Source organism: Tsukamurella tyrosinosolvens, assembly GCF_900104775.1.
GTDB classification, from domain to species: Bacteria; Actinomycetota; Actinomycetes; order Mycobacteriales; family Mycobacteriaceae; genus Tsukamurella; species Tsukamurella tyrosinosolvens.
This window is the reverse complement of record NZ_FNSA01000003.1, coordinates 4,873,798-4,927,485: the sequence shown is the minus strand read 5'-3', so window position 1 is coordinate 4,927,485 and position 53,688 is coordinate 4,873,798. Positions and strand designations below refer to the sequence as shown.

The 53,688-nt window shown below is 71.6% G+C and carries 59 protein-coding genes, 3 tRNA genes and 1 pseudogene (2 of these 63 cut by a window edge); 35 read left to right on the top strand and 28 right to left on the bottom strand.

Annotated features, from left to right (window positions below; genetic code table 11):
• Nucleotides 1–581 carry the 3' portion of a heavy metal translocating P-type ATPase gene (locus BLW32_RS26405; protein ID WP_068742459.1) on the top strand. Its footprint begins 1,369 nt before the window's first position, so 581 of the gene's 1,950 nt are visible here — the last part of the coding sequence; the start codon falls outside the window, past its left edge; its stop codon occupies nt 579–581.
• A gap of 17 nt (nt 582–598) precedes the next feature.
• Nucleotides 599–1,591, top strand: a complete 993-nt coding sequence (locus BLW32_RS26400; RefSeq protein ID WP_068742458.1) for a bile acid:sodium symporter family protein — start codon at nt 599–601, stop codon at nt 1,589–1,591.
• Here BLW32_RS26400 and BLW32_RS26395 read toward each other — a convergent pair.
• Nucleotides 1,578–2,207: an LppU/SCO3897 family protein gene (locus BLW32_RS26395; protein WP_068742457.1), complete on the bottom strand. Its 630-nt coding sequence runs from the start codon at nt 2,205–2,207 to the stop codon at nt 1,578–1,580. The two genes, BLW32_RS26400 and BLW32_RS26395, sit on opposite strands and share 14 nt — an antisense overlap.
• Before the next feature lie 72 nt (nt 2,208–2,279).
• Complete coding sequence (locus BLW32_RS26390; RefSeq protein WP_068526063.1) at nt 2,280–2,789, bottom strand: CGNR zinc finger domain-containing protein; 510 nt, start codon at nt 2,787–2,789, stop codon at nt 2,280–2,282.
• 25 nt (nt 2,790–2,814) lie between these two features.
• Between BLW32_RS26390 and BLW32_RS26385 the strand changes: the two genes are divergently transcribed.
• The gene (locus BLW32_RS26385; protein ID WP_068742456.1) at nt 2,815–3,600 is read left to right on the top strand and encodes a sulfite exporter TauE/SafE family protein; all 786 of its coding nucleotides are present in this window, start codon (nt 2,815–2,817) and stop codon (nt 3,598–3,600) included.
• Nucleotides 3,601–3,610: 10 nt separating this feature from the next.
• Here the strand turns inward: BLW32_RS26385 and BLW32_RS26380 are convergent, their stop codons facing one another.
• Nucleotides 3,611–4,171 (bottom strand): MaoC family dehydratase N-terminal domain-containing protein, encoded by a 561-nt coding sequence (locus BLW32_RS26380; RefSeq protein WP_068526061.1) that lies wholly within the window; start codon nt 4,169–4,171, stop codon nt 3,611–3,613.
• Between the two features lie 154 nt (nt 4,172–4,325).
• Between BLW32_RS26380 and BLW32_RS26375 the strand changes: the two genes are divergently transcribed.
• Nucleotides 4,326–5,036, top strand: a complete 711-nt coding sequence (locus tag BLW32_RS26375; protein WP_068742455.1) for a hypothetical protein — start codon at nt 4,326–4,328, stop codon at nt 5,034–5,036.
• Between the two features lie 129 nt (nt 5,037–5,165).
• Nucleotides 5,166–5,723: a DUF6578 domain-containing protein gene (locus tag BLW32_RS27295; protein ID WP_139286324.1), complete on the top strand. Its 558-nt coding sequence runs from the start codon at nt 5,166–5,168 to the stop codon at nt 5,721–5,723.
• 10 nt (nt 5,724–5,733) lie between these two features.
• Here the strand turns inward: BLW32_RS27295 and BLW32_RS26365 are convergent, their stop codons facing one another.
• Nucleotides 5,734–7,059: an MFS transporter gene (locus tag BLW32_RS26365; protein WP_175546311.1), complete on the bottom strand. Its 1,326-nt coding sequence runs from the start codon at nt 7,057–7,059 to the stop codon at nt 5,734–5,736.
• Between the two features lie 28 nt (nt 7,060–7,087).
• Between BLW32_RS26365 and BLW32_RS26360 the strand changes: the two genes are divergently transcribed.
• The 3 genes from BLW32_RS26360 (at nt 7,088) to BLW32_RS26350 (ending at nt 10,511) form a co-directional block, all read left to right on the top strand.
• Complete coding sequence (locus tag BLW32_RS26360) at nt 7,088–8,053, top strand: GlxA family transcriptional regulator (RefSeq protein WP_068526058.1); 966 nt, start codon at nt 7,088–7,090, stop codon at nt 8,051–8,053.
• Nucleotides 8,054–8,131: 78 nt separating this feature from the next.
• A complete protein-coding gene (locus BLW32_RS26355) occupies nt 8,132–9,274 on the top strand; it encodes an acyltransferase family protein (RefSeq protein ID WP_068742453.1) in 1,143 nt (380 codons plus the stop codon).
• Nucleotides 9,255–10,511 (top strand): hypothetical protein, encoded by a 1,257-nt coding sequence (locus BLW32_RS26350; protein WP_074850859.1) that lies wholly within the window; start codon nt 9,255–9,257, stop codon nt 10,509–10,511. Before BLW32_RS26355 ends, BLW32_RS26350 begins: the two co-directional genes overlap by 20 nt.
• On the opposite strand, the gene BLW32_RS26345 is transcribed toward BLW32_RS26350, so the two are convergent.
• The 9 genes from BLW32_RS26345 to BLW32_RS26305 all read right to left on the bottom strand — a co-directional run bounded on the left by BLW32_RS26345 (nt 10,484) and on the right by BLW32_RS26305 (nt 14,999).
• On the bottom strand, nt 10,484–10,918 hold the full coding sequence (locus BLW32_RS26345; RefSeq protein ID WP_082791515.1) for an acyl-CoA thioesterase: 435 nt from the start codon (nt 10,916–10,918) through the stop codon (nt 10,484–10,486). The genes BLW32_RS26350 and BLW32_RS26345 overlap by 28 nt on opposite strands.
• Complete coding sequence (gene hisC / locus BLW32_RS26340; protein WP_414929962.1) at nt 10,915–11,997, bottom strand: histidinol-phosphate transaminase; 1,083 nt, start codon at nt 11,995–11,997, stop codon at nt 10,915–10,917. The genes BLW32_RS26345 and hisC overlap by 4 nt, the downstream gene beginning before the upstream one ends.
• An 88-nt stretch (nt 11,998–12,085) precedes the next feature.
• On the bottom strand, nt 12,086–12,271 hold the full coding sequence (locus BLW32_RS26335; RefSeq protein WP_068526054.1) for a hypothetical protein: 186 nt from the start codon (nt 12,269–12,271) through the stop codon (nt 12,086–12,088).
• Nucleotides 12,272–12,391: 120 nt separating this feature from the next.
• The gene (locus tag BLW32_RS26330) at nt 12,392–12,601 is read right to left on the bottom strand and encodes a CsbD family protein (protein ID WP_068526053.1); all 210 of its coding nucleotides are present in this window, start codon (nt 12,599–12,601) and stop codon (nt 12,392–12,394) included.
• Nucleotides 12,602–12,603: 2 nt separating this feature from the next.
• Entirely contained in the window at nt 12,604–13,194 is a 591-nt protein-coding gene (locus BLW32_RS26325; RefSeq protein WP_068742450.1) for a hypothetical protein, read from the bottom strand.
• Nucleotides 13,191–14,018 (bottom strand): Asp23/Gls24 family envelope stress response protein, encoded by an 828-nt coding sequence (locus tag BLW32_RS26320; protein WP_068742449.1) that lies wholly within the window; start codon nt 14,016–14,018, stop codon nt 13,191–13,193. The genes BLW32_RS26325 and BLW32_RS26320 overlap by 4 nt, the downstream gene beginning before the upstream one ends.
• A 2-nt stretch (nt 14,019–14,020) precedes the next feature.
• The gene (locus BLW32_RS26315) at nt 14,021–14,206 is read right to left on the bottom strand and encodes a hypothetical protein (RefSeq protein ID WP_068742448.1); all 186 of its coding nucleotides are present in this window, start codon (nt 14,204–14,206) and stop codon (nt 14,021–14,023) included.
• Complete coding sequence (locus BLW32_RS26310; protein WP_068526049.1) at nt 14,203–14,526, bottom strand: hypothetical protein; 324 nt, start codon at nt 14,524–14,526, stop codon at nt 14,203–14,205. Before BLW32_RS26310 ends, BLW32_RS26315 begins: the two co-directional genes overlap by 4 nt.
• A complete protein-coding gene (locus BLW32_RS26305) occupies nt 14,523–14,999 on the bottom strand; it encodes an Asp23/Gls24 family envelope stress response protein (RefSeq protein ID WP_068742447.1) in 477 nt (158 codons plus the stop codon). Before BLW32_RS26305 ends, BLW32_RS26310 begins: the two co-directional genes overlap by 4 nt.
• A gap of 115 nt (nt 15,000–15,114) precedes the next feature.
• Between BLW32_RS26305 and BLW32_RS26300 the strand changes: the two genes are divergently transcribed.
• The 4 genes from BLW32_RS26300 to BLW32_RS26285 all read left to right on the top strand — a co-directional run bounded on the left by BLW32_RS26300 (nt 15,115) and on the right by BLW32_RS26285 (nt 16,613).
• Complete coding sequence (locus BLW32_RS26300; protein ID WP_068526047.1) at nt 15,115–15,675, top strand: RNA polymerase sigma factor; 561 nt, start codon at nt 15,115–15,117, stop codon at nt 15,673–15,675.
• 71 nt (nt 15,676–15,746) lie between these two features.
• Nucleotides 15,747–16,268, top strand: coding sequence for a hypothetical protein (locus BLW32_RS26295; protein ID WP_068627308.1), 522 nt, complete (start codon nt 15,747–15,749; stop codon nt 16,266–16,268).
• A gap of 142 nt (nt 16,269–16,410) precedes the next feature.
• Nucleotides 16,411–16,502 (top strand) — tRNA-Ser (locus tag BLW32_RS26290).
• A gap of 38 nt (nt 16,503–16,540) precedes the next feature.
• Nucleotides 16,541–16,613: transfer RNA gene (locus BLW32_RS26285), tRNA-Arg, on the top strand.
• 67 nt (nt 16,614–16,680) lie between these two features.
• Here the strand turns inward: BLW32_RS26285 and BLW32_RS26280 are convergent.
• From BLW32_RS26280 to BLW32_RS26265, 4 genes are all read right to left on the bottom strand, one after another.
• Entirely contained in the window at nt 16,681–18,324 is a 1,644-nt protein-coding gene (locus BLW32_RS26280; RefSeq protein WP_068742446.1) for an AMP-binding protein, read from the bottom strand.
• Nucleotides 18,325–18,350: 26 nt separating this feature from the next.
• Complete coding sequence (locus BLW32_RS26275) at nt 18,351–21,032, bottom strand: winged helix-turn-helix domain-containing protein (protein ID WP_068742445.1); 2,682 nt, start codon at nt 21,030–21,032, stop codon at nt 18,351–18,353.
• Between the two features lie 107 nt (nt 21,033–21,139).
• The gene (gene lipP1, locus BLW32_RS26270; protein ID WP_068742444.1) at nt 21,140–22,093 is read right to left on the bottom strand and encodes a LipP1 family hormone-sensitive lipase; all 954 of its coding nucleotides are present in this window, start codon (nt 22,091–22,093) and stop codon (nt 21,140–21,142) included.
• Between the two features lie 43 nt (nt 22,094–22,136).
• Nucleotides 22,137–23,771, bottom strand: coding sequence for a flavin-containing monooxygenase (locus BLW32_RS26265; RefSeq protein ID WP_068742443.1), 1,635 nt, complete (start codon nt 23,769–23,771; stop codon nt 22,137–22,139).
• Nucleotides 23,772–24,013: 242 nt separating this feature from the next.
• On the opposite strand from BLW32_RS26265, the gene BLW32_RS26260 reads away from it, so the two are divergent.
• The 3 genes from BLW32_RS26260 to BLW32_RS26250 all read left to right on the top strand — a co-directional run bounded on the left by BLW32_RS26260 (nt 24,014) and on the right by BLW32_RS26250 (nt 25,969).
• Complete coding sequence (locus tag BLW32_RS26260; RefSeq protein ID WP_068742442.1) at nt 24,014–25,054, top strand: NAD(P)-dependent alcohol dehydrogenase; 1,041 nt, start codon at nt 24,014–24,016, stop codon at nt 25,052–25,054.
• Between the two features lie 49 nt (nt 25,055–25,103).
• Complete coding sequence (locus BLW32_RS26255) at nt 25,104–25,481, top strand: DUF779 domain-containing protein (RefSeq protein WP_068742441.1); 378 nt, start codon at nt 25,104–25,106, stop codon at nt 25,479–25,481.
• 77 nt (nt 25,482–25,558) lie between these two features.
• Nucleotides 25,559–25,969 carry a carboxymuconolactone decarboxylase family protein gene (locus BLW32_RS26250; protein WP_068742440.1) on the top strand — a complete coding sequence of 137 codons (411 nt, stop codon included), beginning with the start codon at nt 25,559–25,561 and terminating at the stop codon, nt 25,967–25,969.
• Here the strand turns inward: BLW32_RS26250 and BLW32_RS26245 are convergent.
• The gene (locus BLW32_RS26245) at nt 25,917–26,627 is read right to left on the bottom strand and encodes a phosphatase PAP2 family protein (RefSeq protein ID WP_068742439.1); all 711 of its coding nucleotides are present in this window, start codon (nt 26,625–26,627) and stop codon (nt 25,917–25,919) included. The two genes, BLW32_RS26250 and BLW32_RS26245, sit on opposite strands and share 53 nt — an antisense overlap.
• Before the next feature lie 94 nt (nt 26,628–26,721).
• On the opposite strand from BLW32_RS26245, the gene BLW32_RS26240 reads away from it, so the two are divergent.
• On the top strand, nt 26,722–27,420 hold the full coding sequence (locus BLW32_RS26240; protein WP_231857419.1) for a hypothetical protein: 699 nt from the start codon (nt 26,722–26,724) through the stop codon (nt 27,418–27,420).
• 1 nt (nt 27,421) lies between these two features.
• Here BLW32_RS26240 and BLW32_RS26235 read toward each other — a convergent pair whose 3' ends face one another.
• Complete coding sequence (locus tag BLW32_RS26235) at nt 27,422–28,174, bottom strand: immunity protein CdiI family protein (protein WP_068742438.1); 753 nt, start codon at nt 28,172–28,174, stop codon at nt 27,422–27,424.
• Nucleotides 28,175–28,243: 69 nt separating this feature from the next.
• On the opposite strand from BLW32_RS26235, the gene BLW32_RS26230 reads away from it, so the two are divergent.
• Both BLW32_RS26230 and BLW32_RS26225 read left to right on the top strand, forming a co-directional pair.
• Nucleotides 28,244–28,498, top strand: a complete 255-nt coding sequence (locus BLW32_RS26230; RefSeq protein ID WP_068526039.1) for an AbrB/MazE/SpoVT family DNA-binding domain-containing protein — start codon at nt 28,244–28,246, stop codon at nt 28,496–28,498.
• Nucleotides 28,486–28,890 carry a PIN domain-containing protein gene (locus BLW32_RS26225; RefSeq protein ID WP_068742437.1) on the top strand — a complete coding sequence of 135 codons (405 nt, stop codon included), beginning with the start codon at nt 28,486–28,488 and terminating at the stop codon, nt 28,888–28,890. The genes BLW32_RS26230 and BLW32_RS26225 overlap by 13 nt, the downstream gene beginning before the upstream one ends.
• A 402-nt stretch (nt 28,891–29,292) precedes the next feature.
• Here the strand turns inward: BLW32_RS26225 and exaC are convergent, their stop codons facing one another.
• The 3 genes from exaC to BLW32_RS26210 all read right to left on the bottom strand — a co-directional run bounded on the left by exaC (nt 29,293) and on the right by BLW32_RS26210 (nt 34,209).
• Entirely contained in the window at nt 29,293–30,816 is a 1,524-nt protein-coding gene (exaC, locus tag BLW32_RS26220; RefSeq protein ID WP_068526037.1) for an acetaldehyde dehydrogenase ExaC, read from the bottom strand.
• Between the two features lie 101 nt (nt 30,817–30,917).
• Nucleotides 30,918–32,150, bottom strand: a complete 1,233-nt coding sequence (locus BLW32_RS26215) for a helix-turn-helix domain-containing protein (protein WP_068526036.1) — start codon at nt 32,148–32,150, stop codon at nt 30,918–30,920.
• Between the two features lie 31 nt (nt 32,151–32,181).
• On the bottom strand, nt 32,182–34,209 hold the full coding sequence (locus tag BLW32_RS26210; RefSeq protein WP_068742436.1) for a CocE/NonD family hydrolase: 2,028 nt from the start codon (nt 34,207–34,209) through the stop codon (nt 32,182–32,184).
• A 200-nt stretch (nt 34,210–34,409) separates the two neighbouring features.
• Between BLW32_RS26210 and BLW32_RS26205 the strand changes: the two genes are divergently transcribed.
• From BLW32_RS26205 to BLW32_RS26195, 3 genes are all read left to right on the top strand, one after another.
• On the top strand, nt 34,410–34,850 hold the full coding sequence (locus BLW32_RS26205) for a DUF6918 family protein (protein WP_068526034.1): 441 nt from the start codon (nt 34,410–34,412) through the stop codon (nt 34,848–34,850).
• Nucleotides 34,851–34,852: 2 nt separating this feature from the next.
• On the top strand, nt 34,853–35,245 hold the full coding sequence (locus tag BLW32_RS26200; RefSeq protein WP_068526033.1) for a RidA family protein: 393 nt from the start codon (nt 34,853–34,855) through the stop codon (nt 35,243–35,245).
• 109 nt (nt 35,246–35,354) lie between these two features.
• The gene (locus BLW32_RS26195; protein ID WP_225536096.1) at nt 35,355–35,969 is read left to right on the top strand and encodes a putative glycolipid-binding domain-containing protein; all 615 of its coding nucleotides are present in this window, start codon (nt 35,355–35,357) and stop codon (nt 35,967–35,969) included.
• Here BLW32_RS26195 and BLW32_RS26190 read toward each other — a convergent pair whose 3' ends face one another.
• Nucleotides 35,970–36,929 (bottom strand): prephenate dehydrogenase, encoded by a 960-nt coding sequence (locus BLW32_RS26190; RefSeq protein WP_068627307.1) that lies wholly within the window; start codon nt 36,927–36,929, stop codon nt 35,970–35,972.
• A gap of 79 nt (nt 36,930–37,008) precedes the next feature.
• On the opposite strand from BLW32_RS26190, the gene BLW32_RS26185 reads away from it, so the two are divergent.
• From BLW32_RS26185 to BLW32_RS26175, 3 genes are all read left to right on the top strand, one after another.
• The gene (locus BLW32_RS26185; RefSeq protein ID WP_068526031.1) at nt 37,009–37,527 is read left to right on the top strand and encodes a tRNA adenosine deaminase-associated protein; all 519 of its coding nucleotides are present in this window, start codon (nt 37,009–37,011) and stop codon (nt 37,525–37,527) included.
• 29 nt (nt 37,528–37,556) lie between these two features.
• The gene (locus BLW32_RS26180; protein WP_068526294.1) at nt 37,557–37,991 is read left to right on the top strand and encodes a nucleoside deaminase; all 435 of its coding nucleotides are present in this window, start codon (nt 37,557–37,559) and stop codon (nt 37,989–37,991) included.
• A gap of 46 nt (nt 37,992–38,037) precedes the next feature.
• Nucleotides 38,038–38,125 (top strand) — tRNA-Ser (locus BLW32_RS26175).
• Here the strand turns inward: BLW32_RS26175 and BLW32_RS26170 are convergent.
• On the bottom strand, nt 38,107–38,790 hold the full coding sequence (locus BLW32_RS26170) for a DUF2306 domain-containing protein (RefSeq protein WP_074850857.1): 684 nt from the start codon (nt 38,788–38,790) through the stop codon (nt 38,107–38,109). The genes BLW32_RS26175 and BLW32_RS26170 overlap by 19 nt on opposite strands.
• 111 nt (nt 38,791–38,901) lie before the next feature.
• Between BLW32_RS26170 and BLW32_RS26165 the strand changes: the two genes are divergently transcribed.
• Nucleotides 38,902–39,738, top strand: coding sequence for an arylamine N-acetyltransferase family protein (locus tag BLW32_RS26165; protein WP_068742435.1), 837 nt, complete (start codon nt 38,902–38,904; stop codon nt 39,736–39,738).
• Here the strand turns inward: BLW32_RS26165 and BLW32_RS26160 are convergent.
• Nucleotides 39,725–40,120 (bottom strand): hypothetical protein, encoded by a 396-nt coding sequence (locus BLW32_RS26160; RefSeq protein ID WP_139286323.1) that lies wholly within the window; start codon nt 40,118–40,120, stop codon nt 39,725–39,727. The genes BLW32_RS26165 and BLW32_RS26160 overlap by 14 nt on opposite strands.
• Between BLW32_RS26160 and BLW32_RS26835 the strand changes: the two are divergent.
• The 4 genes and pseudogenes from BLW32_RS26835 to BLW32_RS26145 all read left to right on the top strand — a co-directional run.
• A pseudogene (locus BLW32_RS26835) lies at nt 40,111–42,558 on the top strand (MMPL family transporter); the annotation flags it as partial. The gene BLW32_RS26160 and the pseudogene BLW32_RS26835 overlap by 10 nt on opposite strands.
• 576 nt (nt 42,559–43,134) lie before the next feature.
• Nucleotides 43,135–44,436 (top strand): tRNA guanosine(34) transglycosylase Tgt, encoded by a 1,302-nt coding sequence (gene tgt / locus BLW32_RS26830; RefSeq protein ID WP_082791514.1) that lies wholly within the window; start codon nt 43,135–43,137, stop codon nt 44,434–44,436.
• A gap of 34 nt (nt 44,437–44,470) precedes the next feature.
• Nucleotides 44,471–45,460 carry a GlxA family transcriptional regulator gene (locus tag BLW32_RS26150; RefSeq protein ID WP_068742432.1) on the top strand — a complete coding sequence of 330 codons (990 nt, stop codon included), beginning with the start codon at nt 44,471–44,473 and terminating at the stop codon, nt 45,458–45,460.
• Nucleotides 45,461–45,517: 57 nt separating this feature from the next.
• Complete coding sequence (locus BLW32_RS26145) at nt 45,518–45,733, top strand: hypothetical protein (protein WP_139286322.1); 216 nt, start codon at nt 45,518–45,520, stop codon at nt 45,731–45,733.
• On the opposite strand, the gene gluQRS is transcribed toward BLW32_RS26145, so the two are convergent.
• Entirely contained in the window at nt 45,722–46,579 is an 858-nt protein-coding gene (gene gluQRS / locus BLW32_RS26140) for a tRNA glutamyl-Q(34) synthetase GluQRS (RefSeq protein WP_068742430.1), read from the bottom strand. The two genes, BLW32_RS26145 and gluQRS, sit on opposite strands and share 12 nt — an antisense overlap.
• Before the next feature lie 9 nt (nt 46,580–46,588).
• The gene (locus BLW32_RS26135) at nt 46,589–47,539 is read right to left on the bottom strand and encodes a helix-turn-helix transcriptional regulator (protein WP_068742429.1); all 951 of its coding nucleotides are present in this window, start codon (nt 47,537–47,539) and stop codon (nt 46,589–46,591) included.
• A 63-nt stretch (nt 47,540–47,602) separates the two neighbouring features.
• Between BLW32_RS26135 and BLW32_RS26130 the strand changes: the two genes are divergently transcribed.
• The 6 genes from BLW32_RS26130 (at nt 47,603) to BLW32_RS26105 (ending at nt 52,966) form a co-directional block, all read left to right on the top strand.
• The gene (locus BLW32_RS26130; RefSeq protein ID WP_068742428.1) at nt 47,603–48,133 is read left to right on the top strand and encodes a DinB family protein; all 531 of its coding nucleotides are present in this window, start codon (nt 47,603–47,605) and stop codon (nt 48,131–48,133) included.
• Between the two features lie 81 nt (nt 48,134–48,214).
• Nucleotides 48,215–49,243: an ATP-dependent DNA ligase gene (locus BLW32_RS26125; RefSeq protein ID WP_068742427.1), complete on the top strand. Its 1,029-nt coding sequence runs from the start codon at nt 48,215–48,217 to the stop codon at nt 49,241–49,243.
• Nucleotides 49,243–50,331, top strand: coding sequence for a DNA polymerase domain-containing protein (locus tag BLW32_RS26120; RefSeq protein WP_068742426.1), 1,089 nt, complete (start codon nt 49,243–49,245; stop codon nt 50,329–50,331). The genes BLW32_RS26125 and BLW32_RS26120 overlap by 1 nt, the downstream gene beginning before the upstream one ends.
• A gap of 48 nt (nt 50,332–50,379) precedes the next feature.
• Entirely contained in the window at nt 50,380–51,903 is a 1,524-nt protein-coding gene (locus BLW32_RS26115) for an esterase-like activity of phytase family protein (RefSeq protein WP_068742425.1), read from the top strand.
• 74 nt (nt 51,904–51,977) lie between these two features.
• On the top strand, nt 51,978–52,328 hold the full coding sequence (locus BLW32_RS26110) for an ArsR/SmtB family transcription factor (RefSeq protein ID WP_068526018.1): 351 nt from the start codon (nt 51,978–51,980) through the stop codon (nt 52,326–52,328).
• On the top strand, nt 52,325–52,966 hold the full coding sequence (locus BLW32_RS26105; RefSeq protein WP_068742424.1) for an SRPBCC family protein: 642 nt from the start codon (nt 52,325–52,327) through the stop codon (nt 52,964–52,966). The genes BLW32_RS26110 and BLW32_RS26105 overlap by 4 nt, the downstream gene beginning before the upstream one ends.
• A gap of 4 nt (nt 52,967–52,970) precedes the next feature.
• Here BLW32_RS26105 and BLW32_RS26100 read toward each other — a convergent pair whose 3' ends face one another.
• Nucleotides 52,971–53,688, bottom strand: the final stretch of a protein-coding gene (locus BLW32_RS26100) for a PE-PPE domain-containing protein (RefSeq protein ID WP_068742423.1). 806 nt of this gene lie beyond the right edge of the window; 718 of the gene's 1,524 nt are visible here — the last part of the coding sequence; the start codon falls outside the window, past its right edge; it ends in the stop codon at nt 52,971–52,973.

Here is a 53,688-nt window from a genome sequence, read left to right as displayed (position 1 = left end):
GCATCCCGATCGGCGTGCTCGCCCTCACCGACACGGCGCGGCGGGACGCGGCGGTCGCCGTCGCCGCGCTCGGTCGCGACGGCGTGGCGACCTCGCTCCTGACCGGCGACAATCCCCGCGCCGCCGCACGCATCGCAGGGGAGGTCGGGATCGGGGCTGTCCGCGCGGGGCTGCTCCCCGCGGACAAGACCGCCGCGATCGCGGGCATCCGGGAGGGAGGGCGGACCGTCGCGATGGTCGGGGACGGGGTCAACGACGCGCCCGCGCTCGCGGCCGCCGACGCCGGGATCGCGCTGGGCGGAGCGGGATCCGACCTCGCACTGCGGGCTGCGGACGTGGTCCTCGTGCGTGATGATCTGACCGTAGTGCCGTCGATTCTCGCTTTCGCGCGGCGGGCGCGTCGAGTGGTCGTGGCGAACCTCGCGATCGCCGCGACGTTCATCGCGGTGCTGGTCGTCTGGGATCTCGTCGGGCACCTGCCGCTGCCCCTCGGCGTGGCGGGGCACGAGGGCTCGACGATCATCGTCGGGCTCAACGGCCTCCGGCTGCTCCGCCGGGGTGCCTGGCCCGCACGCACGTGAAGTGAGACTATCGAAGAATGTCTGCGTCGCCGCCGCCCGAGGTCCCCGCGAACCCCGCCCTCGCTGCGGAAGCGAGGGTCGCGCGGACGGCGGTCACCGTCTTCCCGCTCCTGGTGCTCGTGGCGGGCGTCGTCGGGTACCTGACGCCGAGCACGTTCACGCCGCTCGCGCCCTCGGTGCCGTACCTGCTCGGCCTGATCATGTTCTGCATGGGGCTCACGCTGACGCCGCCGGACCTGGCCTCCGTGGCGAAGCGGCCGTGGGCGGTGGTGCTCGGCATCGTCGCGCACTACGTGATCATGCCGGGCGCGGGCTGGGTCATCGCCCACGGCCTGCAGCTCGAACCCGAGCTGGCGGTCGGCGTCATCCTGGTCGGCTGCGCGCCGTCGGGGACGGCGTCGAACGTGATGGCATTCCTGGCGAAGGGAGACGTGGCGCTCTCGGTGGCGGTGGCGAGCGTGTCCACGCTCATCGCCCCGATCGTGACGCCGCTGCTGGTGCTGCTCCTCGCCGGGTCCTACCTGCCGATCGACGCCGGCGGCATGGTGCTCGACATCGTCAAGACCGTTCTGCTGCCGGTGATCCTCGGCGTGCTCGCACGCAGGTTCGCCAAGAATCTGGTAGCGCGGGCGCTCCCCGTACTGCCGTGGGCGTCGGCGATCGTCATCGCGGTCATCGTCGCGATCGTGGTGGCAGGCAGCGCGAGCAAGCTCGCCGCCGCGGGTGGCATCGTCTTCCTCGCGGTGGTGCTGCACAACGGCTTCGGCCTGGGTCTCGGCTACCTCGCGGGCAAGGTCGGGCGCCTCGACGACCGCGCCCGGCGCGCCCTCGCCTTCGAGGTCGGCATGCAGAACTCCGGGCTCGCGGCCACGCTGGCCACCGCCCACTTCTCGCCCCTCGCGGCACTGCCCTCCGCGGTCTTCTCACTGTGGCACAACGTCTCCGGTGCCGTCGTCGCGGCCTGGCTGGCCCGTAGGCCGTTGTCCGACGAGGCGATCACGCGGGCGTGAGCGGCTCCAGGCACACGACGACCGAGCCGGTCTTGCGCTTCATCGTGTAGGACATCGTGGCGCTCGGGTACTCCGCGCAGCCGGCGTCGTCCTCGGTGCCCGACAGCTTCCCGACGATCCGATACCGGGCGCTCGCATCCGAGCAGTCCACCTTGTCGGACTCGGCGTTGCTCCCCGTGCCCGACATCGAGACGCAGTCGCCGACGACGGCGCCGGCCACGTCGCGCTGCCCGAAATAGGCGACCGTGCCGATCATCGCCACCGGGATGAGCAGGCCCAGCATCGCGAGCCGCTGGTACAGCGGCTTGCCGGGATCCAGGTGCGGCGCCGAGGCGGGTTCCGGTTCGGGGAGGCGGCGCAGGCGCACCCACACGGACAGGTTCCACAGCAGGGTGAGCGGGTTGACGATGACGGAGACCAGTGTGAGCCAGCCCTGCCAGAGGCTCTTCGCGGACATGTCGCGCACGGTCGCGATGCCGCAGGTGCGGCAGAACGGGCCCTTCTGTTTGAGGAAACGCATCGCGATGAGGAAGCCCTGGTGGCCGCGCACCGTCGTCTCGATGGCGGGTGCGGCGCCGCAGAACCGGCACGTCGGGCCGGGGGTGGGGGTGGTCATGAGGGCAAGTATCGACAACCCTCGTTCGTAATATCAAATCCTGTGATCCTGAATACAGGATTCGTCGCCGAGTCAGGCCGCGCGGTGGCGGCGCACCGCCTCCCGGCTGCCGCAGCGCGGCGAGCAGTACCGCTGCCGGCCGTTGCGGGAGACGTCGGCGAAGACCGCGGCGCAGTCCGACGAGGCGCAGCGACCGAGCCGGCTCATGCCGCGCGTCGTCAGGTGCAGCGCGGTCCCGGTGAGAATTAGGACGGCGAGCTGGCCGGTGAGCGTCGCGCCGGACTCGCGGTAGTGGATGTGCCACCCGGTCCCGGCGTGGTCGGTGACGCGGGGGTGGGACGCGTGCTCAGCGAGGAGCGCGTTGAGCCGCGCGACGCGGGCCGGGACGTCGTCCGCGTCGACCACGGTGAGCCACGCGTCGACCAGCGCGCGACAACCCTCGAAGTCCTCCGCGCCGACGGTCTCGACGAGCATGTCGTGCGCATCGCACCGTCGGACCAGGTCGTCGAGGTCGGCTGGCGGATCGTTCGCCAGGTCGACCGCGAGCAGTACCGGATCCTCGCCGTAAGGGTTGATATGCACAAGGCCATTACAGCACGATCGTCCGGTGCCCGACATCACCACGACGACGCTTCTCCTCCTGCTGCTGGCGGCGCTCGCCGCGGGCTGGGTGGATTCCGTCGTGGGCGGGGGCGGACTGATCCAGCTCCCCGCGTTGCTCATCGCGTTCCCGACGGCCGCGCCGATCCACCTGCTCGCGACGAACAAGATGGCATCCATCGCCGGCACGACGACGAGCAGCATCACCTACTGGCGGCGCGTGCGGCCCGACTGGCGGACCGCCGTCGCGCTTGCCGTCCCCGCGTTCGCCGGCGCGATCGCGGGCTCGATCATCGCCTCGCACATCCCGCGGTCGGCGTTCAACCCGATCATCCTCGCCGCGCTCGTCGCGGTCTTCGTCTACACGCTGCGCCAGCCGGACCTCGGCGACGAGACCGAGCTGCGCTACCGGGGCCACCGTCACCTCGTGACGGCCGGGGTCGCCGGGTTCGCGATCGGGGTCTACGACGGTGCGCTCGGCCCGGGCACCGGTTCGTTCCTGGTCTTCGCGATGGTCGGCCTCATGGGCTACGCCTTCCTCGAGGCGTCGGCGAAGGCGAAGGTCGCGAACTTCGCGACCAACCTCGCCTCGCTCGTGGTCTTCCTACCGCAGGGCGCGGGCTACTGGAAGCTCGGCGTCGCGATGGCGTGCGCCAACGTCGCGGGCGGCTACCTCGGGGCGCGGACCGCCGTCGCGAAGGGCAGCGGCTTCGTCAAAGTGGTGTTCCTCGTCGTGGTCTCCGCATTCATCTGCAAACTCGGTTACGACGTGGTGGTGCAGTTCGCGCGCTGAGCGCGGGGCCTCAGGCGTTGACGACGCCGTGCATCACGATCTTCTCGGCGGCGTCGTTGAAATCGGGCGCGTCGGCACCGTCGGGCGATCCGCCGATCAGGGTGGTGGAGAGCGTGACCAGGTGCTCGTCGTCCTGTCCGTACATCTCGTTGCGGATCGTCACCATGTCGTACCCGCCGACGCGCCGGTGCTTGTCCACGTGCACGTGGATGGTCAGTTCGTCGCCCGCGACGACGGGCCGGTGGTAGACCATGCTCTCGTCGGCCTGCATCAACTGGCTGGCGCCGTAGCCGATGATCGAATCGTCGAACAGTGCGCGGTTGGAGACGATGCCCGCGACGCTCACGAGCATCGGCGGCGCGACCAGGTCGGTGTAGCCGGCGGCACGCGCGGCCTCGACGTCGAAGTGCACCGGGGCGGTGAACTGGGACGCGAGCGCGTACTCGCGGACCTTCTCGCGGCCCACGAGATAGGTGTCGTGGTGCACGTGGTGGTGGCCGACGGCGCTCGCGGTGCGCTCGCTGATCTCTTCGGGGGTCAGCGGGGCGGCGGGAGCGGATTCGTTCGGCATGCTGACCAAACTATCTGCGCGGCGGCTCCCATGGCTTGTCCGAACCTCCAAGAAACCCCGACCCGCCTTGGTCGTGGCGGCGCGCGGGTGTGGTCGAGTTCACGTCGAGGTCGACGGTTTGCGTTGCACCCCATGGATCGTCGAAACTGGGAGGGTGAGCGAAGCCGGTGCTGCAGCCCCCGAAGACCCGATCGACCTCGAAGCCTGGCGCACCGCCAACGAACTGTCCGTGCCCTTCTCCGAGGCGCTCGACCTGTGGGCCGAGACCGCGCACGCCGCCCTCGTCGAGCTCGCCGGCCGGTACGGATCCTTCATCAGTTTCGCCGAACTCGCCGCCCGCGCGCAGGCCGACGCCGGCGTCGCGACCCGCGCGCCCGTCCGCCTCTGGGTCGCCGCGCTGCAGCGCCGCGTGACGGATCGCTGCCAGGCGGCGGGCGAGCCGCCGCTCGTCTCGCTCATGGTCGCGCACGACCAGACCGTCGGCGAGGGCTACGCCTACGCCGTCGCCGCCGCGGACCTCCCCGTCCCGGAGAACCTCGATCAGCACGCCGCCGCCGCGCGGTTCGCCTGCTACCTGCACTTCGGGGCGACGGTGCCCGCCGGTGCGGCCCCGCAGCTCACCCCGAAGCTGGAGGAGGCCCGCCGCGCCGCCGCGGCGCGCGTCGCCAGGGTGAAGCCCGCGAAGGCCGCGTCCAACGGGCGGGTCGTCAAGGCACGCACCCCCGCCGCGCCGCGGGCGGCGAAGGCACCGTCGGCCCGGCCTGTGAAGGCGGCCGCCCCGGCCAAGCCCGAGCCCCGCCCCGCGAAGCTCTGCCCCAACTGCTTCACCCAGCTCGCCGCCAACGGCGAGTGCGGCTTCTGCTGACACGCGGACCCGCGGCACGGTGAGTGCAATCGCATCACCGCGACGTCGTCGTGGCTACGATGGCCGCGGAGGTACGCCGGGACCCCGCGGAGCCACTCCTGCGGATCGCCGAACACCCGGTACAGAGTCGTGAATTCTGGTTTGTCGCTGGACGTGTCGCTGCTGTACGTGCACATCTCGAACTGGGAGTACCAGTGCTGCGGCGAGGTGCCCCGCGTCGGCGGGGACGTGCGCGGATCCCTCACGCTGCACCCGAGCCGGCGGCCGGGATACCCGGCGCCCGAGGTGCTCGACTGGGACCCGGATTCGGGGCTGGTCCGGGTGGGCGATCTGTATGCGCAGCTCGGCTTCTCCGTGACCGATCCGTACCGCACCGACCTCATCGTGAGCCTCGGCTGGCACGACGACGGGCCGGCGCCCACCGTGCTCGGCACCGTCGAGGTGCTGCTCGAGGAGACCGGAACCTACGTGCGTGAGCGGACCGGCGAGCTCGACATCGACCCGGGCACCGTCGACTACCGCGAGGTGCGCGAGGCCACGATCTGGCCCGAGGACCGGCCGGAGGCCGGCGGGCCCGCCGCCGCGGGGGTGGTCGCCGGGGTCCGGCTCGCGGGGATCGTCGAGGCCGCGGACCGGGCGGAGGTGCGGGCCGAGGGGCTGCGCCTCTTCACCGAGACCCCGGTATGACCCGCGCGGATCAGACGGCGACCGGCTCGGGCTCGGCCGCGCGGGTGCGGGTACGCGGGATGACCCAGCACATCGCGGCGGCGGCCACGCAGAGCGCCCCGGCGGTGTAGAAGGCCGGGTCGTAGCCGCCCGAGGCGTCCCGGATGTAGCCCGCGCCGAACGCCGCGACCGCGGCGCCCAGCTGATGCGAGGCGAAGATCCAGCCGAAGACCACCGGCGTCGACTCGCCGAAGTGTTCGCGGGCCAGGGCCATCGTGGGCGGCACCGTCGCCACCCAGTCCAGGCCGTAGAACAGGATGAAGACCAGCAGCCCGGGCGCGATGCCGGGGGAGAGCAGTGCGGGCAGCAGCGCCAGCGCGAGCCCGCGGCCGAGGTAGTAGACCACCAGCAGGATCCGCGAGTCGACCCGATCGGTGAGCCAGCCCGAGGCGATGGTGCCGACCACGTCGAAGACGCCGATGACCGCGAGCAGCGACGCGGCCGTGGTCGCGGGCATCCCGTGGTCGCCGGCGGCGGGGATGAAGTGCGTCTGCAGCAGGCCGTTGGTCGTCGCGCCGCAGATGGCGAAACTCGCGGCGAGCAACCAGAAGGCGGGTCGACGGGCGCCCATCGCGAGCCCCGCGAAGGCCGCGCGCACCGCGCCTCGCGACGGCGCCGGCGGCGGCACGACCTCGTCGGCGCCGAACGGCGGGAGGCCCAGTTGCGCCGGCCACGAGCGGAGGAACAGTCCGGCGACCGGGATCACCGCGACCGCCACCGCGGTCACCACGAGCGTCGCGGTGCGCCAGCCGTGCGCCTCGGACAGCGCCGCCACGACCGGCAGGAAGATCAGCTGGCCGGTGGCGCTCGCCGCGGTGAGCACCCCCGTCACCAGGCCCCGTCGCGCGACGAACCAGCGCATCGCGATGGTGGCGACGAAGGCCGTCGACAAGGATCCGGTACCCAGGCCGACGAGGACACCCCACAGCAGGACCAGCTGCCACGCGTCGGTCATGAACACCGCGAGCCCGGTGCCCGCGGCGACGAGCGTCAGCGCGCCGATGACCACCGGCCGCACGCCCAGCTTGTCCATGAGCGCCGCGGAGAACGGCGCCGTGAGACCGAAGAGCGCCATGTTCACCGACATCGCCGCGCCGATCGTCGCGTGCGACCAGCCGAACTCCATGTGCAGCGGGTCCATCATCACGCCGGGCACGGACCGGAAACCGGCCGCACCCAGCATCGTCACGAAGGCGACGCCGGCCACGATCCAGGCGTAGTGCGGCGCGCGCAGGCGCCTCAGCGGTGTAGTCACCGGACTAGATTCCCGGATTCCCCGGCGCCGAACCAGTGGCATCAATGACAAGATATGAAAGAATCGTGCCATGCACACCGTCGCCGTCCTACTGCTGGAACCCATCGTCGGCTTCGACGCCGCGATCCCGCCGCTGTGCTTCTCCGAGGCCACCGACGAGGCGGACCGACCCCTCTACCGCGTCATCACCTGCGGCATCGACCGCAACCCCGTCCGCGCGACGGGCGGCTACGCCATCACGCCCGAGGCAGGCCCCGAGGCCCTCGCCCTCGCCGACACGGTGATCGTGCCGGGCACGAAGATCACCGGCCCGCGGTTCGACGGGACCCTCCCCGACGACATCCGCGCCGCCCTCGCCACCATCCGCCCGGGCACCCGCATCGTCTCCATCTGCACCGGCGCCTTCGTGCTCGCCGCCGCGGGCCTGCTCGACGGGCGGAGCGTGACCACGCACTGGAAGTACGGGGCGCAGCTGCGCAAGCTCTACCCGGCCGTCGGGCTCGTCGACCACGTCCTGTTCACCGACGACGGCGACGTTTTCACCTCTGCCGGGCTCGCCGCCGGCCTCGACCTGTGCCTGCACCTGATCCGCAGCGATCACGGCGCCGCCGTCGCCAACAAGGTCGCGCGACACTGCGTCGTGCCGCCCGCGCGCGAGGGCACGCAGGCGCAGTTCGTCGACGTCCCGGTGCCCGTGAGCGGGGCGGGCAGCACCGTCGAACCGCGGGACTGGGCGGTCCGGAACCTGCACGAGAACCTCTCTGTCGAGGTCCTCGCCCGGCGCGCGGGGATGTCGGTGCGCACGTTCAACCGGCGCTTCCGCGAGGAGACGGGACAGACACCCGGCGCCTGGATCCTGCGCCGCCGCCTGGACCGCGCCCGCGAGCTGCTGGAGACCACCGAGCTGTCCGTCGACGCCGTCGCCCGCGACTCCGGGCTCGGCACCGGCGCCAGCCTGCGGGCCCACCTGCGCCGCGACACCGGGATGACGCCCCTCGGCTACCGTCGCGTCTTCCGGGAGGCCCCGGTCGCGTGAGCCGCGCACCGTCGGGCATGGGCGACCGCCGCACGGGCGGCTGGACGGGGCCCGGGGGGCACCGGGCAAAATGAGGGGATGCAGAGTCGGGTAGCGCCGCTCACCGGGCTGCGTGCCGTCGCGGCGGCCACGGTGTGCCTGACGCACGCCGCCTTCTCGACGGGGCACTACACCGACGACTTCGCGGGGCACCTCTGGGCACGGTTCGAGATCGGCGTCCCCATCTTCTTCGCGCTCTCGGGGTTCCTCCTCTTCCGGCCGTGGGTGCGGCTGCTCGAGGACGGCACGGGGCACCAACCCGACCTGCGGCGCTACGCCTGGCACCGGTTCCGGCGCGTGGTGCCGGCGTACTGGGTGGTCGTCGTCGCCGTGTACGCGCTGGGCCTCGTGCGGCACGAGCCGAACCCGTCGGGCCGGGGCGTCGACGGGCTGCTGCGGAACCTCACCTTCACCCAGATCTACGGCTTCGGGCACCTGCGCGTCGGGCTGACCCAGGCATGGAGCCTCGCGGTGGAAATGGCCTTCTACCTCGCGCTTCCGCTGATCGGCTGGGCGCTGACCGCGCTCCTGTGCCGGTACCGGTGGCGGCCAGCGCGGCTGCTGGCGGGCCTCGCCGGCGTCGCCGCGATCACCCCGGTGTGGATCCTGATCGCCCCCGAGATCGAGCGCACCGCGCGCATGTGGCCGCCCGCCTACCTGTGGTGGTTCGTCGGGGGCATGGCGCTGACGGTCGCGGTCCCACTCGTCCGACGGTGGCCGGCGTGGGCCACGCCCGCCTGCCTCGCCGTCGCCCTCACCGGGTTCGTCGTCTCCGCCCTGCCGGTGATCGGCGGCCCGCCGACGATGGTGCCCGCGAGCCAGCTGGAGGCCCTGGTGAAGTCGGCGCTGTACCTGCTGATCGCGGTCGCGCTGATCGCGCCGCTCGGGCTGGCGCCGGCGGCGCGCTCGGCCTATCACCGCATGCTCGGCAGCCGGCCGATGGTGTGGCTGGGCGGGATCTCCTACGAGTACTTCCTGGTGCACCTCATCGTCATGGACGTCCTGCTCCTCGACGTCTTCGACTGGCGGCCGTTCACCGGGAACATCGCCGTCGCCTTCCTCGCGACCTCGGTCGTCACCGTCGTGCTCGCGTGGGCGCTGCGCGCCGCCCTGCCCTTCGGGGATGATGAGAGGCGCACGTCGACGGAGAAGGGGGTGACGGATGTCCGCGCAGGAGCCTGAAGTGCACATCGAGGCGCCGGTGCGCCGGTGGTGCGACGCCCGCGCCATCCCCATGCCCCGGCGCGAACTCTCCGACGAGGCCGCGCTGCTCATCGCCGCCGGCCACCTCCAGCCCGCCGCCCGCGAGGTGGTGCTCAACCGGTTCGACACCGAACGCGCCTTCCCGGACATCGGCGGGTACTCCAAGCTGCGCCGGCTCAGCCGGATCGCCGAGCACGAGGCGCCGCCGCCCTCGGCCGACGGCGTCCCGCCCAACCCGTTGCAGCAGGCCAAGGCGGCCGCCGACGCGGTCCGCGGCGCGGACGCGCGGCGCAAGCTCGCAGGCTTCCGGCACGCCTTCACCCTGAACCGCATCTCGTTCGCCGCGGGCGTCCGCGCCGTACGCCGCGCCCGCAAGGACGCGGTGCACCTCGACCTCGACGAGCGCGACGCCCTGTTCGACGCGCTGTGCCTGACGCCGCTGCCGCTCACCCCGTCGGCCGCGGCGGTCGCCGCGCGGACCGTCGCGCGGGTGGCCGGCCCGGCCCTGCGGCTCGCCCCGCAGCTCGCGGGCTGGGTCGACGGGCACGGCGCCCCCGACGAGGGCCTGCTCGTCTTCGAGGATCGCTACGACGTGCTCCTGTTCGTCGCCGGCCTGGTCTACGACAAGGTGAGCTACTCCCGGTCGGTGAGCGCCGGCGAGTTCGACGAGCAGCTCGGCCAGTTGGACCTCCCGACCGACCTCGTGCAGATCTCCGCCGACGTCGTGCAGCTCAAGTCCGTCTGGGGTCAGCTGCGGTACGCGCCGGGCCTCGCGGACGGTACCCGCTCGAGCGAGCTCGACAAGGTCTGGGAGGAGCTCGTCGACCGGGTCACCGCGCTCACCCGCGTGGGCGACCTGGTGGACGTCGCGGATTCCAAGCGACCGCGGCGGATGTCGATCGAGTCGATCGACCAGCAGATCCACGAACTGGTGCAGCGCGCCGGCGAGCGCGAGATCTCCACGCAGAGCGCGCGGCGCGTCGCCGGGCAGATCATGGGCGCCCGGGGCGACCTCCCGCCCGCGCTGCCCGACGGTACCCGGCGCGCCCTGCCCGGCGCGGGGAACGGCACCGGCGGCGCGGGCGCCGGCGCTGCGGGCACCGGCGGTGCGGGCGCGCGACCCGGTGCGGCGCTACCGGACTCGGCGCTGCCCGGCGACGCGCCGAAGGCGTGGAAGCCCGCCCCCGTTCAGCCGCGCGACCACGATGCGAGGTAGGTCTTCTCCTCGTCCGTGAGGCGGCGCAGGCTGCGCTTCTCGATGTCGACGACCGCCATCTGCGTGGTCGCCAGGATCGCCGGCTTCGATTCGGGCGCTGCGTCCTTCGCGCGGACCTCGTAGCCGATGGTGAAGTCGACGCTGCGGTTCGACGCGATGTACATGCCCACCTGCACCGGCGAATCCTCGTGGTACAGCTGCGCTTTGTACTTGATCGCGACGTCCGCGATGAAGGCGCTCTTGATCAGCGGCGCGTACTTCTCGCCCGCGGAGAGCAGCCACTGGATGCGTGCCTCCTCCAGCAGCGTCACCATCCGCGCGTGGTTCACGTGGCCCAGCGCGTCCATGTCCGACCAGCGGACGGGAACGTGTGCGGTGAAGGCGAACTCGTACTTTCCGAGGCTCACCGCCGCCACCCCGCGGCGAAGGCGAGGAAGGCGTCGTTCTCCTCGGGCACGGTGACGGTGACGCGGACGCCGGCACTGTCGAAGCCCCGGACCAGCAGGCCCGCCTCGGCGGCGTCGGCGGTGAAGCGCAGGGCGTCGGCGCCCAGGGGGAGCCAGACGAAGTTTGCCTGCGTGTGCGGAACCTCGAATCCGGCCGCCAGCAGTGCGTCCCGGACGCGGGTGCGCTCGGCGACGACGGCCTCGGTGCGGGCGAGCAGCTCGTCGTTGGCGTGCAGCGAGGCGATCGCGGCGGCCTGCGCGGGCACGCTCACGGAGAAGGGCAGGTGCACCTTGGTGAGGGCGGCGATGAGCTCCGGGTCGGCGATCGCGTAGCCGACGCGCAGGCCCGCGAGGCCGTAGGCCTTGGAGAAGGTACGCAGCGCGATCACATTGCGGTGCCGAGCGATCAGCGCGGCGCCGTCGATGCGCTCGCCGGTCTGCTCGTTGGCGCGGTGGTACTCGTAGTAGGCCTCGTCGAGGGCGACGATCACGTGCGGCGGCACCTTCTGCAGGAACGCCTCGAGGGCCTCCTCGGACACCGTCGTGCCCGTCGGGTTGTTCGGGTTGCAGACGAAGATCAGGCGCGTGCGGTCGGTGATCGCGGCGGCCATCGCGTCGAGGTCGTGCGCGTGGTCCGGCGTGAGCGGAACCTGGACCGGTGTCGCACCGACGACGCGGGTCACGATCGGGTAGGCCTCGAAGCTGCGCCAGGCGAAGATCACCTCGTCGCCCGGGCGGCAGGTGACCTGCACGAGGTCCTGGCAGAGCGCGACGGAGCCGCAGCCGGCGTGCAGCTGCTCCTCGGTGGCGCCGGTGAGCTTCGCCAGCTCGGCCTTGAGGGCCACGGCGCCGTTGTCGGGATAGCGGTTGGCGCTGCGCAGCACCTCCGCGAGGGCGGCGGCGACGGACGGTAGCGGACCGTCGACGATCTCGTTGGAGGCGAGCTTGATCGCGCCGGGCGCGGACTTCCCCGGCACGTAGGCGGGGAGCGCGTCGAGATCGGAGCGGATGCTCAGCGGCGCGGGGTCGGACGGGTTCACAGTGGCCACCCGGCCAGGGTAGTCCGACGGTCCGCCCCTGGGGGCCACCGAGGCCGGTCGCGTGGACCGGCCCCGGCGGCCAGGGACATCAGTTGCCCGAGAGCTTGTCCTTGAGGGAGTCCGCGTCGCCCTTGACCTTGTCGGCGAACTCGCCCGCCTTCTCCTTGGCGGCGGCGGTGGCCTGATCGACCTTCTCGCCGGCAGCCGCGGCGGCCTCCTGGGCGCGGCCCTTGAGCTCCTCGGCCTTGCTCTTCGCGTCGTCTGCGATGCCCATGCGTGATCCTTCCGATACACCCGATGTGTTCCCCCGAGGCCGATCCCCGAGGCTTTGATTGTGCGCTGTCGTGTGCAACTGCGCTGGGTTATCGATTGCGATCACGATGGACCTGCGGTTTCAGTTGCCGGAGAGCTTGTCCTTGACGGCGTCGACGCCCTCCTTGACCTTGTCCGCGGCGTCGGCGATCTTCTCCTTCGCCGCGGCGAGGCCCTGATCCGCCTGGCCCTCGGCCTTGAGATCGTCGTCGCCCGTGGCCGCGCCAGCGGCCTCCTTGGCACGTCCCTTGAGATCCTCGGCCTTGTTCTTGGCGTCGTCTGCGATGCCCATGGTCACGTCCTCTCGATGGTTGTTCGATCTTCATCTCGGGGGTGTTCCCCAAGTCTTCTGTCGCCGCGCCGGTCGTTCACCAGGACCTGGAACGCGACGTCGGGTCCGGTCGCGGCGACCACGTCGTGGCGGGCGGCCGCCGCGAGGGCGGTGAGCTCGTCGACGGGCGCGCCGGGTGAGATCGCTACGGCCACCCGGATGACGGGCCGGCCCTTCTCGATCACGGTCGACGGGCGGGCGCGCCGGATCAGGGGACTGCGCCCCAGGTCGGCGGCGACCGCGTCGGCCACGCGCCCCAGGTCGACGGTGCCGTCACCCGGGGTGTGCGCGGTGCGCGAGGCGGAGCTGCGCAGGTGCCGGACGAGGAGCCACAGCGCCACGAGCACCAGCACCGCGCCGGCCGCTCCGGTGACGGCGGGCCACCACGGCTGGTCGGGCAGGCGCACGATCGTCGGGACCGAGACGCGGTCGGCGGCGTCGGCCGCGGTCCGCTGTCCGAGCCGGTCGCCGAGCGCCCACAGGCCGCCGCCGAGCAACACCAGCCCGACGAGGCCGGCGAGGATCCGGTCGATGACGCGGGTCGAGCCCTTCATCGGGCCACCTCCTCGGCGCTGCGGCGGTCGGGGTCGATCCGCCGGTGGAACCAGAGTTCGTCGGAGACGGGGGTGTGGCTGCGCCGGCGCGGCTTCAGTGCGGCGATCAGCAGCACCAGGCCCAGCACGATGGCGCCGACCGTCGCGGGCCAGGCCCACCAGGACCACCGCACGTCGTCGGCGATGCGGGGCACCGCGTCGATCCAGCGGCTACCGGCGACCCAGCCGAGCGAGACCAGGGCGTCGCGGACCGCGATCACGCCGAGCGCGACCAGTGCCAGCAGGAGCGGCACCGTCGCGATGCTCGCGCCGGCGGTGCGCCGCGGTGCGTGACGGCGCAGGTCCCGGGCCGTGGGAGCGTCGTCGGCCGTGGTGGTGACGGTGCCGGGCGCGTGCGCGGTGCGGGGGCCGGTGCGTTCGTCGCTGATCCGGGTGATGTGCACGTGCACCTCCTTCGGGGGCGCGCCCAGGCTGCGGGCGAGCTCGTCGTCGACCGCGGACCGGACCGCCGGCACCAGACGTGCGGACTCGAGCGGCCACTGCGCGGCGATCTGCACGTCGACGTCGGTGCGCGCGCGGTCGGCGAAGCGCACGGACGGCAGCTGGCGCGTCGTGAGGCCGCGGACCCGCTCGGTGCCGGGCACCGAGAGCGCGGCGTGCTCGACCAACCGTCGGCGCACGCGGTCGTCGATGACGGTGCGGCCCCGGCCGGCGGTGTCGACGGGGTTCCGGTCGCCGCTGTCGGCTCCGGTCGCCGCAGCGACGGTGTCGGCCGTGACCGCCGCGGCGAGCGGGCCGTCGGGGGTCACCGATTCGGTGGTCATGGTCAGCTCCGGTCGCGGCGCCGCAGGGCGGTGAGGTCGATGAGCCCGTCGAGGTGTGCGCCCACGGCCGCGCCGGCGGCGCCGAGAACGATCGCGAGCAGGAAGCCGACCAGGCCGCCGACCACGACGGCGATCGCCACGAGCAGGCCGATCACGCCTCCCCACACGGTGAAGTGTCCTGGCGTCATGCGGTGAACTCCTTCGGTGCTGCGGGGCCCTGGTCGGACACCGCGATATCGGATACGACGACGTCCACGGGGACTCCCGCGGCGTCGGAGGCGGCCACGCGAACGCGGTCCGCGAGGTCGACGAGGTCGAGGTCGCGCCGGAACTCGAGGACGACGGAGACCTGTCCGCCGTCGTCGTCGAGCCGGACGCCGCGCACCGTCCGGCCCGGGAGGTACGTGGCGGGGGATCCGGGCCCGCCGGCGTGGACGCCCACGACGCCGTCGATCGCCGTCACTGCGGCGACGACCCCGTCGACCCGGGCGGCACGTGCGGCGCTCACTGGACCCGCGACTCCGTCGACGCCTCGCCGGTGGCGACGTCGTCATCGTCGGCGAAGTGGACGTCGTGGACGGTCACGTTGACCTCGGTCACCTCGAGGCCGGTCATGGACTCGACGGCGTCGATGACGTTGCTGCGGATGCCGGCGGCCAGGTCGTGGATCGCGACGCCGTACTCGGCGACGATCGTCACGTCGACGGCGGCCTGCCGCTCGCCGACCTCCACGGTGACGCCCTGCGTCAGGTCCGGCGCGCCCGGAAGGGTCTCGCGGATGCGGCCCACGACGCGGGCGGCCTGGCCGCCGAGGTCGTAGACGCCGTCGACCTCGCGGGCCGCGATGCCGGCGATCTTGGACACGACCACGTCGGCGATGTTGGTGCTGCCGCGCCCGACCTGCGTCGCGACCGCGGTCCCGGGCTTCGTGGCCGTCGTCTCGTCGGCGGTCGCGGCGGGCTTGGTGGTGGTCGAGGTCATGTTCGGTCTCCCTTGTGTCGACTGATGTACCGGGATCCGTTCCGGCACACTGGGTGAGTCGCCGTCTCGCGGAGATCGGCACGCGATTGTGACCCATCTCACATTTGGAGGGTGGTTGTTCGACTCGGAGCTGCTGCCGTCGCTGTCCGACGAGACCCTGACGAGGCGCGCCCAGCGCGGCGACGCCGCGGCCTTCGACGTGCTCGTGCAGCGCCACGCGCCCGCCCTGCATCGCTTCGTCGCGCGGACGATGCCCGAACGCAGCGACTGCGACGACATCGTGCAGGAATCCCTCATCGCCGCGTGGAAGGCGCTCCCGAGCTTCGCCTTCCGCTCGACCCTGCGGACGTGGCTGTTCTCGATCGCGGCCCGCAAGACCGCTGACGTGCTGCGTCGCCGCGCCCCCGTCGTCGACTCGGAGGCCGTCGACGAGGCCGTCGCGCGGGAGCCCGGCCCCGTCGAGAAGGCGACCGACCGGGACTTCCTCGACGCCCTCGCGAGGGAACTGGGACGTCTGCCCTACCCGGCCCGTGCGGCGTGGTGGCTCCGCGAGGTCGACGGGCTCTCCATCGCCGAGATCGCGGGCGTCCTGCGGACCACGGAGGGGTCGGTGCGCGGCCACCTCCAGCGGACGCGGCAGCGCCTCGCGGACACGCTGGGGGAGTACTGGCCATGAGCGATCCGACGCGGCCCGCGGAGGCCGGACCGTTGTGCAATCCGACAGGACGTGGTCACACTGGGGGAGCGATGAGTTTCAGGCGAGTGGAGAGTGGCGACGCCGAACCGGCGCAGGCCACCGATTGGATTGCCGACGCGACGCGTCGGCTCGCCGGGCTGTCCGCACCCGACGGTGAGGGGCCCGAGGTCGACCCGCGCTGGGGCGCGGACGCCATCGACCGGCTGCGTGAGGCCGTCGCCCTGCAGGTCTCCGCGCTGCCCCGGCGGTCCCGCCCGATCGCGACGGTGCGGCCGGGTGTGGCGGTCACCGAGCTGGCGCTGTCGAAGGCGATCACGGCCGCGCTCTCCGACACGGCAGCGGCCGAGTCCGCCGCCGTCGCCGATGTCGCGCTGGATCTCACCGGCGACGGGCTGGCCGCAGTGCACGTGCACCTCGTCGCGGTCGGTGCCGACGGTCGCTCGCGCTCGCTGCTCGACGGTGGCGAACGCCTCCGCGCCCTCACGGCCGACGTCGTGCGGCGCATGGTCGGCACCGCCGACGCGCGCATCGACCTCACGTGGGAGGACGTGCTCACGCCGGAGCCGATCTAGGCGCCGTCGGACCCGTCGCGCGCATCCCGCGCGCGAACGGAGAATGACCAGCGGTTTTGTGGGTTGCGGAGAGGTTGTGTAATGTAGCTGCTCGGCGGTTGCGCGTGACCCGTAAGGATCGCTCGCGCATCGCGTCCGATTTGGAGGCGTGCCAGAGCGGCCGAATGGGACTCACTGCTAATGAGTTGTCCGGCCAACACCGGACCGGAGGTTCAAATCCTCTCGCCTCCGCCACGTCGGTCTTCGGACCGGCGAGAATTGAATATGGGTATGCGCCCGTAGCTCAGTGGATAGAGCATCTGACTACGGATCAGAAGGTCAGGGGTTCGAATCCCTTCGGGCGCACAGTGACGGTCAGGGCCGGTTCTCCAGCGGAGAACCGGCCCTGACTCGTATGGCGCGCGGTGCCGACTCAGCCCTGGATCCGCTGGTGCCTGTCGGCCCACTCCGCGTCGCGGAGCTGCTTCTTCTGGATCTTCCCGGTCGAGTTGCGGGGGAGTTCGGGGACGACGGCGAAGACCCGCGGCGCCTTGAAGCCGGCGATCCGCTCGCGGGCGTGCGCGGAGAGTTCCTCCTCGTCGACCGACGACCCCGGCCGCAGGACGACGAAAGCCTTGGGGCGCTCTCCCCACTTCTCGTCGGGGATCCCGACGACGGCGACGTCCACCACCGCGGGATGGCTCGCGAGCGCCTGCTCCACCTCGATCGTGGAGATGTTCTCCCCGCCGGAGATGATGACGTCCTTCGCCCGGTCGAGCAGTTGGACGTAGCCGTTCGGATGCATCACGCCGAGGTCGCCGGAGTGGAACCAGCCGCCGGCGAAGGCCTCGTCCGTGCGCTCGTCGTCGAGGTAGTAGCCCTTCATGACCATGTTTCCGCGCATCACGATCTCGCCCATCTCCGTGCCGTCCGGCGTGACGTCGACGAGGGCACCGTCGGAACCCGGTTCCGGGCGGACGACGCGGGCGCGGTCGGCGGTGAGCATGCCGACGCCCTGCCGCGCGAGCAGTCGCGGCAGTTCCTCGGCGGCGACGCCGGACCAGCTCGGGTCCGGCTCGCAGATCGTGTACGGCCCGTACGTCTCGGTCAGGCCGTAGACGTGGATGAGCTGAACGCCCAGGGCCCGCACCGCCGCGATGAGAGTGGGGCTCGGGGGCGCGGCCGCGGTGGTGACGGTGAGGACCCGATCCAGCGGGTGCGCCCGCTCGGAGGCGATCAAGAACGACAACACGGTCGGGGCGCCGTTGAGGTGGGTGATCCCCTCGCCGTCGATGAGCGCCCACATGTCGTCGCCGCGCACGGCGCGCAGGCACACCTGGGTCCCGGCCGCAGCCGCGACCGCCCAGGCGCCGCACCAGCCGTTGCAGTGGAACATGGGAAGCGTCCACAGGTACTTCGTGTCGATGCCGAAGCCGCTGTGGTGCACGTTGCCGAGGGCCGCGAGATAGGCGCCCCGGTGGGTGTACATGACGCCCTTCGGCTTCCCGGTGGTACCCGAGGTGTAGTTGATCGAGATCACCGAATCCTCATCGTCCACCTCCCACGGGAGCGGCGCATTGGAACCGCGGGCGAGCAGATCGGCGTAACTGGTCCCAGCGCCGGTGTACGCGCCGTCCTGCGCGGGCAGTTCGATGACCTCGCGGATCGTGACCGGCTGCTGATCGGCGAGGGGAGCGAGCAGGGGCGCGTCGCCGAGGAGGATCGCCGCACCGGAATGCCCGCAGATGTAGGCGACTTCGTCGGGCGAGAGGCGGGTGTTCGTGGCGACGAGCACGCCCCCGGCGAGCGGGACGGCGAAGTGCGCGACGAGGAGTTCGAGCGAGTTCGTCGCGAGGTAGGCCACCCGGTCGCCGGCCTCGATACCCGACGCGCGCAGAGCGTGCGCGAGGCGTGTGACGTGCGCGGCCAGCTCACGGTAGGTCGACCGGCGGTCGCCGTCCACCACGGCGGCGTGGTCGGGATGGACCTCCGCGGCGCGGCCGAGGAAGCGCAACGGCGTCAGCGGGGTGTCGAGGCCGGACCGCTGGGAGACGGAGCCGATAAGCGATGCGTTCATGAGGTTCTCCTTGGTGGTTCGAGGCGTCAACCGAGCAGCCGGGATTGCCGCACGAGGGCGACGGATTCACCGCGCGTGGAGACGCCGAGTTTGATGTTGATGTTCTTGAGGTGCCACTTGATCGTGTTGACGGCGACGCACAGCTCGGTGGCGATCCGCGCGTTCGTGTAGCCGCGATCAACGAGTCGGAGGATCTCGATCTCCCTGGCGGACAGCTGCTTCAGGGCGGGGCTGAGGTTCCGGTTCGCGACGGCCCCGCCGGTCCGGTCGACGAGGTCGGCGAGATAGGTCGCGGGGATGGCCCCGAGGTCGAGCGCGCCCGCGTGCTCGGTGGGCGACGTCTGGACGCGATGCAGGAGCGCGACCACGTCGGCACCGGCATCGAGGAAGCTGCGGCGGAGGCCGGCGCGCGCCCCGAGTTCGAGCGCGGGTGCGATGGTGCGAATCGCCTGCTGTACTCGTCCCGCCGCGTGGAGGACGCCCGCCAGGGCGATCCGCGTCGAGGTCTCCTTGCGCGGGTTACGCACCGGGTCAGTCTTTTCCAGGGCTACCGTCAGCCCAGCCACCGCCGCGGCGTGCCGGCCCTCAGCGCTGTCCATGATCGCCGCCGCCAGCGTGCGGGCGTGCTCCAGCGCACGCGAGACACCGTCCTGCCGCCCGGTGGGCCGCGGCATGGACTGGACCAGGGCGTGCGCCCGCCCGAGGTCGCCGTCGTCGACGAGGAACCGGACCCGCTCGAGACTCAGCTCCGCGTGCAATCGCGGCAGTTCCAGGCGCACAGCGGCGTCGCTCCCCTCTGTGAGGAGGCTCAGTGCCTCGGACCGCGCGCCCCGGGCGTCCCGAATCCGGGCGCGGGTGCGGTAGCTGGCGGACATGAACTCGACCAGTCCGCCGTCCGAACCCAGGCGCGCGGCCTCCGCCGACAGCCGCTCGGCCTCGTCGACCCGATCCTGTTCGTACTGCAGCTCGGCCAGGAGCGCTGCCGCGAGTTGCGCTGCGTGCGAGTGGGCACCGGCGGAGTCTCGCGCGGTGGCGAGTGCGCTCCGGAGCAATTCCTCGGCGCGCCTCGTCTTCCACTGCGAGTACGCGGCAACACTCGCCAGGCACCGTCCGTAGACGGCGGGGAAACGGCCGGCTGTGAGGTCGTGGAAGGTGCGTGCCCACGCCTGCAGGTCCTCCGCGCGAGCGAACTCCTCGTCGTGGATCAGCACGACGGTTCGGAGGTTCGCCGCGACCCCGATCACGAACGGGCGGTGTTCGTCCGGCGCTGCGATCGCGCCGCCGACCAGGTGGTCCACGGCTGCGGGGCGGTCGGCGAAGACATCGATGCACGCCTGGACGACGTCCGCCTCCACCTCCCGCTGGTGACGATCACCGCCGTCGTCCGGAGCCGTGAACGAGTATCGGAGTTGATCCAGGGCGAGTTGCGCCGCGGCCGACCTCTGGAGGAGACAATTGGCCCAGCTCACCGCCATGAGTAGACGCGGCCGATCCCCGATGGCCCCGGCGGGGAGGCGGTCGATCAGCTGTAGGACAGCTACCATCCGGCTGTCCTCGATGAGCCGCATCGCCTCCCGCTCGACGAGATCGGCCGCGTCGTCGGCCCTTCCCGCCGCCATCGCGTGGTGGACGGCCTCGCCGATCATTCCGTTCTCGGCGAACCAGTCGGACGCGCGCGCGTGGAGTTCGGCGACACGACCAGCGTCGGTCACCGCCAGCCGGCGGCGGAGGAAGTCGGCGAAGAGATGGTGGTACCGGAACCACGTCGCGTCGTCCGCCATCCGGTCGAGGAACAGATCCCGGCGCTCCACGTCCTCCAATCGCGCGAGGCCGTCGCGCGAGCCGGTCAACGCGTCCGCGAGTGGGCCGCACACGCGCTCGGGAAGACAGGTCGCGAGCAGGAAGTCGTGCACGTCCGGGTCGAGTGCGTCCAGCACGTTCTCCGCCAGGAAGTCGCCGACCGCCCGGTGGCCGACCGCGTCGACCGGCGCCTGCGGATCGCCGCTGCGCAGCGACAGGGCCGCGAGCTTGAGAGCCGCCACCCAGCCGTCCGTCGAACGGATGAGATCCATGGTCGACACCCCGGTATCGGCGCCGAGCCCGGTGAGGAGAGAGCGTGATTCGTCATCATCGAAACGGAGCTGGGCGCTGTCGATCTCGAGTAGCTCGTCGGTGATCAGCATCCTGCTGAGAGGCAACCCGGCACGGCTACGACTCGTCACCAACACGCGGAGACCGGAGCCGCCGTTGACGATGAGGTACTCAAGCGCCGACACCGTCTCGCGCGTGGTCACCCGGTGCCAGTCATCGATGATGAGCAGCACCGGACGGTCCGCCCGTTGCAGTCCGTTGATCAGCGACGTCAGCACGTAGTGCTCCGCGGGGATCCCGACGTCGTTCAGCATGGCCGACAGATCGCCGACGGCATCGGGCGCGACGCGGCTCACCGCTGCCACGACGTGCGCGAGGAACGACAGCACCGGCTCGTCCCCGTCGATGGACAGCCACGCAACGGCGGCCCCGTCGGCCTGGAGGCGTTCGCGCCATTGCGCGGCGAGGGCGCTCTTCCCGAAGCCCGCCGGCGCGTGGACGAGGGTGAGCCGTACGTCGGCGTGGCGCTCCAGCGTCTGCAGGAGACGAACCCGTGCCACCAACCCGCGCGGCGGAAGCGCCGGGGTGAGGCGGGTGGTGAGTACGGATGTGTCCATGGGTTCGGTGGCCTCGCTCCCACTCCTGGTGCGGATGATCGGTCAGGGGCGCCGACGGTACCTGCCTCCGCCGAGGGTAGTCAGGCACCGCGGGCGCTCGAGGAGGTTCACTCCCAGAGGCGCGGAGTCCAGCCGAGCCGGAATGCGGTGCGCAGATGCTCGCCCACGTCCTCCAATGCGGCGCGCCCGAAGTCGACGGCACCCGCGAGGTTCGCCGCGAAGGCGTGGATCTGCCCGTCGTACCGCTTGACCTGCGTCGGAACACCGGCGTCGCGCAGCTTCGCGGCGTACGCCTCGCCCTCGTCGCGGAGCGGGTCGTACTCCGCGGTGACCACCAGGGCGGGAGGGAGGCCGGCGTGGTCCGCGGCTCGGATCGGCGAGGCGCGCCAGTCGTCGGGGTCGGCGCGGTAGTGCTCGGAGAACCAGTCGAGCAGCGCGGTGGTGAGGAAGTAGCCCTCGCCGTTGTCGCGGGCGGAGTCGGTGTCTCGGCGGAAATCGGTCGCCGGATAGAGGAGCACCTGTCCCACCAGCTTCGGCCCGCCCTCGTCGCGGAGGGTCAATGCGGTCACTGCGGCGAGGTTGCCGCCCGCGCTGTCGCCGCCGACCGCGATCCGGTCGGGGTCGATGTTCAGCTCGGCCGCGTGCTCGGCCACCCAGCGGGTGGCGGCCACGGCGTCGTCGACGGCCGCGGGGAAGGGGGCCTCCGGCGCCTTCCGGTAGTCCACGGAGACCACCACGGCGTGGGCGCGGTTCGCGAACAGGGTGCACGGCCCGTCGACGACGTCGGGGTCGCCGATGACCCAGCCGCCCCCGTGGAAGTACACGAGCACGGGGAAGGCACCGCTCCCCTTCGGTGTGTAGATCCGGACCGGGATGTCGCCGTCGGGCCCCGCGGCGACGGTGTCCGTCACCGAGATGACTTCCTCCGCGGGGAGCCCGCACTGGGCCACGACGGCACGGTACGTCGCGCGGGCGTCGGCGACCGGCATCTCGTCGAGGGGCGGTAGTCCGGTGTCCGCGACGGCCTGCAACCAAGCCGCGGTCTGCGTGTCGAGTGTCATGTCGAATCCTCTTCTCGGATGGATGGTGTGCTGAGCGGAGTGGTCAGTCGAAGCGGAAGCCGGCGTAGTCGGCGACTGCCTCGTCGCAGATCCGGCGGTATTCGGGGAAGCCCCCGCACCAGCTGAGCAGGCCGTTCGGCTTACCGTCGACGTTGGTGCCGGTCCACCAGGAGGCGGTGTCCGGGATGACCGTCATGTTCGAGATGGTGTCGTGCAGGGCGAGGAATTCGTCCGCCGCGTCCTGGCGGGTGTCCACGACACGATGGCCCTCGGATTCCATGTGGGCGAGGAAATCGCCGATCCACTCGCCCTGCTGCTCGATCAGGGTCGGACCGTTGGTGAGGATCGCGGGGTTCTGCGGGCCGCAGTAGTGCAGGAACATGTTCGGGAACCCGGGCACGGTCATCCCGATGTACGTGGCGGGCCGGTCGGCCCACCGCTCCTGCAGCAGGACCCCGTTCGTGTCGCGGATGTTCATGGAGTACAGCGCACCGGTGTAGGCGTCGAAGCCCGTGGCGAAGAGGATCACATCGACCTCGTGCTCGGTGCCGTCCGTCATGCGGATTCCGGTGGAGGTCACTTCGGCGACCGGGTTGTCCTTCATGTCCACGATCGCGACGTTGTCGCGGTTGAACGCCGCGTAGTACCCGTGCTCGATCGGCGGGCGCTTGCTGACGAACGGCGATGTCGGCGAGAGCCGCTCGGCGAGGGCGGGATCGCGCACGACGTTCGCGATCTTCTCGCGGAGGAAGTCGAGGACGAACCCGTTCACCTCGCGGTCGGTGAGGACGTCGGCGAAGCCGGAGAAGGCCGGAGTGAGTCCGCCCTTCTCCCAGAGCCGCTCGAGCACGTCCCGTCGTTCCTCCGGCGACATCTCGGCACCGATTCCCGCGAAGTCCGGGTAGGGGAAGCCGCCGAAGTTCGCGCGGGCCTTCTCGAAGATCTCGGGATGGCTGGACTCGATCGCCTTCCAGTCCTCGGCGTCGAGTTCGTGATTGCGCCCGGGGAGGCAGTGGTACGGATTGCGGGAGAACTCGTAGACCTGGGCCGCGGTGCGGGCCACCACCGGGATGATCTGGACGGCGGTGGCTCCGTTGCCGATGACGGCGACGCGCTTGCCGGTGAAGTCGATGTCCTGCTCGGGCATCCGCGCGGTGTGGTGCCACTGGCCTTCGAACGTGTCGAGGCCGGGAAACGCGGGCATGTTCGGCGTGCTCAGCACTCCGACGGCGGGGATGAAGTACTTGGCGGTCACCGTCCGGCCCGAATCCGTCTCGATCGTCCATCGCCCGGAGGCGGCGTCGAACTGCGCACCGGTCACCTTCGTCCCGAAAGTGATGTTCCCGCGGAGGCCCTCGCGGTCCGCGACCCACGCGAGGTAGCTCTGGATCTCCGGCTGCGACGGATACCGCTCGCTCCACTTCCACTCGGCGAGAAGGTCCGGATTGAAGTAGTCCGAGAAGCTGTAGACGGTGCTGTCGCTGTCGGAGCGCGCGCCGGGGTAGCGGTTCCAGTGCCACGTGCCGCCCACGTCGGTGCCTGCCTCGAGGCAGCGGGCCGAGAGTCCGAGCTCACGCAGCCGCCGCAGGGTGTACAGGCCTGAGAATCCGGCGCCGACGACGACCGCATCGACCGTCTCGATCGCCGCCGGCGTTGTCTCCTGCGCTGTGGTGGTCATCAGGATCTCCCTTCGTATCCGGCTCTCACTCGCCACCGGCGGCGGCTGCAGTTAGTGACTCCGGTCACACGAATATGGAGTTCGCGGTGCCCCACCTCCCCACCCGTTCGGGTGGTCTTCGGCGGTTCCGGCCCACCCCGCCCGGTGAGGCGGGGTGGCCCACCCGTTCGGGTGGGGGCGGTCCCGGCGAGCGGCCCTACCGTGCTCGGCGAGTGATGTAGAACACAACGAAAGGGAATCTCATGAAGGCGCTCAAGCTGACCGGGCCCGGCCGGATCGAACTCCAGGACGTCCCGGTGCCCGACATCGGGCCCGACGAGGTGCTCATCAAGGTCGTCGGCGCCGGGCTGTGCCATTCGGACCTGCACATCCTCCACCAGGGCGAGGAGTGGCCGTTCTTCGGCACGACGATGGGCCACGAGACGGCGGGCCTCGTCGACGCGGTGGGCGCCGACGTCCGCGACCTCGCCGTCGGAGAGCCCGTCCTGGTGCGCGCGGTGTGGTCGTGCGGCGAGTGCCGGCCCTGCACGGTCGGGCGAGAGAACGCGTGCTCGGTCAACGGCAGCCGGAACAAGTTCCCCCTGACCCCGGGGATCGGGGCCGACGGCGGCATGGCCGACTACATCAAGGCCCGGCCGGAGCATATCGATCGGCTCGGGGCCGTCGACGTGGCGAGCGCCGCGCCGCTCGCGGACGCGGGACTGACTCCCATGCACGCGATCCGCAGCGTGCGCGATCGCCTCGACGACGGGGCGACCGTCGTGGTGATCGGCATCGGCGGGCTCGGACACATGGCCGTGCAGATCCTGCGTGCGACCACATCGGCCCGGATCATCGCCGTGGATGTCGATGCCGCGCGCCTCGAGGCCGCGCTGCGCAACGGCGCCGACCGCGCGATCCTCTCCGGGCCGGAAGCCGCGTCGGAGATCCTCGCGGAGAGCGACGGCTACGGGGTCGACGCCGTCCTCGACTTCGTGGGCGCCCAGGCCACCGTCGAACTCGCGACCGGCGTGGTCGCTCCGGAGGGGGCGGTCCGCCTCGTCGGACTCGCCGGTGGTTCGTTCCCGTTCAACGCGAGCCTCGAGGGCGAGGTGCTGCCGTGGGGCGCCAACGTCCAGAGGTCGTACGGCGGAACGCCCGCCGATCAGGCCGAGGTGCTGGCACTGGTCGCGGACGGCCGGATCGCGGTGGACGTCGTGATGTATCCGCTCGCGGACGCGCAGCGCGCCTTCGACGACCTCGAGGCCGGGCGAATCACCGGGCGAGCGATTCTCGTTCCCTGACCCCCGGTGACCGTCTCGCGTTACCGTCGAGGGGACGACGGGAGCGGGCATGGACGAGCGGGTGGAATCGACGCAGGCGGCGCGGCAGATGCTGGGCGAGCTGTGGGACGGCAACGGGCCGCTGCTGATCCACCAGAGCGGCGGCTGCTGCGACGGCTCGTCGCCCATGGTCTTCACCGTCGACGAGTTCCGCGTGGGCGACGCCAACGTGCGGCTCGGCACCGTCGAGCTCGGGGACGGGCGCGACGTGCCGATCTGGGTGTCGGACGGCGAGGCGCGGGTGTGGGAGAGTAGCGTCCTCGTGCTGGACCTCGAACCCGGCCGCGCCGCCGGCTTCTCGCTCGAGGGCGCCACGGGGAAGCGCTTCGTCTCGCGGGTCCGGATCACGGGCGCCGACGATGCCGCCTGCCCGGTCCCGCAGTCCTGAGCGAGCGCGACCGGAGGCGCGCGGCTACCGTCGGTCGTGAGGCGTGCGAATGACACGCCGTCGATGGAGGTGAGGCCGTGCCCGAGCAGTACGACATCGACAGCGAGGCATCGATCGCACGCCGGGAGGCCGGCGTGGAGGTGCTCGAGGGCATCGACGGCGCCGAGGCCAGGACGGTGATCGACGGGCTGGCCGAGGTCAACCCCGCGCTCGCACACCACATCGCGGCATGGGGGTTCGGCGACGTCTACGCCCGGCCCGGCCTGAACCCGCGCGACCGGCAGCTGGTGACGCTGGGCATTCTGACCGCGCTCGGCGGGACCGAGAACCAGCTGCGAGTGCACGTGAACACCTCGCTCAACGTGGGTATCACCCGCGAGGAGATCAACGAGGTCCTGCTGCACGCCGCCGTCTACACGGGTTTCCCTCGGGCGATCAACGCGACGCTGGTCGCGCGGGACGTGTTCGCGGAGCGCGACGACGCCTGACGGTGTCGGCCAGCCGGCGGTCCCAGCGCGCCCACGACGCGGGCGGGAGGAGAGCCAGGCCCACGGCGACGCCCGCGATCCCGATCGCGAAACCGGCCGCGGTGTCGGAGAACCAGTGCACGCCCAGGTACAGGCGGCTCGCCGCGACGGCACCGATCACCGCCGCGGGGACGACGAGCGCGAGCAGCCGCCGCCGGGCGGCCCAGCCTGCGGAGACGGCCACCGTCGTGGCCAGGAGCAGGGCGGTCGTGCCCGTGACGTGCCCCGACGGGAAGCCGTAGTCGGTCTCGTTCGCGAGGTGGTCGACGAGCGGTGGGCGCTGTCGGGCGAACGTGTATTTCAGCGCCAGGGTCGCCGCAGACGCGACCGCCGTACTCCCGAGCACGAAGACCGCGGACGCGGCGGACCGTCGCCACGCGAGGAGCGCAGCGACGAACACGCCGAGCGCGATGGTGCCGCCCGGCGAGAAGACGTCAGTGATGAGCCGCATCGCGGTCGTGAGCGCCGTATCGCGGTGCTCGATCATCTCCTCCAGCACCTCGCCGTCGGCCTCGGTGACGGGGCGCCGGCCGACGAGCAGGCCTAGGGCGACGACGGCGCCGACGAGCGCCACCGCGGCGGCCAGGTAGTACCGGCCGCGCCGGTCGAGAGTGGGCATCCGACCAGATTGCCCGCGCGAAAGTCGTTCGCGCAACCCAAGACCGGGTAAAGCGCACCTCATGACCAGGGGTGTCGGGGGTAGCGTGGGCGGGGTGAGGAAGCGACTGAGGCGGGCGCGCGCGGCGCGGCTGCAGCGCGACACCCTGTACGCGGACGTCTCCGAGTGGCAGCCGCCGCTGCCCGAGAAGTACCCCTACCGGTGGGTCGCGATCCGCTCCAACGACGGCACCTACCGTGACCGCCGTTTCGCCGCCAATTGGGACACGGTGCGGCGGATGCTCGACGACGGCCGGCTGGTCGGCGCCATCGTCTACGCCGTGGTCCGTCCCAACTGGGAGGAGACCCTCGCGGTCCACCTGGAGATGCAGGGCGAGGACCGGCCCGACGTGGTGACCATGGCCGACGCCGAGTCCTGGGGCGGGCAGATCGTCGGCGACCATTCCGACGCCTTCAACCGCTTCACGTGGGGCGCCTCCGACTGGCGCGGCGGCGGCGCCGACCCGCGGCCCACCCGCTGCATCGGCTACCTCAACCCCAACGACATCGGCATCTGGCCGACGCTGCCCGACATGCCCTTCGTCGTGCCGTCCTACGGCGCGCTACCCGAGTTCTCCCGGGCACCGGAACTGGGGCGGCGCTTCGCGATCCACCAGTACACCGACGGCAGCGGTTACGGCGGCGGGCTGCCCGAGGGCTACGGCCGCGTGCGGTGTGACATGAACGCCGCCAACGGCCTCGACCCGTGGCAGCTCGGCGATCTGCTCGGCACCACCACGATCCCGGTGGACTGAGTCAGTCGCCGTACGCGCTGTAGACGGTGTCCGGGAGAGTGGGCAGCCAGCCGTCGACCCACGCGCCGGCGTAGGCCCGGTCGCCGCCGGCGATCAGCTCGACGACGTGCCCGGGCAACTCCGCGGCGACGAGGGGCAGCAGCCGCAGGCCGTCGTCGCGGTACCGCTGTGCCGCGGCGTCCGAGCTCCAGCCCGTCTCCCAGTCCAGCTCGCTGTCCCAGATCGCCTGCCACGCCTGCAGTTCGGCCGCGAGGGCCGCGGGCAGGTTCAGGTGCTCGGGCCCGATGTTCCCGTAGGTGGCCCAGAGGGCGGTGCTGCCGTAGTCGCTCATCAGCCGGACCCACCGCTCGGGCGCCTCGTCGAACTGTCGCACGTCGGTGCCCGCGGGGAGCGGCGTCTCGCCCGACGGTGACCACCCCGTCGCCCACCCGCCGGCGTAGCCGCGCTCGGCGATCGGCCAGAGGCTGTACTCGATCACGAAGCCGGGCACCTCGACGACCAGCGCGTCGAGGATCGCGTGCGCCTCACGGGCGTAGTCCGCCTCGGCTTCCGCTGTGCGCCAGCCTTCGCGGCCACCGAGATGGTCGGCCTCCAACAGCGCCTGCCAGGCGGCGATACGGGTGGCGAGTGCCCCGGAGAGGCCGAGGTCCTCAGCGCTCAGCGGGCGCAGCTGATCCACGCCGACGAGCGGGGGCCGATCGACGTCGGGCCACACGTGCAGGACGCGGGCTGGAATGAGCGGACTGTCGGGCATCCGGCCAGGCTACGCGGGTGGTTGTGCGAACGCATCGACATATGGCAGGAGTGATGGTAGGAAAATGGTATGAGAACGACCATCGACGGGGCGGGCCGGATCGTGGTGCCGAAGGCGATCCGGGACGCGATGGGGTTGAGCGCGGGGAGGGCAGTGGACGTGACGTTCGCAGACGGGCGCATCGAGATCGAGGTGGCACCTGTTGAGATCGACATCGTGCCGGGCCACCCGTTTCCGAAGGCCGTACCGCGGGAGCCGATTCCGCCACTGACCGACGAGATGGTCCGTCGGACCCTCGAAGAGGTCCGGCAGTGGCCGCGCTAGCGTGCGACACCAGCGTCCTGCTTCCGTCGTTGCTGTCCTGGCACCATGCGCACACCAGGTGCGCATTCGCGTTGGCGCAGCAGGAGTTCGCGGTGCCCGCGCATGTGCTGATGGAGACCTTCAGCGTGCTCACCAGGCTCCCCGAGAATCGTCTCTCGCCGGTGCAGGCCGCCGCGCTCATCGCAGGCGTCGACGCACCCTTGATCGATCTTCCCGCCGCTGAGCACCGACGGGTGGTGGAGGCCCTGGGGGCGCGCGGAATCGGCGGCGGCGCGACCTACGACGCGCTGGTGGGTGCAACCGCGGCGCACCACGGAATGACACTCCTGACCGCTGACCTGCGGGCGCCGCGCACCTACGAGGCGGTCGGGGCCACCTACCGGACGGTGTGAGGCGGCACCGTCGGGCGGGAACAGCGGACAGCGGATCGCTCAGTCCGATCTTCGGTGCATGTCGGCGAGGGATCGTTGGCGTGTCGTCGCAGGATTGGACCGAAGATCGGCGGGCGGGCGAGCTCCACAGAGCTCATCCGGTTGGAGCGAAGTGGCAGCGAAGGCGGGGTATGCGGATCGCGCATCGATCGGTCCCATGAAACAGCTGGAACCTGCGTGTTCGCGGGTATGCGTGGGACGCATGGCTTGCGTGAGCAACACGACCCCACACGCCGCCGGCGGCCCGCTGCCCTGCCGGCCGGCCGCGCACCGTCGGGCAGGAGCACCCGGACGTGCGAGCGGCGCCGCCCCCGGATGGGGGACGGCGCCGCGGACACCCTCAGGCGTAGCCCGGGCAGGGGATCAGAAGAAGCCCTGCGCACCCGGTGCGTACGAGACCAGCAGGTTCTTGGTCTGCTGGTAGTGATCGAGCATCATCTTGTGGTTCTCACGGCCGATGCCCGAGTCCTTGTAGCCGCCGAACGCCGCGTGCGCCGGGTACTGGTGGTAGGTGTTCGTCCAGACGCGGCCGGCCTGGATGTCGCGGCCAGCGCGGTAGGCGACGTCGCCGTTGCGCGACCACACGCCGGCGCCGAGGCCGTAGCGGGTGTCGTTGGCGATCTCCATCGCGTTGTCGTAGCCGTCGAAGGACGTCACCGCGAGCACCGGGCCGAAGATCTCCTCCTGGAAGATCCGCATGTCGTTCGTGCCGGAGAAGATCGTCGGCTGGATGTAGTAGCCGCCCGACAGATCGCCGCCCAGGTCGGCCGCCTCGCCGCCGGTCACCAGGGTCGCGCCCTCGTTCTTACCGATCTCGATGTACGACAGGATCTTCTCGTGCTGCTCCTTCGAGGCCTGCGCGCCGATCATGGTGTCGGTGTCCAGCGGGTCGCCCTGGATGATCGACTTGGTGCGGATGGAGCCGAGCTCGAGGAACTCGTCGAAGATCGGCTTCTCCAGCAGCGCGCGCGACGGGCAGGTGCAGACCTCGCCCTGGTTGAGCGCGAACATCGTGAAGCCCTCGAGGGCCTTGTCCTGGTAGTCGTCGTTCGCGGCCATGACGTCCTTGAAGAAGACGTTCGGGCTCTTGCCGCCCAGCTCCAGGGTCACGGGGATGAGGTTGTCGGCGGCGTAGCCCGCGATCAGCTTGCCCGTGGTGGTCTCGCCGGTGAAGGCGATCTTGCGGATCCGCTTCGACGAGGCCAGCGGCTTGCCGGCCTCCAGGCCGAAGCCGTTGACGATGTTCACCACGCCCGCGGGCAGCAGGTCGCCGATGAGCGACCACAGGTACAGCACCGACACCGGGGTCTGCTCGGCGGGCTTCAGGACGATCGCGTTGCCGGCGGCCAGCGCGGGCGCCAGCTTCCACACGGCCATGAGGATCGGGAAGTTCCACGGGATGATCTGGCCGACCACGCCGAGCGGCTCGTGGAAGTGGTACGCGACGGTGTTCTCGTCGATCTCCGAGATCCCGCCCTCCTGGGAGCGCAGGCACGACGCGAAGTACCGGAAGTGGTCGATGGCGAGGGGGATGTCCGCATTGAGGGTCTCGCGGATCGGCTTGCCGTTGTCCCAGGACTCGGCGAGGGCGATCGACTCGAGGTTGGCCTCCATGCGATCGGCGATCTTGAGCAGGATCCCCGCGCGGACGGCCGGCGCGGTCTTGCCCCAGGCGGGGGCGGCCGCGTGCGCGGCGTCCAGCGCCAGCTCGATGTCCTCGGCGGTGGACCGCGCCACCTCGCAGAAGCCCTGGCCGGTGACCGGGGTGACGTTCTCGAAGTACTGGCCCTTGACCGGGGCGACCCACTCGCCGCCGATCCAGTTGTCGTAGCGGGACTGGTAGCTCATGAGGGAGCCGGCGGCCCCGGGGCGTGCGTAAACGGTCATGGCGGACCTCCAGATGAGTGGCGTGATGTCAGTCACATTCCACCCTACGCAGTGACCGTTGCAACAACGTTGCAGTCGGTTGCAGCCCTGATCCGCCCAGGTCAGGCCAGGTCGATCGCGATCGCCGCGAGCCGGCCGTCGGCCTCCGCGCGGGCACGCGCATCGCCGTGCGCGCGCAGCACCCGCCAGCCGTGCTCGTCGTCGCGCGCGTCGGGGAGGTCGAGCCACCGTCGCAGCAGGCCCAGATCCCGGCTCGCGAGCACGGCCGACCGGAGGCTGCCCGCCAGCTCGGTGCGCAGCCGCGCGACGCCGGGCGCCCCCGAATTGGGCAGCAGCGGCCCGCGGTAGACCGCGAGGGCGTCCGCGACCCGGCCCGCGCGGATGGCGCGCGCGGCGTCGTCGGCGTCGGAGGCCAGCGCCCCCAGCAGCCGGTAGGGGCGCGAGCCCAGTAGGTCGGCACCCACCGTCTTGCGCAGCCGCGAGACCTCCGCGCGGACGGTCACGACATCGAGGTCGCGCTCGTCGAGCAGCAGCGCCAGGTGGTCGGCGGTCAGGCCCTCGGGGTGCCGCGCGAGCAGCGCGAGGATGTCGGCGTGCCGGCCCGTGAGCGGCACCTCGCCGCCGTCCTTCTCGAGCACCGGGCGGCCGCCCAGCAGCCGCAGCCGCGGGCCGGCCGCGGGGGCGGGCGGGGTCAGCCGCAGGATCGCCAGCTGCCCCTCGACGGCCATCGCCGCGGCCCGCACCAGCGCCAGGGCCTGCGGCGTCGCGACCTCGGGGCCGCCGGTCACGTCGAGCACGCCGATCGGCGCGCGGGTCACCGGGTCGTGCACCGGGACCGCGGTGCAGTTCCACCGGTGCGCCCGCCGCGCGAAGTGCTCCGACCCGGCGATCTGCACCTCCGTGTCGAGCGCCAGCGCGGTGCCGGGTGCGTTGGTCCCCGCCGCGGTCTCGCTCCAGTTCGCGCCCGGGATGAAGTTCATCGCGGCGGCCCGGCGGACGGCGGCACCGTCGCCCTCCACCCACAGCAGAGTTCCGTCCCGGTCGCCCACGGCCACCATCGCGCCGGCGGAGTCGTCCACGAGGAGCCGCCGGATCACCGGCATCACGCCGGACAGGGGGTTCCGGGCGCGCAGGGCGTCGAGCGCGCCGTCGCCCGACGGGGCCTCCCCGTCCGGGTTCACGCCCAGGTCGCGGCTGCGCTGCCAGCTCTCGGCGATGAGGTGCCGCAACTGGGACGCGCGCAGCGCGGACTCGTCGACCGCACCGTCGACGAACATGCTGTGCAGCCGCGCGGCCGCACCCGCGGACGCGACGGCGTGGGAACCGGTCACCATCGTGCTTCCGACGATAGCCCGGAAAGGGCGGTCACCAGCCCGGATCGCCCACGATCTGCAGGCTCACGTAGGACGGCTGCTCGGGACTGAGCAGCACCGTCTGCTTGCCGAACCGGGTCTTCACCAGGTCGGGAACCGTGGCCAGGTAGCGGGGCACGCTGCCGGCGTAGACGTCCACGCGCAGGCGATGCCCCTCCTCGAGCACGGCGTCGGTGGGCACCACGTCGACGTCGAGCTCGATCGTCTCGCCCGCCACCACCTGCTGCTTCGCGGACCAGGTGAGCGGGTGGAAGGCTTCGAGCAGCTCGCCGTCGAGGTCGTAGGTGCTGCGCGCCGGGTCGAGGGCGCGGTTCGAGGCCATGAGGGCGCCGCCGGAGAGGACCGTCGACGTGCCGTCGGGCGCGACGTCGTTGACGGTGACCGTCCAGATCGCCTCCTCGCCCTCGCACTGTGTCACGAGGTGGACGTTGATCGCCCCGCTGAGCTGCACCGGCACACCGGCGGGCGGCGACGTGAAGGAGATCGCGCCGCGCTCCTGCACGCCGGCGTTCTCCAGCGCCGGGACGGCCTTCGTCAGCCCGGCCAGCACCTGCGTCAGGTCGGGCGAAGCGAGGCCGCGTAGGTCGATCCGCGTGGATGCGGACGCGCGCCGGCGCTCCGGGACGGTCGCGAGGCCACCGTCGTACTTGGCGTGCGCCGCCGTGCCCGACGGTGCCGGGGTCGCGTAGAGCCGCCGGGTGCGGGCACCCGCGCGGGGGAAGGACTCGCCCGCGCTCCAGCCGCCGCCCTGCTGCTGCAGCGTGACGGGGCCGTACCGGTCGACGCCGTTGTCGATGCCCTTGAGCCAGCGGTCGTACCAGGCCCGCTCGAGGACGTCGATGCGCGGCGGCGCCTGCGTGCCGCCGAAGCCGGCGCCCATGTCGAAGTGGTAACCGTCGGTGATCACCATCTGCTTGCGGCCCGCGGGCAGGTTGAGCCGCGAGTACATGCGCGGCGTGCTGCGGCCGAAGAGGTCGTGCCACCCGCCGAACAGGAACGTCGGGGCGGTGATCGCCTCGATCTTCGCGTTCCGCTCGGTGAAGTACGGGTTGTCGTTGACGCGGGGATCGCGGCCGGTGAGCACGCCCGTCACCACTGACGAGATCTCCGTCGCCGGCGAGACCAGGCGGCTGTGCAGCCAGCGGAAGACGTTGCCGTTCACGGTGTCGCGGAGCAGCGTGCGCGGGTTGTACAGCCACTTGAGGGCGTTCACGGCGCCGAGCCACAGCGGGATGAACACCGACGGGAGGCCGCCGGTGATGTAGATGTCGCGGACGATGTCCTCGCTGCCCTCGATCGCGAAGACCGCGCCCAGCCCCTCGGGCGCGTGCCCCGCGGCCTGCAACGAGTTGATCGCCGAGTACGACCAGCCACCCATGCCGAGCGTGCCGTCGCACCAGTCCTGCGCACGGGCCCAGCGCAGCACCTCGACGGAGTCCAGCTGCTCGCGCGGGCCGAGGATCTGCCACACGCCGTGCGAGGTCCCGGTGCCCCGGACGTCGACGATCACCTGCACGTAGCCGCTGCGCACGAGTCGGCGGTTGATGCCGAAGCCCTGGAGCAGGCCGCCCGAGAAGTCGACCGTCCCGCCCGTGAGCGCCTTCGAGGCGTTCGTCAGCGCCGGCCCGACGAAGGCGGCGTGCGTGGTCTCGTCGATGGCGTCGACGACCATGCGGTTGTACGGGTTGAGGTTGAGGATCGCGGGGTAGGGGCGCTCGACGGGCACCCCGTCGAGCTCGGCGGGCCGCACGACGGTGGCCCGCAGGACCACCCCGTCGGACATGCGGATGTCGACGTTGCGGTCGATGTGGACCCGCGGGTAGGTGAGCCGGCCGTCGACGGCCTCGCGCCAGGCGAGCGCGTCGGCGCCGCCGGTGGGATCGCCGAGGGGGAGCGTGTGGTCGACGCGCGGGTGGTGCTCGCCGCCCGACGGGGCGGGCAGCGCGGGGCTGCGGTCCCAGAGCGGGATGCGCACGCCGGACAGTCGTGCGTTCGCTCTACCGGATCGGCTGGTCACCATTGCAACCCCTTCCTTCAATCGTCAACCTAGAGCACGGGTGACGAACCTCACAAACCGCGGGTGCGGTTGTTGCAGATCCGATGCAGAACAGTTGCATTCCCGGCAGGTCCCGATCAGCGCGGATGCAGCACCCCACACGCCGCCGGGAGGCCCGATAAGCTCGTTCTCGCAATCGCCCGAGCCACACCCGGAGGTACCCCATGTCGCTGACCACCACGCTCCTCGATCCCGCGCGCCAGCCGGCCGTCGTCGCCGACTTCGCGTCGGTCGTCGAAGCCGAGGTGGGGGACAAGAGCGGGCTGTCCGGCACCGTCATCAAGACCGCGTACTCCGCGGTCAAGAAGGTCTCCCCGAACGTCATCGAGTCGGCGCTGACCAAGCTGCTGCCCGACTTCGCCGCCGCGCTCGACCCCTTCTGGACCGAGTTCCAGGCCCAGGGCCCCGGCGACTTCGGCCAGTTCCTCGCGGCCCGCGGCGACGCCGTCGGCGACGCGCTGCTCGCCGTCACCGACAAGAAGGCCGAGTCCACCAGCCAGCCCGCGCTGCGCAAGGCCTACTCGAGCCTGCGCGGCAAGGCCAAGGAGAACGTCGTCGCGGCGCTGCCCCGCGTCGGCGCGGCCGTCCAGAAGAACGCCGCCTGATCATGGGTGAGGTGCAGCTCCACGGCTCGGACCAGCTGACCACGGCGGTCGAGCACGCGTACAGCGCGACGGTGCCCGCGGGCGCCACCCTGCACGTCGCCGGCGTCGCCCCGCTCGACCAGGGCGGCACCACCGTCGCCCCGGGCGACGTGCAGGGCCAGGTCCGCGCGGCCGTCGCGAACCTCCGGGTGATCCTGGGCGAGCGCGGCGCGCAGCTGTCCGACGTCGCCCGGCTCACGGTCTTCGTCGCCGAGCATCTGCAGGTGGACCTGCAGGTCGCGGGCGAGACGCTGGCCGAGGTCTTCGTGGACCTGCCGCCCGTGTCGATCGTCGGCGTCAGCCGGCTCCGCTACGACGATCAGGTCGTCGAGCTCGAGGCCGTCGCCGCCCTGTAGCGGGCTCGATGGGCACGCCCCGTGTGAGCGGACGCACAGCGGCTCCGCGGGGCGTCCACCGGCCACAGGGGTTCGTTCGCGCCCTATGTGAGGAGTTACCGTAGGGGACGTGAGTACCCCTACATCCGCAGACGCAGTGGCCACCGTGATCACCGGCGCGAGCTGGCCCAGGATCCTCACCTGGCGGTCCGAGGACGGGAACCTCCTCGAGTCGGTGCGCGTGCAGCTCACGGGCGACCGGATCAAGGCCTACGGCCGGATCATCGCGGCCCCGTCGGCCGAGGGCCCGGCCTTCAACGCCTCGTACGACCTGGTCACCGACGACGAGGGCGTCACCAAGCGGCTCTCCGTGCACGCCCTCACCGAGGCCGGCGAGGCGCAGGTGACGATCGCGCGCGACGGCGAGAACCACTGGCTCGTGCAGGGCGCGCAGGGCTCCGAGCGCGGCTTCTTCTCCGGTGCGCTCAGCGTCGACGTGCTCAAGTCCGCGTTCTTCAACGCCCTCACGATCCGACGGTTCGACCTGCAGAGCCACCCCGAGGAGATCGACGTGCCGGTCGTGTACGTCGACCTGCCCAGCCTCGCGGTCAAGGAGACGGTCATCAACTACGACGGTGCCGCCGACGGCATCACGGTGATCTCCCCGATCAGCAGCTCGAAGGTGTCCGTCGACGCCGACGGCTTCATCGTCGACTACCCGGGCCTGTCGAGCCGCGTCGAGTAGTCAGTCGAGTGCCGTGACCACGCCCCCGGCGTGGCCGGCCTCGCGCAGCGCCCGCTGCCACCCCGCCCCGTCGAGCACGGGGGAGAACGGGGTGCGGCGGGCGTTCTCGTACCTCCGGCGCGCCGCGTAGCCGCGCTCGGTGATCGCGCCGACGGTGCCCCGTTCGGCGAGCTCCGCCCGCGCGGCCCGCAGTTCCGCGATGGTGTCGTCGAGCGCGTCGAGGAGTGCCGGGGCGTTCGCCTCGCACATCGCGTTCACCAGCGACGGGGCCGTGCCCGCCACGCGCGTGACGTCGCGGAAGCTGCTCGCGGCCAGCGAGAGGGCCAGCTGCTTCGCGGCCGGGTCGAGCTCGGCGGTGATCGCGACGGCCTCGGCCACCACGTGCACGGAGTGCGAGATCCGCGCGACGGCAGCGTCGTGCTCGGTGGATCCCGCGGGCACGATGGCCGCCCCGCAGTCCAGCCCGACGCTCGCGGCGAGGCGCCAGGCGTCCGCCGGGGTCTCGTCGTCGGCGGTGACCACCCAGGTCGCGCCGTCGAACAGCGCGGCGTCGGTGGCCTCCCAGCCGGAGAAGGCGGTCCCGGCCATCGGGTGGCCGCCCGCGTACCGCCCCGTCAGGCCGGCGGCGGCGACCCGCCGCGCGACGTCGCCCTTGACGCTCACCGCGTCGGTCAGCCAGGCGTTCGGGGCGTGCTCCGCGACGGCGGCGAGCACCCCGTCGAGCGCGGGGACGGGCACCGCGACCACGACGACGTGCCCGCCCTCCTCCGCGCGACGCAGGGTCGCGGCGAGGTCCGACGAGGCGTCGAAGCCGGCGGCTCCGGCGTCGTCGACGGCGGCGGCCGAGCGGTTCCAGCCGTAGGCGGGGCGTCCCGTGCGGCCGAGGGCGCGGAGGATCGATCCGCCGATCAGGCCGAGGCCGAGGACGCACACGGGGACGCCGGAATGAGGTGTGGACACCCCGCTAGCGTTCCACAGCGGTGTGAGGAAGCCGTATGAGACGTGTCGCGGACGCGCGTTTACGGATACGGTTCAACACATGGCCGCAGAGACCTCACCGGAGCGTTACGACGACACCGACGGCTACGCCGTGGCCGTGATCCGCGGGGAGACCGCCTGGACGGTGCACCTGCTCGACCCCGGGGCCCTCGGCAGTATCGCCAAGGCCGAGCAGGAGCTCAAGGCGCTGCGCGCGACCGGCGCCGTGATCGGGCTGCTCAACGTGGACGACGAGTACTTCGTCATCGTGCGGCCCGGCCCGTCGGGCACGCGGCTGTTGCTCTCCGACGCGACCGCCGCCGTCTTCGACGAACTCGCCGTGCAGGCGCTGGATCGGCTCGACGTCGACGTGCCGGACATCGACCCCGAGGAGATCGAGGACACCGACCCGTGGCCCGAGGGCGACCTCGGCATCCTCGGTGATCTCGGCCTCGGCGAGCAGGAGCTGAGCGTGCTGCTCGCCGACCCGGATCTCTACCCCGACGAGCAGCTCCAGGTGATCGCGGAGCGCCTCCGGTTCGACGCCGAGCTGGGCGTGATCCTCGACGCGCTGGGCTAGTGGCGCTGCTGGACGCCGAGCGCACGGCGATGGGCTTCGCGCTCGAGGCCGCGCGGCTCGCGGGCCCCGACGACGTGCCGGTCGGTGCTGCGGTGATCGGGCCCGACGGTGCCGTGCTCGCGCTCGCCGGGAACCGTCGGGAGCAGCTCGGCGACCCGACCGCCCACGCCGAGATCCTCGCGATCCGCGAGGCGGCCGCGACGTTCGGCGACGGCTGGCGGCTCGAGGGCTGCACCCTGGCCGTCACCCTGGAGCCCTGCGCCATGTGCGCCGGGGCGCTGGTCTCGGCCCGCATCGGCCACCTCGTCTTCGGCGCCTTCGAGCCCAAGACCGGCGCGGTCGGCTCGGTGTGGGACGTGGTCCGCGACCCCCGCGTCACCCACCGGGTCACCGTGCGCGGCGGCGTCCGGGAGGCCGAGTGTGCCGCGCTGCTGCACGACTTCTTCCGGCCGCACCGCTCCTGACCTGCCGATTTAACGCCTGAGTCGTCTTCCGGTAAAGTTTCGCGACGGTGGCGTGTCCGAGCGGCCGAAGGTGCAGCACTCGAAATGCTGTGTGCGGTAACCCCGTACCGAGGGTTCAAATCCCTCCGCCACCGCTGAGAGAGACCCTCTCCGACCCCGGTCGGAGGGGGTCTTTCCCGTTCCGGGCCCGGGTGCCCGGCGTGCGGCGCCGCGGGGTTCGCCGCAGCCACCACTCGCAGAAGCCGATCGCGATCAGCCAGCTCGGCCACGCGACGATCGCCGGCCCCCACGAGTCCATGAAGGACTCCGGCACCCCGGCGGCGTCGAGGACGAGGAACGAGATCGGGCCCAGGATCCGGTTGATGATCACCGAGTACATGAGCGCCGCGCTGCGCAGCATCCAGCGACGGTGGGCCGCCACGTCGCCGCCGACGATCGCCCGCACACCGAGCGCCGTGAACAGCAGCATCAGCGAGCCCAGCGTCACGTTGGACGCGGCGTTGACCGGCCCGAACGGCGTCACCGTGCCGATCGCGATGGCCGCGAGCCCGACGGGCAGCGCGCACGCGACGTAGATCCGGCCCGCGATCCAGTGGTACTTCGCGAACCAGCGGCGGCCCAGCTGCACCAGCCCGGCGAGCATCGCGACGGAGCCGAGCAGGATGTGCCCGACGAGCAGCCCGTAGTACCAGTTCGGCTGGTCGTCGAGCGGCACCCGGCTGCCGCCCGTGAGGTATGGGGGAAGGGAGTAGGCGAGGAAGACGAGCACCAGCAGGGCGCCCACCAGCAGTTTCTTCATGCGGGAAACGCTAGGGACGGAGCCCGCGGCGGAGGATCACCCGCGCGGGTGGACCTGCGTAGTCCGCACGGGTGAGGCACCATGATCCGGGGTTCTTTTCAGGAGGAAACGATGAACGACGACGGTGCCTGGGGCGCGCCCGCCCTCGACCTGCCGCGGTACCTGGAGCGCGTCGGCCTGAGCGACCCGCCGACGCCCGACCTCACCGGCCTGTCCGCGCTGGTCCGGGCGCACGCGACCACCCTGCCGTGGGAGAACTTCGACGCCGTCCGGGGTGTCCCGGGCGAGCTCACCGTCGACGCCCTGCAGCGGCGGATGATCGACGGCCGCCGCGGCTACGGCTGTACGGGCCACGTCCCGCTGCTCGCCGCGGTCCTGCAGCGCACGGGCTTCCGGTTCGGCGCCGCGTCCGGGCGGGTTCTGGTCGACGGCCGCCCGTCGGCGAGCACGCACGCCCTGCTCGTCGTGGAGGTCGACGGTGCGCCGCACCTCGCGGAGGTCGGCTTCGGCGCCGTCCCGCTCGCGCCGCTCCGGCTGGAGAGCGGCCTGGAGCAGGACGCCGGCGGCTGGCGCTACCGGCTCACCGCCGAGACCGTCGGCTTCGGCGAGGAGTGGCGGCTCGACTTCCTCGACCCGAGCTCGGGGCAGTGGCGGCCCCAGTACCGGTTCGCGCTCACCGACCGCACGTGGTCCGACCTGCGGATGACGAACTTCTACGTGGCGACCTCGCCGCACTCGCCGTTCCGCGGGCGGCTCATGGCCGTGGTCAACCGGCCCGGTGAGCGGCGCGTCCTCACGCGCGACGCGGTGATCACGACCCGCCCCGACGGGGGCAAGGAGTCCGTGCCGTACGCGGCGGCGGACCGTCGGGCGATCCTCGCCGAGACCTTCGCGATCGACCTGCCCGAGGGCGAGGCCGCCGCGCTCGCGGCCGTCAGTGGGAGCTGAAGAAGCCGATCGCCTTGTCGCCGCTGTCGCAGCGCGCGAGCATGCCGGGGGTCTGCGGGAACGTGCAGTTCCAGCCCTCGACGGTGGCGGGCTTCGCCATCGCGATCTGCGGTCCGAAGGCGTTGGCGACGCGCATGGCCTCGGCGCAGTCGACCTTCGTGGTGCCCAGCGCGTGCACGTACAGGGCGCCGTCGGGGCCGCGGGTCTGCCCGCACATCTCGGCGCGGGTCTCGGCCACCGTCGTCGTGGCCGACGGTGCGCCGGACGGCGCGGGGCTCGCGGCCGGGTCGGAGGAACTGCCGCAGCCCGCGAGGAGCAGGCCGCACACTGTTGCAGTTGCGACGGCTGTGACAGGCGTTGCGAAGTGCTGAAATGCGGTCATGCCCTGCACGCTACCCGCGAACTGGTGATGAGCCTCACAAAAGTGCCGGTCAGCGACATTATTGCGGGCGGCAACGATCGGTACACTCGACAGCGACCCGTATCGCGCAGCCCGTCGCGCCTCGACGACCTGGAGTGACTCGCATGGCACTGTTCCTGTACCGGCTGGGGAGGTTCGCCTACCTCAACCGCTTCAAAGTCATCGTGGCGTGGCTGCTGATCTTCGCCGGCATGCTCACCGGCGGCGCGCTTCTCAAGGGCGCCACGGTCGACAACTTCTCCCTGCCGGGTCTTCCCTCGGCGAAGGCGACGGACATCGTCTCCGAGAACTTCGGCGACAGCGGCGGCGACCCGTTCACCACCGCCTCGGCGACCATCGTCTTCCACACCAAGGACGGCAAGCTCACCGATCCGGCGGCCGCGGCGGGCATCGACCGCACGATCGCCGACCTCAAGAACCTCACCAAGGACCAGGACGGCCGTCAGGTCTCCGTGGTCCAGGATCCGGAGCTCCTGCACAACCCGACGGGCAAGCTGGACACCGACGCGCTGACGCCGGAGCAGCGCTCGAAGCTCGAGGCGGTCGCGGCGCAGGGCAAGGACATCGCGTCGACCAAGACGCAGGCGCAGAAGGACGCCGACGCGGCGGCCACCTCGTCGGTGAGCCCCGACGGCAAGACCGCCAAGATCACGGTCGACTTCGTCGGCAAGGTCACGGAGCTGCCGGACACCCTGTCCGAGGACATCAAGAAGGCCCGCGAGGCCGGCGAGGCCGCGTCGAACGGCACGCTGCAGGTCGAGGCCGACGGTTCCGCCGCCCGCGGTGCCGAGGACATGGGCATGACCAGCGAGATCATCGGCATGATCGTCGCGGCGATCGTCCTGATCATCACCTTCGCCTCGCTCGTCGCCTGGGGCCTGCCGCTGCTGAACGCGATCATCGCGGTCCCGGTGGCCATCGGCGGCGTCATGATCGCCTCGCACTTCATCGAGCTCGGCACCTTCCCCACGGTCCTGACCTCGATGATCGGCCTGGCCGTCACCATCGACTACGCGCTGTTCATCGTGTCCCGGTACCGGCACGAACTGCGGCGCCTCGGCGCCACCACCAAGGAGCAGCGGGCCGAGGCCGCGGGCATCGCCGTCGGCACCGCCGGCACCGCCGTGATCTTCGCCGGCCTGACGGTGATCATCGCGCTCGCCGCGCTCGCCTTCATCGGCATGGACTTCCTCGGTCAGATGGGCGTCGCCGCCGCGTGGGGCGTGTTCATCGCCGTCATCGTGGCGCTGACGCTGCTCCCGGCCCTGCTGGGCCTGTTCGGCTCCAAGGTCTTCGCCGGCCGGGTCAAGGGCCTGCATCCGCAGGACACGGACCAGGGCGAGGGCCGCGTCGCCAACGGCCTGCGCTGGGCCAACCTGGTCAAGAAGGTTCCCGTCGTGACCCTCGTCGCGGGCGTCGCCATCCTCGGCATCCTCGCCATCCCGATGAAGGACATGAAGACCGCCCTGCCCGGCTCGGGCATGAGCGAGAAGAGCACGTCGGAGCGCCAGGCCTACGACCTCATCTCCGACGCCTGGGGCAAGGGCGCCAACGGCACCCTCCTCGTCGCGGTCGACGGTGCCGGGGCCCAGCCGAACCAGCGCCTGGGCGCCTACAAGCAGATCGTCGACCAGCTCAACACCAACCCCAACATCGCGCCGCTCATCGCGAACGCGCAGCTCGCCCAACTCGCGCAGGACAACAAGGCCGCCACCATCATGGTGACGCCCAAGTCCGGCCCGAACGACGACGACACCAAGACGCTGGTCACCAAGCTCCGCACCATGACCAACGGTGACGCCGGCACGAAGGCGCGGCTCGGCGTGGACCTCGGCGTCGCGGGCAGCACGGCCATCGAGATGGACATCTCGGAGAAACTCGGCGACGCGCTGTGGATCTACCTCGGAATCGTCGTGGGTCTGGCGTTCCTGCTGCTGCTCGTCGCCTTCCGCTCGATCCTGGTGCCGCTCACCGCGGTTCTGGGCTTCCTGCTGTCCGTCGTCGCCACGTTCGGCGTCACCTCCGCGATCTTCACCGACGGTGCCCTCGGCCTCATCGACAACACGCAGCCGCTGGTCTCGTTCCTGCCGATCTTCCTGATCGGCATCGTCTTCGGCCTCGCGATGGACTACCAGGTCTTCCTCGTCTCCCGGATGCGCGAGGAGTTCGTGCACACCGGCGACGCCACACAGTCCGTGGTGACGGGCGTGCAGTACGGCGCCCGTGTGGTGACCGCCGCTGCGATCATCATGATCTCGGTCTTCGCCTCGTTCATCCTCAACGAGCAGGTCTTCATCAAGGAGATCGGCTTCGGCCTCGCCGCGGCCGTGCTGCTCGACGCCTTCGTCGTGCGGATGGTCCTGATCCCGTCGGTGATGATGCTGCTCGGCAAGTGGGCGTGGTGGCTGCCGAAGTGGCTCGACAAGATCCTGCCGAACGTCGACATCGAGGGCGAGGCGCTCGTCGCCCAGCTCGGCCGCGGCGACGCGAACGCCGATACCGCCGCGATCCCCGCGCCGATCACGGCCGAGATCCCGGTGCCCACCGAGCAGCTCGTGGCCGCCGGTGCGACCGATGTCCACGCCCGCGGCAAGGCGCGCGTCGAGCACGCCGGCGTGAACGGCCACACCAACGGCACCACCAACGGTGCCGCCCACGGTGCCGAGCTCCCGACGGCCGCCCCGACGGTGCCCGTGCCGCTGCCCCTCGGCAAGGACGACGAGCACGTCACGGAGCAGGCACCGGTGTACGCGGACACGGAGCAGGTCGCCACGGCGGAGGCGGACGCGGCGGAGGCCGGCGCACCGGACACCGCCGAGTACCCGGTCGCGCGTCCGGGCGTCCCGCGCCCCGACCAGACCGCGACGGGCCCGATCCGCCCGCGCGACCGGACCCGCGACGAGATCGCGCAGCTGCGCGAGCAGAACAAGGCGATCGCGGCGGAGCTCAGCGCGCTGCGCTCTGACTACCGGTCGATGGCCAGCCGCACGCGACTGCAGAGCGAGCACATCAGCGATCCCACGCGGTTCGAGATCGAGGGTCGCCTCGAGGGGCCCGACGGTCCGCTCGGCCGCGCCGGCCGGCTGCTCACGCCGCACGGCGAGATGCTCACCCCCGCGTTCATCCCCGTCGGCACCAAGGCGACGGTGAAGACCGTACTGCCCGAGGCGGTCTCGGAGCTGGGCGCGCAGGCGGTGCTGGCGAACGCCTACCACCTGTACCTGCAGCCCGGACCGGAGATCGTGGAGCAGGCCGGCGGCCTCGGCGCGTTCATGAACTGGGACGGTCCCACCTTCACCGATTCCGGTGGCTTCCAGGTGATGTCGCTCGGGTCGGGGTTCAAGAAGGTCATCGACATGACCGGCGGCGAGGAACTGCAGGGCGACGACGCGATCGCCGAGGGCAAGGACCGTCTCTCCCGCGTCGACGACGACGGCGTGACCTTCCTCAGCCACCTCGACGGCACCGAGCACCGGTTCACTCCGGAGCGGTCGATGCAGATCCAGCACCAGCTCGGCGCCGACGTGATCTTCGCGTTCGACGAGCTGACCACCCTGCACAACACCCGCGCGTACCAGGTGGAGTCGCTGGAGCGGACCCGCCTGTGGGCGCGGCGCTGCCTCTCCGAGCACAACTGGCTCACCGCGCAGCGGCACGATGCGATCTCGCTGTGGGGCGTCGTGCAGGGCGCGCAGTACGAGGACCTGCGCCGCAAGGCCGCCCGCGACCTGCGGGCGCTGAGCGAGGAGGACCGGTTCTCCGGCGGCCTCGGCTTCGGCGGCTACGGCATCGGCGGGGCGCTGGAGAAGGCGAACCTGTCGACCATCGTGCGCTGGGTGAACCAGGAGCTCGAGGAGGACAAGCCGAAGCACCTGCTGGGCATCTCCGAGCCGGACGACATCTTCGCCGCGGTGGAGCAGGGCATCGACACGTTCGACTGCGTCTCCCCGTCGCGGGTGGCCCGCAACGGCGCGATCTACTCGCTCGACGGCCGCTACAACGTGACCAATTCGCGGTTCAAGACGGACTTCCGCCCGCTGGACCCGGACACGCAGAACTACACCTCGCAGTACACCCGCGCGTACATCCATCACCTGTTCAAGGCGAAGGAGGGCCTCGCGGCCACGCTGTGCACCATCCATAACGAGCAGTTCGTCGTCTCCCTGGTCGCGAAGATCCGGCAGTCGATGATCGACGGGACGTACTGGGACTTCAAGGAGGAGTTCCTGGGGCGCTACTACAAGGGCACCCAGCAGCACCTCGCCAAGTCCGACTAGCGCGGCGGGGCGGGGCCGGCCGTAGGATTCGGACATGTCCCACGTGGTGGCGCTGCCCGTCTGCGACGGGATGACGATGCTCGAGTACGGCACCGTGCTGGAGGCGCTCAGCTTCGAGTGGAACGACCTCCCCTCGCTCGGCTACGACGTGCGCGGCTGCGGGCCGGCCGACGGGGTGCGGACGCTCGGCGGCGCGGTGCTGCGGCCGGCGTACGGACTGGACGAGATCGCGGGCGCCGACACCGTCATCATCACGGCCGTGTCGGACCCGCGGACCGATTCGAACCCGGAGTGGCACGAGCCGCTGCGCGCGGCTGCGGCGAACGGCGCGCGGATCGTCTCGATCTGCACGGGTGCCTTCGCGCTCGCGGCGGCCGGCCTGCTCGACGGCCGGCGGGCCACGACGCACTGGCGCCACGCGGGCCTCCTGCAGTTCCGCTTCCCGCGGGTGCACGTCACGCCCTCGGAGCTCTACATCCAGGACGGCCCGGTGCTCACCGGTGCGGGCTCCGCGGCGGGCCTGGACCTGTGCCTGCACCTGATCCGCTCCGATCACGGGGCCGGCACCGCGAATGAGGTGGCCCGCCGCCTCGTCGTCGCGCCGCACCGCGACGGCGATCAGTCGCAGTTCGTCAACATCGACACCCTGCGGCCCGACATGGACAAGCGCTTCGCCGACTTCCTGCAGGGTCTCGCGCACGGCATCGGCGGCGTCAAGGGGCTCGACGACATGGCGGCCCGCGCGGGCGTCTCCCGCCGCACCCTGCACCGCCGGTTCCGGCAGTACACCGGCGTCGCACCGCTGGAATGGCTGATGCGGCAACGGGTCTACCGCGCCATGCGGTTGTTGGAGACGACGAACGACTCCGTCACGGCGATCACCGGCCGCGCGGGTTTCGACGCCGAGGAGACGCTGCGCTACCACTTCAAGCGGCAGACCGGCCTCGCTCCCACCGCCTACCGTGAGCGCTTCCGCGGCAGCGACGTGGGGCGCAGCTCCGCCCGGACGGTGGCCGGATCTTGAGGAATTCCGGCACCGCACACCTGGGCGGCGCGGCGCGGCCCGGATAGCGTTTCGGACATGAGGATTCAGCAGATGAGGAAGGTCTTCGGCGGCACCCGGGCGGCCCCGACGACGAACCGGACCCTGGGATGGCTGCGGGAGTTCGCCTCCGGTGTCGCGGCGGGCAACCTCGTCCGGCACGGCGCCGGCGTGCCCGGCGCGCACGACTCGCGGATCTGCGAGCGGCCGCGGCTGGGCCCCGCTCCCGCTGGGCGGCACGCCTCAGAGCGGTAGCGTCCAGGGCTCGCGCGGCAGCCGCGCGGGGTCGAAGTCGTCGAGCATCTCGCGCGGCGTGCGACCGCGCAGCCCCAGGCTCGCGGCCAACTCGGGGAGCACCACCGCCGGCCCGCCGCGCTCGGCGAGGGTGACGGCACCGTCGCGCTTCGCGAGCCGGACGCCGGTGGGCCCCAGCACCATCGGCACGTGGGCGTAGGTCGGAGGCGCCCCGCCGAGGAGGGTCGTCAGGTACGCCTGGCGGGGCGCGGAGGAGAGCAGGTCGTCGCCGCGCACCACCTGGTCGACACCCTGCGCGGCGTCGTCGACCACCACGGCCAGGTTGTAGGCGTACGTCCCGTCGCCCCGTCGCAGCACGACATCGTCCACGGCACCGGTGTACTCGCCGTGCAGCAGATCCGTCACGGTGAACGACGGGACCGTCGCGCGCAGGCGCACCGCCGCCGGCCGCTCCCGCCGCCGGACCACCCGCTCGGCCTCCGTGAGGTCGCGGCAGGTGCCCGGGTACGCGCCCTCCGGCGCGTGCGGCGCCGACGGTGCGGCGAGGATCTCCCGCCGCGTGCAGTAGCACTCGTAGACGTCGAGCCGCTCCAGCGCCGCCGCGTAGCGTGCGGTTCGCTCCGACTGCCGCACCGTCTCGCCGTCCCAGTCCAGGCCCAGCGCGGCGAGGTCGGCGAGCTGTCGCGCCTCGGCACCGTCGGCCGTGCGGCCGGTGTCCAGGTCCTCGACGCGCATCAGGAAGTCCCGCCCCGTCGAGCGGGCGAAGAGCCAGGCGAGCAGGGCTGTCCGCAGGTTGCCCACGTGCAGGTCGCCCGACGGGCTCGGCGCGTACCGTCCAGCTGTCACCGCCCCAGCTTACGAGCGCGCGCGGGAGAGATTGTCGGCCCAGCGGGCCAGGTGGGCCGTCAGCTCCGCGGGCGCGACGACGGTGACCTCGGCGTCGAGGACGGCGATCGCCATCGCGGGCCAGTCCAGGGAATCGGCCTCCATCCGCACGACGGTGCCGTCCGGCACCTCCTCGAGGCGCGCGTACCGGCCGATGAGCGGGCGCACGTGCTCGACGGGCGCGGCCACGCGGAACTCGATCCGATGGGCGGGCGCGCGCTGGCCGACGGACGCGCGCACGTAGGCGGCGGCGTCCTCGGCGGGGAGGTCGCGCGGCCGGAACCGCACGCCCGTGCTCGACGGTCCGCTGATCCGGTCGAGCCGGAAGCTGCGCCAGTCGTGGCGGTACAGGTCGTAGGCGACGAGGTACCAGCGGCGCCCGAGCGGCACGAGCCGCATCGGCTCGGCCAGGCGGTCGGTGCGCGCCCCGTCGGCGGCCGTGTAGCCGAACTCGATCCGCTCTTCCGCCCGGCACGCCTCCGCGAGGCCGGTGAGGACCCGCGGGTCGACGGCGGGCCCGCCGGTCAGGACGGCTGGTTGGGTGACGGCGCCCAACGCCTCGACGCGCTTGCGCAGCCGCGGCGGCATCACCGCGGCCACCTTGCCCAGCGCGCGCACCGAGGTCTCGGCGATGCCCGCGATCCCGCCCTGCGCCGCGGTCTGCAGGCCGACGGCGATCGCCACCGCCTCCTCGTCGTCGAGGACCAGCGGCGGTAGTGCGGCGCCGGCGGCCAGCTGATAGCCGCCGTCGACGCCGCGGGACGCGGAGACGGGGTAGCCGAGGTCGCGCAGGCGCTCGATGTCGCGCCGCAGGGTGCGCACCGACACCTCGAGCCGGTCGGCCAGCTCGGAGCCCGGCCAGTAGCGGTGGGTCTGCAGGAGGGACAGCAGCCGCAGGGTTCGAGAGCTCGTGTTCGCCATGTTTTCCAGTGTGTTCTGCATTAAGGACAGAAACTGACACTAATACCTCATAGCCTTCTTCACATGACCGAGACACAGACCATCTCCGCCGAACGCAACGACATCCTCAGCCTCCTCGCCGAGCGCCGCCACTTCTTGCGTTTCACCGCACAGGGCCTGACCGACGAGCAGGCCAACACCCGCAGCACCGTCAGTGAGCTGACCGTGGGCGGCCTCATCAAGCACGTCACCGAGGTCGAGAAGGGATGGCAGGACTTCGCCGTCGGCAGGCCGCACGCCACCGCCGACATCGACTTCGACAACCCCACCCCCGAGCAGATCGCCGCCTTCCAGGACACCTTCCGGCTGGCGGAGGGCGAGACCCTGGAGGGCGTGCTCGCCGAGCACGAACGGGTCGCGGCCGCCACCGATGAGCTGGTGCGCACGCTCGACCTCGACGTCGCCTACGAGCTGCCGGAGGCGCCCTGGCAGCCGCCCGGCGTCTTCTGGACCGTCCGCCGCGTCTTCCTGCACATCGCAGGCGAGACGGCCCACCACTCCGGGCACGCCGACATCATCCGCGAGACCATCGACGGCCAGAAGAGCATGGGCTGAACGACCCTCGGGAGCGGGGCCTCGCGGTGGCGGGGTCCCGCTTACGGCCTTTTGGTCGGTGTCCGCGCCTAGGATCGAGGCGTGGACCTCCCCGTGAACCCGCCGCTCGACCCGATGCTCGCCAAGGCCGCGAAAGCAGTGCCCGGCGAGGGCTACTCCCACGAGCCGAAGTGGGACGGCTTCCGCGCGCTGATCTTCCGCGACGGCGACGAGGTCTTCATCGGCTCCCGCAGCGGCAAGGACCTCGGCCGCTACTTCCCCGAGGTCGTCGCCGCGGCCCGGGCCGAGCTCCCCGAGCGCTGCGTGCTCGACGGGGAGATCGCCGTCGCCGTGCACCGCGAGGGCCGCAAGCGGCTCGACTGGGAATCGCTCTCCGCCCGCATCCACCCCGCCGAGTCGCGCATCACGAAGCTCTCGGAGGAGACCCCGGCGATCTTCATCGGCTTCGACGCGATCGCCATGGCCGACGTGGATCTCACCGGTAAGCCCTTCAGCGCGCGCCGTCAGGTGCTCGTCTCCGCCTACGCCGGCACCGGGACCTGCAAGATCAGCCGCGTCACCACCGATGCGGATGCCGCCGCCGATTGGTTCGAGCGGTTCGAGGGAGCCGGGCTCGACGGGGTGATCTCCAAGCGGGTCGACGGGCACTACCTGCCCGGCAAGCGGGAGATGATCAAGGTCAAGCACGCCCGCACGGGCGAGGCCGTGGTCATCGGGTACCGCCCGCACAAGTCGCAGCCGAACGCCGTCGGCTCGGTGTTGCTCGGTCTCTACCAGGACGGGCAGCTGCTGCCGATCGGCGGCATCGGTGCCTTCACCGCCGCCAAGCGGGAGGAGTACCTGCAGCTCCTCGAGCCCATGCGTACCGCCGACTCCGTGCAGGGCGAGCCCAACCGCTGGGCCACCCCGGAGAAGACGGGGGAGTGGGTGCCCGTGCGCCCCGAGCTGGTCGTCGAGTTCGACTACGACCAGATGGAGGGCATGCGCCTGCGGCACACCGCCAAGTTCAAGCGCTGGCGCCCCGACCGCGAACCGTCGAGCTGCGGCTACGACCAGCTCGAGGTCCCCGTCAACTACGACCTCGACGACGTCCTGCAGGAGGGGGAGTGATGGCCAAGGCCCCGGCAGCCGAGGTGATCGTCCCCGGGCCCGACGGTGACCGCCCCGTTCGGGTCTCGAGCCCCGACCGGATCATCTACCCCGCCACCGACCTCACGCCAGAGGTGTCCAAACTTCAGGTGGCGCAGTACTTCGCCGCCGTCGGCGAGCCGCTGCTCGCGGCCATCGGTGACCGCCCCACCGCGCTCGAACGCTGGCCCGGCGGAGTCCATCCCGGCGGCCGGCTCGCGCAGGGCCCGCAGGACAAGGACGCCGACGGCTTCTACCAGAAGCGGATGATGAAGGGCGCGCCCGAGTACGCGCAGACGGTGCGCATCGCCTTCCCGTCCGGCCGCCCCGCCGACGAGCTGTGCCCCTCCGAGATCGCCATCCCGGTGTGGTGTGCGCAGATGGGCACCATCACCTTCCATCCGTGGCCGGTGCGCAGCGCCGATGTCGACCATCCCGACGAGCTGCGGATCGATCTCGATCCCCAGCCGGGCACCGACTTCCACGACGCGGTCCGCGTCGCGGGCATCGCCCGTGAGCTGGCGGACGACCTCGGCCTGCGGGCGTACTGCAAGACCTCCGGCAACCGTGGCGTGCACGTCTTCATCCGCATCGCGCCGCGCTGGGACTTCGTGGACGTGAGGCACGCCGCGATCGCGTTCGGCCGCGAGCTGGAGAAGCGCGACAGCGGCGTCACCACCGCGTGGTGGAAGGAGGAGCGGGGGGAGCGGATCTTCGTGGACTACAACCAGAACAGCCGCGACCGCACCATCGCCTCCGCATGGTCGCTGCGCGCCGTGCAGGGCGCCACCGTCTCCACCCCGCTCACCTGGGATCAGCTGGCGGAGCTGAAGGACCCGCACGAGCTCAACCTGTTCACCGTGCCCGAGCGCCTCGCCGACGGGAATCCGTGGGCCGACATCGACGAGGTCGCGCACGACCTCACACCCCTGTTGGATCTGTGGGAGCAACACCCCGTCGAGCTGAACTACCCGCCCGACTACCCGAAGATGCCCGGCGAGCCTCCGCGCGTGCAGCCCAGCAAGAAGGTCGCCGAGCACTGGGACGCCGAGGGCAACCGCATCGAGTAGCCGATCACCGTCCACGCGCGGTTCACGGAGGTCTGGTAAGCACAGGGCATGCGTTCGAACCGCCGCCTTGCCGTTGCCCTCGTCGCCGTCCTCGCGGGCGGTGCGCTCGCCGCCTGCTCCTCGGGCGGGGGCGAGGACGCCGCGAAGCTCGATCTGAAGACCGGCACGAACTCGCCGCTCACCATCACCGCGGCGCAGCTCGCCGGACTGGCGCAGGGCGGCGCGGTCGTCGACGTCAAGCCCACTCCCGACGGCACCGTCGAGGCCGCGAAGGGCGGCGCCCTCGTCTTCAAGCCCAAGGCCGGGTTCACCGGCTCGGTGCAGCTCAAGGCCGTCGTCTCGCCGGCGGTCGCACTGTACTCGTCGAACATCCCGCCGCTCGCCACCGTCGGCGGCGTCTCCATCGACGGCAGCGGCTACGGCTCGTCGTGGACGCCGGTCCCGGGCGCTCCCGGCGAGTTCTACGGCTTGACCGACCGCGGCCCCAACGTCGACGGCCCGAACAAGGACGAGAAGGTCGCGGCCACCCCCGACTTCACCCCGCAGATCGGCCGGTTCAAGCTCGAGGACGGCGCCGCGGTGCTGCAGAGCGTCATCACGCTCAAGGGGCGCGACGGCCGCCCGCTCAACGGCCGGAACGACACCGCCGCGCCCACGGGCGAGAAAATGCTCGACCTCGACGGCGTCGAACTCCGGCCCACCGACCACGGCATCGACTCCGAGGGCCTCGTCGCTCTGCCCGACGGTTCCTTCTGGGTCTCCGACGAGTACGGCCCCTTCCTCATCCACTTCGACGCCAACGGCCAGGAGCTCGAGCGACTCCTCCCGGGGAAGGGCCTGCCCGAGGTTCTCAAGAGCCGCACGCCCAACCAGGGCATGGAGGGCCTGACGGTGACGCCCGACGGCAAGCGGCTGGTGGGAATCATGCAGTCCGCCTTGAACGTTCCCGGTCTGAGCGGCAGCGCCAAGGAGGTGCCCGTCACCCGCATCGTCGCGATCGACCTCGCCACCAAGGCCGTCCAGCAGTACGCCTACCTCCTCGACAACCCGAAGGACACCAAGAAGGCCGTCTCCGAGATCACCGCGATCTCCGACACCGAGTTCCTCGTCGACGAGCGCGACGGGAAGGCCGCGCCCAAGGCGAACAAGACGATCTACCGGATCAGCCTCGACGGCGCGACCCCGCTCGGCGAGCAGAACCCCGAGACCATCGCCGGCGTGACCGGCACCGCGGAGGCGGAGACCGCGCTCAAGGGCGCGGGCATCACACCGGTCCGCAAGACGGTGGCCCTCGACCTCAGCGGCCTCGTCGACAAGCTCAACCCCGCCGGGAAGTTCTTCGGCCACGACAAGGTGGAGGGCCTCGCCTCGCCCGACGGGGGCAAGACCCTGTTCATCGCCAACGACAGCGACTTCGGCCTGGCCGGCATCGCGGGGCCGAAGACGCCGTTCCAGCTCAAGGCGAAGGTCCTCGCCAACGGCCTGCAGGACAGCCTCGAAGTGCTCAAGGTCGACACCACCAAGCTGAACGAGCCCACCGCTGAGCGGACGATCACCGTCACCGTCGGGTGACGCGACCCGGCGGACCCAGCCGGAGACTAATTCACTCTTGACTTATATAAGTTGAGGGTGAAATACTCGATCTCGTGCACGCCTTCGACATTCTCGGTGACCCCGTTCGACGCCACCTGATCGAGCTCCTCGCTCGCGGTGAGCTCTCGGCGGGGGAGCTGAGCGATGACGTGCGTGCGCGCTTCGGCATCAGCCAGCCCGCGGTCTCCCAGCACCTGAAGGTGCTCCGGGAGGCGGGGTTCGTCACCGTCCGGCCGGAGGGCACGCGCCGCCTGTACGCGGTGCAACCCGAGCCGCTGCGGGAGGTCGACGACTGGCTGGTCCCGTTCCGGCACTTCTGGGAGCCCAAGCTGTGGGCCCTGGGGACGGAGATCTCGCGCGGCAAGAAGGCGCGCCGAACGGCTACCGAGAAGGACGAACAATGACGTACGACATCGACGATCTCGCTGCGGCCCAGCCCGCAGCGGTCACCCGGCGCGCCGAGGTGCGCGACAGCGGCGAGGGGGACGTGTACGTCTCCGGCTCGCTCAGCCAGACCTACCCCACCGACGTCGCCGACCTCTGGGACGCGGTCACCAGCGCTGAGCGTCTTCCCCGTTGGTTCGCCCCCGTCCACGGCGATCTCGCCCTCGGCGGCCGCTTCCAGGTGGAGGGCAACGCCGGCGGCACGGTCCTCGAGTGCGACGCCCCGCGCCGCTACCTCGTCTCGTGGGAGATCATGGGCGGCGCCTCGCAGGTCGAGGTCGTCGTCGAGCCCGACGGTGACGGCGCCCGCCTCACGCTCACCCACTCGGGCGAGAACGTGCGGGACTTCTACGAGCAGTTCGGCCCCGGCGCCACGGGCGTCGGCTGGGATCTCGCGTTCCTCGGCTTGAACGCGCTCCTCACCACCGGGCAGGACCGCCCCGAGGACGCCGAGGCGTTCTTCGCGACGCCCGCGGCCAAGAACCTCGTCGCGGCGGCGGCGAAGGCGTGGGCCGAGGCCACGATCGCCGCCGGCGTGCCCGCGGATCAGGCGAACGCGCAGGGCGAGCGCACCGCCGCCTTCTTCGCGGGAGAGTAGCCGCTCAGGCCGCGGCGGCGGCCACCACCGGCTCGTCCGCGGCGGGCTCGACCGCCTCGGGCTTCTCCTCGGTCGCCGCCGGAGACGTGGTCTTCTCGGCCGCGCTCGCGGCGGGTGCGGACGTCTCCTCCGCGCTCGTCTCCTCCGCCGCCGTGCCGGGCGCGACCGGTTCGGTCGCACCCGCCGGCCCGCTCGGCTCGACGGTGCCGGTCGGCGCGGCCGGTGCAGTCGTCGGGGACGGATCGGACTGCGGCTCCGTGGTCTTCGGCTCCGCGGTCTTCACGAGCTGCAGCACCGGCGCCTGCTCCTGCGTCGTCTGCGGCGCGGAGGTCTCCGTGGTCTTCGGGGCGGTCGTATCCGCGGCGTCGGTCGTCGCCGGGGCGGCGGGCTTGGGCGCGAGGAACTTCGACGCGTCGCCCGTGCCGGTCGCGGCCTGCCCGACACCCTGCACAGCGGCGCCGATCAGGTCCACGCCGAGGCGCAGCGGGTCGAGCACGGGGAACAGCCCGAAGGGACTGGCCGCGCCGTAATCGCGACGGTCGTAACCGGTCTCGATGAGCACGCGCGCCACCGGCGAGACCAGATCGACGAAGGGCGTCACCAGTCCGGTGGTGCCCGTGGCCTTGCCGAGATCGAGCAGCGGCAGCATGAGCGGGAGGATCTTCGCCGGCAGTGTCACGTAGCGGGTGTCGCCGCTCACCTGGCAGTAGGTGCCGGCGGAG

What these genes read in the sequence shown, in the direction of transcription:
- BLW32_RS26145 (WP_139286322.1), top strand. Translation starts at nt 45,518, where the DNA reads ATGAGGATTCAGCAGATGAGGAAGGTCTTCGGCGGCACCCGGGCGGCC.
- BLW32_RS26180 (WP_068526294.1), top strand. Translation starts at nt 37,557, where the DNA reads ATGGGCTTCGCGCTCGAGGCCGCGCGGCTCGCGGGCCCCGACGACGTG.
- BLW32_RS26330 (WP_068526053.1), bottom strand. Translation starts at nt 12,601, where the DNA reads ATGGGCATCGCAGACGACGCCAAGAACAAGGCCGAGGATCTCAAGGGA.
- BLW32_RS26400 (WP_068742458.1), top strand. Translation starts at nt 599, where the DNA reads ATGTCTGCGTCGCCGCCGCCCGAGGTCCCCGCGAACCCCGCCCTCGCT.
- BLW32_RS26360 (WP_068526058.1), top strand. Translation starts at nt 7,088, where the DNA reads ATGCACACCGTCGCCGTCCTACTGCTGGAACCCATCGTCGGCTTCGAC.
- exaC (WP_068526037.1), bottom strand. Translation starts at nt 30,816, where the DNA reads ATGACCGTTTACGCACGCCCCGGGGCCGCCGGCTCCCTCATGAGCTAC.
- BLW32_RS26295 (WP_068627308.1), top strand. Translation starts at nt 15,747, where the DNA reads ATGAGTTTCAGGCGAGTGGAGAGTGGCGACGCCGAACCGGCGCAGGCC.
- BLW32_RS26185 (WP_068526031.1), top strand. Translation starts at nt 37,009, where the DNA reads ATGGCCGCAGAGACCTCACCGGAGCGTTACGACGACACCGACGGCTAC.
- BLW32_RS26275 (WP_068742445.1), bottom strand. Translation starts at nt 21,032, where the DNA reads ATGGACACATCCGTACTCACCACCCGCCTCACCCCGGCGCTTCCGCCG.
- BLW32_RS26235 (WP_068742438.1), bottom strand. Translation starts at nt 28,174, where the DNA reads ATGCCCGACAGTCCGCTCATTCCAGCCCGCGTCCTGCACGTGTGGCCC.
- BLW32_RS26320 (WP_068742449.1), bottom strand. Translation starts at nt 14,018, where the DNA reads ATGACCACCGAATCGGTGACCCCCGACGGCCCGCTCGCCGCGGCGGTC.
- BLW32_RS26130 (WP_068742428.1), top strand. Translation starts at nt 47,603, where the DNA reads ATGACCGAGACACAGACCATCTCCGCCGAACGCAACGACATCCTCAGC.
- BLW32_RS26265 (WP_068742443.1), bottom strand. Translation starts at nt 23,771, where the DNA reads ATGACCACCACAGCGCAGGAGACAACGCCGGCGGCGATCGAGACGGTC.
- BLW32_RS26165 (WP_068742435.1), top strand. Translation starts at nt 38,902, where the DNA reads ATGAACGACGACGGTGCCTGGGGCGCGCCCGCCCTCGACCTGCCGCGG.
- BLW32_RS26230 (WP_068526039.1), top strand. Translation starts at nt 28,244, where the DNA reads ATGAGAACGACCATCGACGGGGCGGGCCGGATCGTGGTGCCGAAGGCG.
- BLW32_RS26365 (WP_175546311.1), bottom strand. Translation starts at nt 7,059, where the DNA reads ATGCCACTGGTTCGGCGCCGGGGAATCCGGGAATCTAGTCCGGTGACT.
- BLW32_RS26160 (WP_139286323.1), bottom strand. Translation starts at nt 40,120, where the DNA reads ATGACCGCATTTCAGCACTTCGCAACGCCTGTCACAGCCGTCGCAACT.
- BLW32_RS26215 (WP_068526036.1), bottom strand. Translation starts at nt 32,150, where the DNA reads ATGGTGACCGGTTCCCACGCCGTCGCGTCCGCGGGTGCGGCCGCGCGG.
- BLW32_RS26255 (WP_068742441.1), top strand. Translation starts at nt 25,104, where the DNA reads ATGGACGAGCGGGTGGAATCGACGCAGGCGGCGCGGCAGATGCTGGGC.
- BLW32_RS26170 (WP_074850857.1), bottom strand. Translation starts at nt 38,790, where the DNA reads ATGAAGAAACTGCTGGTGGGCGCCCTGCTGGTGCTCGTCTTCCTCGCC.
- BLW32_RS26150 (WP_068742432.1), top strand. Translation starts at nt 44,471, where the DNA reads ATGTCCCACGTGGTGGCGCTGCCCGTCTGCGACGGGATGACGATGCTC.
- BLW32_RS26395 (WP_068742457.1), bottom strand. Translation starts at nt 2,207, where the DNA reads ATGACCACCCCCACCCCCGGCCCGACGTGCCGGTTCTGCGGCGCCGCA.
- BLW32_RS26105 (WP_068742424.1), top strand. Translation starts at nt 52,325, where the DNA reads ATGACGTACGACATCGACGATCTCGCTGCGGCCCAGCCCGCAGCGGTC.
- BLW32_RS26380 (WP_068526061.1), bottom strand. Translation starts at nt 4,171, where the DNA reads ATGCCGAACGAATCCGCTCCCGCCGCCCCGCTGACCCCCGAAGAGATC.
- BLW32_RS26335 (WP_068526054.1), bottom strand. Translation starts at nt 12,271, where the DNA reads ATGGGCATCGCAGACGACGCGAAGAGCAAGGCCGAGGAGCTCAAGGGC.
- lipP1 (WP_068742444.1), bottom strand. Translation starts at nt 22,093, where the DNA reads ATGACACTCGACACGCAGACCGCGGCTTGGTTGCAGGCCGTCGCGGAC.
- BLW32_RS26280 (WP_068742446.1), bottom strand. Translation starts at nt 18,324, where the DNA reads ATGAACGCATCGCTTATCGGCTCCGTCTCCCAGCGGTCCGGCCTCGAC.
- BLW32_RS26205 (WP_068526034.1), top strand. Translation starts at nt 34,410, where the DNA reads ATGTCGCTGACCACCACGCTCCTCGATCCCGCGCGCCAGCCGGCCGTC.
- BLW32_RS26135 (WP_068742429.1), bottom strand. Translation starts at nt 47,539, where the DNA reads ATGGCGAACACGAGCTCTCGAACCCTGCGGCTGCTGTCCCTCCTGCAG.
- BLW32_RS26200 (WP_068526033.1), top strand. Translation starts at nt 34,853, where the DNA reads ATGGGTGAGGTGCAGCTCCACGGCTCGGACCAGCTGACCACGGCGGTC.
- tgt (WP_082791514.1), top strand. Translation starts at nt 43,135, where the DNA reads ATGGCCAGCCGCACGCGACTGCAGAGCGAGCACATCAGCGATCCCACG.
- BLW32_RS26260 (WP_068742442.1), top strand. Translation starts at nt 24,014, where the DNA reads ATGAAGGCGCTCAAGCTGACCGGGCCCGGCCGGATCGAACTCCAGGAC.
- BLW32_RS26350 (WP_074850859.1), top strand. Translation starts at nt 9,255, where the DNA reads ATGTCCGCGCAGGAGCCTGAAGTGCACATCGAGGCGCCGGTGCGCCGG.
- BLW32_RS26210 (WP_068742436.1), bottom strand. Translation starts at nt 34,209, where the DNA reads ATGGTGACCAGCCGATCCGGTAGAGCGAACGCACGACTGTCCGGCGTG.
- BLW32_RS26115 (WP_068742425.1), top strand. Translation starts at nt 50,380, where the DNA reads ATGCGTTCGAACCGCCGCCTTGCCGTTGCCCTCGTCGCCGTCCTCGCG.
- BLW32_RS26355 (WP_068742453.1), top strand. Translation starts at nt 8,132, where the DNA reads ATGCAGAGTCGGGTAGCGCCGCTCACCGGGCTGCGTGCCGTCGCGGCG.
- BLW32_RS26120 (WP_068742426.1), top strand. Translation starts at nt 49,243, where the DNA reads ATGGCCAAGGCCCCGGCAGCCGAGGTGATCGTCCCCGGGCCCGACGGT.
- BLW32_RS26315 (WP_068742448.1), bottom strand. Translation starts at nt 14,206, where the DNA reads ATGACGCCAGGACACTTCACCGTGTGGGGAGGCGTGATCGGCCTGCTC.
- BLW32_RS26245 (WP_068742439.1), bottom strand. Translation starts at nt 26,627, where the DNA reads ATGCCCACTCTCGACCGGCGCGGCCGGTACTACCTGGCCGCCGCGGTG.
- BLW32_RS26325 (WP_068742450.1), bottom strand. Translation starts at nt 13,194, where the DNA reads ATGAAGGGCTCGACCCGCGTCATCGACCGGATCCTCGCCGGCCTCGTC.
- BLW32_RS26305 (WP_068742447.1), bottom strand. Translation starts at nt 14,999, where the DNA reads ATGACCTCGACCACCACCAAGCCCGCCGCGACCGCCGACGAGACGACG.